This window comes from Streptomyces sp. NPDC029044 (assembly GCF_040637495.1).
Classification (GTDB): Bacteria; Actinomycetota; Actinomycetes; order Streptomycetales; family Streptomycetaceae; genus Streptomyces.
On record NZ_JBEZWN010000044.1, the window covers coordinates 1 to 53,831 of the forward strand.

Annotated in this window: 43 protein-coding genes; 24 read left to right on the plus strand and 19 right to left on the minus strand. The window is 72.5% G+C overall.

Annotated elements, in window-relative coordinates; all coding sequences use genetic code 11:
- Positions 1-124: 124 nt before the first annotated feature.
- Both AB0E85_RS28115 and AB0E85_RS28120 read right to left on the minus strand, forming a co-directional pair.
- Positions 125-1,984, minus strand: a complete 1,860-nt coding sequence (locus AB0E85_RS28115; RefSeq protein WP_361932658.1) for an AAA family ATPase — start codon at positions 1,982-1,984, stop codon at positions 125-127.
- Positions 1,985-2,415: 431 nt separating this feature from the next.
- Positions 2,416-3,072: a hypothetical protein gene (locus AB0E85_RS28120; protein WP_361932661.1), complete on the minus strand. Its 657-nt coding sequence runs from the start codon at positions 3,070-3,072 to the stop codon at positions 2,416-2,418.
- A gap of 194 nt (positions 3,073-3,266) precedes the next feature.
- Between AB0E85_RS28120 and AB0E85_RS28125 the strand changes: the two genes are divergently transcribed.
- The 3 genes from AB0E85_RS28125 (at position 3,267) to AB0E85_RS28135 (ending at position 5,609) form a co-directional block, all read left to right on the plus strand.
- Positions 3,267-4,646: a peptidase C39 family protein gene (locus AB0E85_RS28125; RefSeq protein WP_361932664.1), complete on the plus strand. Its 1,380-nt coding sequence runs from the start codon at positions 3,267-3,269 to the stop codon at positions 4,644-4,646.
- Between the two features lie 90 nt (positions 4,647-4,736).
- The gene (locus tag AB0E85_RS28130) at positions 4,737-4,877 is read left to right on the plus strand and encodes an SCO1431 family membrane protein (RefSeq protein ID WP_361932667.1); all 141 of its coding nucleotides are present in this window, start codon (positions 4,737-4,739) and stop codon (positions 4,875-4,877) included.
- 75 nt (positions 4,878-4,952) lie between these two features.
- A complete protein-coding gene (locus AB0E85_RS28135) occupies positions 4,953-5,609 on the plus strand; it encodes a TetR/AcrR family transcriptional regulator (RefSeq protein ID WP_361932670.1) in 657 nt (218 codons plus the stop codon).
- A gap of 48 nt (positions 5,610-5,657) precedes the next feature.
- On the opposite strand, the gene AB0E85_RS28140 is transcribed toward AB0E85_RS28135, so the two are convergent.
- Entirely contained in the window at positions 5,658-6,923 is a 1,266-nt protein-coding gene (locus AB0E85_RS28140; protein WP_361932673.1) for a glycoside hydrolase family 18 protein, read from the minus strand.
- Between the two features lie 332 nt (positions 6,924-7,255).
- Between AB0E85_RS28140 and AB0E85_RS28145 the strand changes: the two genes are divergently transcribed.
- A complete protein-coding gene (locus AB0E85_RS28145) occupies positions 7,256-8,428 on the plus strand; it encodes an acyl-CoA dehydrogenase family protein (RefSeq protein WP_361932676.1) in 1,173 nt (390 codons plus the stop codon).
- 376 nt (positions 8,429-8,804) lie between these two features.
- Here AB0E85_RS28145 and AB0E85_RS28150 read toward each other — a convergent pair whose 3' ends face one another.
- Positions 8,805-9,236: a hypothetical protein gene (locus AB0E85_RS28150; RefSeq protein ID WP_361932679.1), complete on the minus strand. Its 432-nt coding sequence runs from the start codon at positions 9,234-9,236 to the stop codon at positions 8,805-8,807.
- A 269-nt stretch (positions 9,237-9,505) separates the two neighbouring features.
- Between AB0E85_RS28150 and AB0E85_RS28155 the strand changes: the two genes are divergently transcribed.
- The 4 genes from AB0E85_RS28155 (at position 9,506) to fxsA (ending at position 13,646) form a co-directional block, all read left to right on the plus strand.
- Positions 9,506-9,946 (plus strand): Lrp/AsnC family transcriptional regulator, encoded by a 441-nt coding sequence (locus AB0E85_RS28155; protein WP_004002750.1) that lies wholly within the window; start codon positions 9,506-9,508, stop codon positions 9,944-9,946.
- A 96-nt stretch (positions 9,947-10,042) separates the two neighbouring features.
- Entirely contained in the window at positions 10,043-11,644 is a 1,602-nt protein-coding gene (locus AB0E85_RS28160) for an amidohydrolase (RefSeq protein WP_361932682.1), read from the plus strand.
- Between the two features lie 534 nt (positions 11,645-12,178).
- Positions 12,179-12,982, plus strand: a complete 804-nt coding sequence (locus AB0E85_RS28165) for a polyprenol monophosphomannose synthase (RefSeq protein ID WP_361932685.1) — start codon at positions 12,179-12,181, stop codon at positions 12,980-12,982.
- 88 nt (positions 12,983-13,070) lie between these two features.
- Positions 13,071-13,646 (plus strand): FxsA family membrane protein, encoded by a 576-nt coding sequence (gene fxsA / locus AB0E85_RS28170; protein WP_361932688.1) that lies wholly within the window; start codon positions 13,071-13,073, stop codon positions 13,644-13,646.
- A 251-nt stretch (positions 13,647-13,897) separates the two neighbouring features.
- Here fxsA and AB0E85_RS28175 read toward each other — a convergent pair whose 3' ends face one another.
- The 4 genes from AB0E85_RS28175 to AB0E85_RS28190 form a co-directional block, all read right to left on the minus strand.
- Entirely contained in the window at positions 13,898-14,272 is a 375-nt protein-coding gene (locus tag AB0E85_RS28175; protein WP_361932691.1) for an RNA polymerase-binding protein RbpA, read from the minus strand.
- 266 nt (positions 14,273-14,538) lie between these two features.
- Positions 14,539-15,885 carry an MFS transporter gene (locus AB0E85_RS28180; RefSeq protein WP_361932694.1) on the minus strand — a complete coding sequence of 449 codons (1,347 nt, stop codon included), beginning with the start codon at positions 15,883-15,885 and terminating at the stop codon, positions 14,539-14,541.
- Between the two features lie 48 nt (positions 15,886-15,933).
- Positions 15,934-16,701, minus strand: coding sequence for a glycerophosphodiester phosphodiesterase (locus AB0E85_RS28185; RefSeq protein ID WP_361932697.1), 768 nt, complete (start codon positions 16,699-16,701; stop codon positions 15,934-15,936).
- Positions 16,698-17,351 carry a hypothetical protein gene (locus tag AB0E85_RS28190; RefSeq protein ID WP_361932700.1) on the minus strand — a complete coding sequence of 218 codons (654 nt, stop codon included), beginning with the start codon at positions 17,349-17,351 and terminating at the stop codon, positions 16,698-16,700. The genes AB0E85_RS28185 and AB0E85_RS28190 overlap by 4 nt, the downstream gene beginning before the upstream one ends.
- Before the next feature lie 101 nt (positions 17,352-17,452).
- On the opposite strand from AB0E85_RS28190, the gene AB0E85_RS28195 reads away from it, so the two are divergent.
- Positions 17,453-18,952 (plus strand): PLP-dependent aminotransferase family protein, encoded by a 1,500-nt coding sequence (locus AB0E85_RS28195; protein WP_361932703.1) that lies wholly within the window; start codon positions 17,453-17,455, stop codon positions 18,950-18,952.
- A gap of 37 nt (positions 18,953-18,989) precedes the next feature.
- Here the strand turns inward: AB0E85_RS28195 and AB0E85_RS28200 are convergent, their stop codons facing one another.
- Both AB0E85_RS28200 and AB0E85_RS28205 read right to left on the minus strand, forming a co-directional pair.
- Positions 18,990-20,663, minus strand: a complete 1,674-nt coding sequence (locus AB0E85_RS28200; protein ID WP_361932706.1) for a hypothetical protein — start codon at positions 20,661-20,663, stop codon at positions 18,990-18,992.
- Between the two features lie 52 nt (positions 20,664-20,715).
- The gene (locus tag AB0E85_RS28205; protein WP_030843336.1) at positions 20,716-20,910 is read right to left on the minus strand and encodes a hypothetical protein; all 195 of its coding nucleotides are present in this window, start codon (positions 20,908-20,910) and stop codon (positions 20,716-20,718) included.
- Positions 20,911-21,208: 298 nt separating this feature from the next.
- Between AB0E85_RS28205 and AB0E85_RS28210 the strand changes: the two genes are divergently transcribed.
- From AB0E85_RS28210 to AB0E85_RS28230, 5 genes are all read left to right on the plus strand, one after another.
- Entirely contained in the window at positions 21,209-21,601 is a 393-nt protein-coding gene (locus AB0E85_RS28210) for an ankyrin repeat domain-containing protein (protein WP_361932709.1), read from the plus strand.
- 300 nt (positions 21,602-21,901) lie between these two features.
- Positions 21,902-23,320: a HEAT repeat domain-containing protein gene (locus tag AB0E85_RS28215; protein WP_361932712.1), complete on the plus strand. Its 1,419-nt coding sequence runs from the start codon at positions 21,902-21,904 to the stop codon at positions 23,318-23,320.
- Between the two features lie 186 nt (positions 23,321-23,506).
- The gene (locus AB0E85_RS28220) at positions 23,507-24,634 is read left to right on the plus strand and encodes a glycosyltransferase family 1 protein (protein ID WP_361932715.1); all 1,128 of its coding nucleotides are present in this window, start codon (positions 23,507-23,509) and stop codon (positions 24,632-24,634) included.
- Positions 24,631-25,824, plus strand: coding sequence for a glycosyltransferase (locus AB0E85_RS28225; RefSeq protein WP_361932717.1), 1,194 nt, complete (start codon positions 24,631-24,633; stop codon positions 25,822-25,824). The genes AB0E85_RS28220 and AB0E85_RS28225 overlap by 4 nt, the downstream gene beginning before the upstream one ends.
- 83 nt (positions 25,825-25,907) lie before the next feature.
- The gene (locus AB0E85_RS28230; RefSeq protein WP_361932787.1) at positions 25,908-26,750 is read left to right on the plus strand and encodes an SGNH/GDSL hydrolase family protein; all 843 of its coding nucleotides are present in this window, start codon (positions 25,908-25,910) and stop codon (positions 26,748-26,750) included.
- Between the two features lie 225 nt (positions 26,751-26,975).
- Here the strand turns inward: AB0E85_RS28230 and AB0E85_RS28235 are convergent, their stop codons facing one another.
- The 5 genes from AB0E85_RS28235 to AB0E85_RS28255 are packed head-to-tail and all read right to left on the minus strand — an operon-like array spanning position 26,976 to position 31,355.
- Entirely contained in the window at positions 26,976-27,845 is an 870-nt protein-coding gene (locus AB0E85_RS28235; protein ID WP_361932720.1) for a biotin-dependent carboxyltransferase family protein, read from the minus strand.
- The gene (locus AB0E85_RS28240; RefSeq protein WP_361932722.1) at positions 27,842-28,459 is read right to left on the minus strand and encodes an allophanate hydrolase subunit 1; all 618 of its coding nucleotides are present in this window, start codon (positions 28,457-28,459) and stop codon (positions 27,842-27,844) included. Before AB0E85_RS28240 ends, AB0E85_RS28235 begins: the two co-directional genes overlap by 4 nt.
- The gene (locus AB0E85_RS28245; protein WP_361932725.1) at positions 28,456-29,214 is read right to left on the minus strand and encodes a 5-oxoprolinase subunit PxpA; all 759 of its coding nucleotides are present in this window, start codon (positions 29,212-29,214) and stop codon (positions 28,456-28,458) included. The genes AB0E85_RS28240 and AB0E85_RS28245 overlap by 4 nt, the downstream gene beginning before the upstream one ends.
- Before the next feature lie 15 nt (positions 29,215-29,229).
- Positions 29,230-30,057, minus strand: a complete 828-nt coding sequence (locus tag AB0E85_RS28250; protein ID WP_361932727.1) for a putative hydro-lyase — start codon at positions 30,055-30,057, stop codon at positions 29,230-29,232.
- The gene (locus tag AB0E85_RS28255) at positions 30,054-31,355 is read right to left on the minus strand and encodes an MFS transporter (RefSeq protein ID WP_361932730.1); all 1,302 of its coding nucleotides are present in this window, start codon (positions 31,353-31,355) and stop codon (positions 30,054-30,056) included. Before AB0E85_RS28255 ends, AB0E85_RS28250 begins: the two co-directional genes overlap by 4 nt.
- A 170-nt stretch (positions 31,356-31,525) precedes the next feature.
- Here AB0E85_RS28255 and AB0E85_RS28260 point away from each other — a divergent pair, with 170 nt between their 5' ends.
- The 4 genes from AB0E85_RS28260 to AB0E85_RS28275 all read left to right on the plus strand — a co-directional run bounded on the left by AB0E85_RS28260 (position 31,526) and on the right by AB0E85_RS28275 (position 39,487).
- The gene (locus AB0E85_RS28260) at positions 31,526-32,221 is read left to right on the plus strand and encodes a GntR family transcriptional regulator (protein ID WP_361932733.1); all 696 of its coding nucleotides are present in this window, start codon (positions 31,526-31,528) and stop codon (positions 32,219-32,221) included.
- Positions 32,222-32,358: 137 nt separating this feature from the next.
- Positions 32,359-33,885: a hypothetical protein gene (locus tag AB0E85_RS28265; protein ID WP_361932736.1), complete on the plus strand. Its 1,527-nt coding sequence runs from the start codon at positions 32,359-32,361 to the stop codon at positions 33,883-33,885.
- Positions 33,886-33,916: 31 nt separating this feature from the next.
- Positions 33,917-34,798 (plus strand): hypothetical protein, encoded by an 882-nt coding sequence (locus tag AB0E85_RS28270; protein WP_361932739.1) that lies wholly within the window; start codon positions 33,917-33,919, stop codon positions 34,796-34,798.
- Between the two features lie 48 nt (positions 34,799-34,846).
- Positions 34,847-39,487 carry a hypothetical protein gene (locus AB0E85_RS28275; protein ID WP_361932742.1) on the plus strand — a complete coding sequence of 1,547 codons (4,641 nt, stop codon included), beginning with the start codon at positions 34,847-34,849 and terminating at the stop codon, positions 39,485-39,487.
- A 66-nt stretch (positions 39,488-39,553) separates the two neighbouring features.
- Here AB0E85_RS28275 and AB0E85_RS28280 read toward each other — a convergent pair whose 3' ends face one another.
- Positions 39,554-41,116, minus strand: a complete 1,563-nt coding sequence (locus AB0E85_RS28280) for an amino acid permease (RefSeq protein ID WP_361932745.1) — start codon at positions 41,114-41,116, stop codon at positions 39,554-39,556.
- Between the two features lie 266 nt (positions 41,117-41,382).
- Positions 41,383-41,946 carry a hypothetical protein gene (locus tag AB0E85_RS28285; protein WP_361932747.1) on the minus strand — a complete coding sequence of 188 codons (564 nt, stop codon included), beginning with the start codon at positions 41,944-41,946 and terminating at the stop codon, positions 41,383-41,385.
- A gap of 419 nt (positions 41,947-42,365) precedes the next feature.
- Between AB0E85_RS28285 and AB0E85_RS28290 the strand changes: the two genes are divergently transcribed.
- From AB0E85_RS28290 to AB0E85_RS28310, 5 genes are read left to right on the plus strand one after another with little or no spacing between them, the layout of a single operon-like run.
- Positions 42,366-45,464, plus strand: a complete 3,099-nt coding sequence (locus AB0E85_RS28290; protein ID WP_361932750.1) for a nitrate- and nitrite sensing domain-containing protein — start codon at positions 42,366-42,368, stop codon at positions 45,462-45,464.
- Positions 45,461-45,895: a roadblock/LC7 domain-containing protein gene (locus AB0E85_RS28295; RefSeq protein WP_033309736.1), complete on the plus strand. Its 435-nt coding sequence runs from the start codon at positions 45,461-45,463 to the stop codon at positions 45,893-45,895. The genes AB0E85_RS28290 and AB0E85_RS28295 overlap by 4 nt, the downstream gene beginning before the upstream one ends.
- 9 nt (positions 45,896-45,904) lie before the next feature.
- Positions 45,905-46,300 (plus strand): DUF742 domain-containing protein, encoded by a 396-nt coding sequence (locus AB0E85_RS28300; protein WP_361932753.1) that lies wholly within the window; start codon positions 45,905-45,907, stop codon positions 46,298-46,300.
- Between the two features lie 24 nt (positions 46,301-46,324).
- On the plus strand, positions 46,325-49,999 hold the full coding sequence (locus AB0E85_RS28305) for a hydantoinase B/oxoprolinase family protein (RefSeq protein ID WP_361932755.1): 3,675 nt from the start codon (positions 46,325-46,327) through the stop codon (positions 49,997-49,999).
- On the plus strand, positions 49,980-50,585 hold the full coding sequence (locus AB0E85_RS28310) for an ATP/GTP-binding protein (RefSeq protein ID WP_361932758.1): 606 nt from the start codon (positions 49,980-49,982) through the stop codon (positions 50,583-50,585). The genes AB0E85_RS28305 and AB0E85_RS28310 overlap by 20 nt, the downstream gene beginning before the upstream one ends.
- A gap of 84 nt (positions 50,586-50,669) precedes the next feature.
- Here the strand turns inward: AB0E85_RS28310 and glpK are convergent, their stop codons facing one another.
- Both glpK and AB0E85_RS28320 read right to left on the minus strand, forming a co-directional pair.
- Positions 50,670-52,187: a glycerol kinase GlpK gene (glpK, locus tag AB0E85_RS28315; protein ID WP_361932761.1), complete on the minus strand. Its 1,518-nt coding sequence runs from the start codon at positions 52,185-52,187 to the stop codon at positions 50,670-50,672.
- A gap of 18 nt (positions 52,188-52,205) precedes the next feature.
- The gene (locus AB0E85_RS28320) at positions 52,206-53,003 is read right to left on the minus strand and encodes an MIP/aquaporin family protein (protein WP_361932764.1); all 798 of its coding nucleotides are present in this window, start codon (positions 53,001-53,003) and stop codon (positions 52,206-52,208) included.
- Between the two features lie 579 nt (positions 53,004-53,582).
- Here AB0E85_RS28320 and AB0E85_RS28325 point away from each other — a divergent pair.
- The coding region (locus AB0E85_RS28325; RefSeq protein WP_361932766.1) for a hypothetical protein at positions 53,583-53,831 on the plus strand (249 nt) is incomplete at its 3' end.

Consider the following 53,831-nt stretch of genomic DNA (forward strand, 5'->3'; position numbering starts at 1 on the left):
TCCCTCCCTCGCGCCCCCGCGGCGGGCTTGCGTGCGGCGGGGGGCGGCAGGGGTGGGCGCAGCGGCACCCCGCTCCGCCGGGTTGCCGCTGCGCCCACCCGACCTCAGCGGTAACGCCACTTCCTCACAGCGCCGATGGATTCCCTGGCCCCCGCCCCGACAAGACCTCCCCGTACGCCTGCATCAGATCCGGCAACCGCAACGTCGCCAGGTCGTCCCTGCCCAGCACGCCCGGGTAGACGGACAGCCGAAGATCCCGGTACGCGCAGCTCTTCTCGTACAGCGTCCGCAGGAACCGCCCGTTCCCCAGCTCGTCGATCCACCCCTGGTCCACCACGTGCCCCGCGATGGACCGCAGCTCGTCGAGGGACTCGTCGTCCCACAGGTCGCCGTTCTCCGCGGCGAGCACCTTGCCGATCTCGGTGAGTTCGAGCGGCCGGTACGAGGGGAAGTCGACGCGGGTGGTGAAACGGGACGACAGCCCGGGGTTCGCAGCGAGCAGGCGGTCCATGCCCTCCGGGTAGCCGGCCAGGATCACCACGAGGTGGTCGCGGTTGTCCTCCGCGCGCTTCAACAGCACCTGGAGGGCCTCGTCGCCGTACGCGTCCCCCTTGCCGTAGCCCGAGTTGGACAGGGAGTAGGCCTCGTCGACGAAGAGGACACCGCCGAGGGCCGAGTCGATCAGGTCGTTCGCCTTCACCGCCGTCTGCCCGAGGTACTCGCCGACCAGGTCGGCCCGCTGTGCCTCCACGAGATGGTCGCCGCCGAGCAGCCCGAGGGCGTAGAAGACGCGGCCGAGGATGCGGGCGACGGTGGTCTTGCCGGTGCCGGAGGGGCCCGAGAAGACGAAGTGGCGTTTCGGCGGCTGGACCGGAAGGCCCTGCCCGGCCCGCAGCCGCGCCATGTTCAGCTGCGCCGACAGCGCCTTGACCTGGCGCTTCACCGGCTCCAGACCCACCATGCGCTCCAGCTCGGCGAGCGCTTCCTCCAGTAACGCCGGGTCGGTCGGCCCGGCGGGCAGGGAGGGAACGGGGCCGGTGCGTTCGCGGACCGGGGGACCGGTCACCGGCGGCAGGGGAGCGATTGGCAGCTCGGGGTCGGGAAGCCTCAGGTCGCGCCCCTCGATGCCGAAGAGCGGATCGAACCCGTCCGGCCCGTCCACGGTGTCCTGGCCCGCGCCGGTGAGTGTGATCGACGCGAGGTCGGCGACGTCGTCGTACCCGTCGCCCTCCGCGATGGCGGCGAGCCGGGCGGAGGTGTCCATGAAGGCCGGGTCGACGCGGTGCACGGCCCGGTACAGGGGGAGCGCTGCGGCGCTGCGGCCCGTGCCCTCGTGCGCCCGGGCCAGCCAGTAGCGCAGCTCCTTGCGCTGCGGCTGCTCGCTGCGGCAGCGCATCAGCGCGGTGGACAGCAGCGGTTCGGCCTGGCCGTACATCTCCAGGCGGACCCGGGCCATGCCGCCGAACAGGCCGGCCTCGATGCCGAGCATCGGATCGCCGAGCAGCGGGTCGGTGTGGCGGACCAGCTGCTCCCAGTCCTTGACCAGGTAGGCGCGGCAGGCGTGCAGGAAGCGGACCTGGTGGTCGGTGTCGACGGGCGGCAACCCGGCGAGGGCCTGGTCCAGTTCGGGGACGTGGCGGCCGTCCAGCCAGTGGGAGGCGTGCGCGAGCAGCAGATCGCGGGGGCTCTCCAGCACCGGCTGCACCCACCAGCCCAGCCAGTACCAGGAGTTGAGCGTGCGGCGGTAGCGGGAGCGCTGCTCGCCGAAACGGTCCCGGTGCCGGAACATCCGCAGCAGCGCGGTCGTCGTGTCGACGCGCAGGGCGTGCAGCCCCAGCCAGCCGTCGGCCATCCCGGAGTCCATGCGCACGGCGGCGCGGAACTCCTCCTCCGCCTGCGGATACGCGCCCATGGTGTAGGCGTCCAGGCCTCGCAGCCAGGCGAGGTCGGCCGGGGCCTGAGGGCCCTGCGTGCCGAAGTCCATCACGTCCCCCACAAACCGTGCCCCCGTCGGTATGCCAACGAGCCGTCCCCCAGCCGGCCATGCCCTGCTCGAACCGCTGTGCCACGGACCGGAGTTGCACCGTGCGCGAAGCAACCGCCCGCAGGTCGCGACGAGGGCATCGTACCTGCGGGCGCGGCGCCCCCGTAGGGTGCAGCACGGGCCGTTCGGCGAGGTGGGGCGGACGCGGCGAACCCGCGCGCGGTGACCCAGGGTGAGCGTCCGGCGCCCCGCGGCGGCCGCACAACCGGAAGAAGGCAGAACGAAGCCCCCGATCACGGGGGAACAACCGGGGGCTTCGCGTCTGTGGGCGGCTCCGATGCCGCACATTGAGAACGTAAGACCTGTACGGCCCAGCGGTCAAGCCGAGTTGAAGCACTCCGGCAACTTGCCCCGCAAGCACCTTCACAAGTTCAGCACACAGCGGGCGGCCCGTCACCGTGCGTGAGGGGCAGGTCCGGTCCGGCGGTCCCGGCAGGTCCCGTGAGCACCTCGTATCCCTCATCTCGCTGCCGTACCAGGAGGTCGGCGAACGGGCGGGAGGGATCGTCGGCGAAATGCCGGCGCTCCGCGGGCACCCACCCGTCCCAGAACTCCCGCTGTTCCTCCCCGTCACGTGACCTTCCTCGTGCCCAGGCCTCCTCGCGTGGCAGCTCCATCCACAGCAGCAGGGCCAGGCGGGAGCGCAGCGCCCGGCGTCCGGCACCGACGCCCTCCACGAGCAGCACCGGGGCCGGCGGGAGAGGACGCGGCGTTCCGAAGCGGCGGGCCCGCCAGTCGTAGGGGGCGAAGTACGCGGTCCGGCCGTGGGAGAGCGGCTCGATCACCTGCTCCAGCAGCCGGCCGGTCCAGTCGAACAGCGCGTCGTGGCTGGCGATGTCGTCGAGACGCAGCACCGGCGCACCGCCCAGTGCCGCGGCCAACTGCTCGGCGAACGTGCTCTTTCCGGACCCGGCGTGCCCGTCGACGCCGACGAGCCGGACCGGCCCGCAGGAAGGGGAGAGGTGCCGGACGCGGACGGCCAGGTCGCGGACGGCGGGGCCGGGTGCGGGGCGGAAGGAGGGATTCATCTCGCTCAGCACTCTAACGACGGGAGCCGGAACGGACGCCACTGGTCGACGCCAATATTGGTGGGCGCGGCGCGCGTCGAAGTGCTGGCAGGACACGGCGGGCTGTGCTCATATGTGGCGCACGCACGGATACGACCGGCCGTGCACGGACCTGCCCCGCCCCTGCCCGACTCCGACATCCGGGGGTCCCCGCCATGCGCAGAGCCGAACCGCCCTCCCGCCGAACCCTCCTGGCCGCCGCGGTAGCCGCCGCCGTCACCGCGGGCGCGGGGCCGGCGGCCGCCGACCCCGAGGCCCCCGTGACGACCGACGCCACAGATCCCGCCCGGGCGCTCCCGGCCCGCACCGTCGACAACCGGGCCTGGGTCTCCTACGGCGACTGGCGCGGCGGCACCGCCAAGGGCACCGGGGCCGTCACCGGCACCCGACCGGGCCTGGTGATCGCGAAGCCCGCCGGAACCACCGCCTACCGGGATCCGCACACCGGCACGACCGCCGAGTGGCAGTACGGCACCTGGACGTCCCCCGTCCACCGGCTCGCCGTCCCCGCGACCGAGGCGATCGTCTCGTGGAACGCGCGCACCCCGGCCGGCACCTGGATCCAGATCGAGATCAAGGGCACCTACTCCGACGGCACCAGCACCCCCTGGTACGTGATGGCCCGCTGGGCGGCAGGCGACCAGGACATCCGGCGCACCTCGGTCGACGACCAGAGCGACGGCAGGAGCACCGTCTGGACCGACACCCTGGCGATCGACGACGCGTCCACCGGCCTGCGCCTCGCGTCGTACCGGCTGCGCCTGACCCTCTACCGCAAGCCCGGCACCAAGGCGACCCCCACCGTGTGGCGGCTCGGTGTCATGGGCTCCGACGTGCCCGACCGGTTCACCGTCCCGGCGTCCGTGCCCGGCCTCGCGAAGGAACTGGCCGTTCCGCGCTACTCGCAGGAGATCCACAAGGGCCGGTACCCCGAGTACGACAACGGCGGCGAGGCCTGGTGCAGCCCGACGTCCTCCCAGATGATCATCGAGTACTGGGGCGGCCGGCTCACCGACGGACAGTTGGCCTGGGTCGATCCTTCGTACGCCGACCCGCAGGTCTGCCACGCGGCCCGCTTCACCTACGACTACCAGTACGGGGGCTGCGGCAACTGGCCGTTCAACGCCGCCTACGCGGCCACGTTCAAGGACCTTCAGGGCGTGGTCACCCGGCTCGGCTCGCTCACCGGCCTGGAGACGCTGATCGCCGCGGGCATCCCGGCCATAACGTCCCAGTCGTTCCTCAAGGAGGAGCTCACGGGCGCCGGTTACGGCACCGCCGGGCACCTGATGACCGTCATCGGCTTCACCGCCGACGGCGACGTGATCGCCAACGACCCCTTCTCGGCGAGCAACGAGGCCGTGCGGCGCGTCTACCGGCGGCGCGAGTTCGAGAACATCTGGCTCCGGACCAAGCGGTACAACGCCTCCGGCAAGGTCGTCTCGGGCACCGGCGGCGTCTGCTACCTGTACTTCCCGGCCCGCCCGAGCGCGGCCCAGAGCAAGGCGCTGGCGGCCGTGGGCGTTCGCGTGTGAGCAAGCTCTCGGCCGCAAAAGCCACGTCCGGTGGCAAGGTGGACGGAACTCCGGGGGAGCCCGTCCGTACCACCGAATGAGCGAGAAGCCATGACCGCGCACTCAGCAACCGCCCCACGCGTCCGCACCGGCGGCCCTCGGGAAGACGGTCCGAAGGTCGTCGAGCACCTCATGGGCTGGGCCCTCGTCGTGGTCGTGGCGATGCTCGTGACCCAGCTGGGGCTGCTGTGACCTGACCCACGGACCGGGAGTGGGGCCTGCCATACTGCGGAGGTCCCACCCCGCCCGTTGAGACCAGGGTCGAAATTGAATATCAGCCCCCAGCCCGCCGCGCGTCCCAGGGCCCGCGGCACCGAGCGCTCGATGGCGCGCCGTGCCGAACTCATCGCCATCGGGCGGAGGTTGTTCGCCGACACGTCCTACGACGCCCTGTCGATGGACGACATCGCCCGGCAGGCACACGTCGCCAAGGGGTTGATCTACTACTACTTCCAGTCCAAGCGCGGCTACTACCTGGCCATCATTCAGGACTCGGTCACCGAGCTGCTCACCCTGGCCGCGAGCGGCATCGAACTGCCCCCGGTCGACCGGGTCCAGCGCACCATCGACAGCTATCTGCGCTACGCCGAGCACAACCAGGCCGCGTACCGCACGATCGTGAGCGGCGGGGTCGGGTTCGACACCGAGGTGCACGCCATCCGTGACGGAGTGCGCGAAGCCGTCGTGACCACCATCGCCGAGGGTGCGTACGGCCGTGCCGACGTCCCCGCGCTGGCACGGATGGGCCTGCTGTCCTGGGTGTGCAGTGTCGAGGGCGCCACGCTCGAATGGATCGACCGCCCCGAGCTGCCCCGCGACACCATGGGCGAGCTGCTGGTGAAGACCCTCGGTGGTGTCCTGCGCGCGATCGAGGAACTCGACCCCGCCCACCCGGCCCCGCAGCCCGCCCGCAGGGGCGCATGAGAAGGGGGCGGAGGGTCCGCCGCGGACCTCCGCCCCTCGCTCGGCGTGCTACCGGATGGCCTTGATCAGCTCACCGCTGGACGTGTCGCCGCTCAGCTCCCAGAAGAACGTGCCGCCCAGGCCCTGCTGGTTCTTGTAGTTCATCTTGGTGCCGATGGTCGCCGGGGTGTCGTAACTCCACCAGTTGCCGCCGCACTTGGCGTACGCCGTGCCGGCCACCGTCCCCGTCGCCGGGCACGTGCTCTTGAGCACCTTGTAGTCCTCGATGCCCTGCTCGTACGTGCCCGCCGCCGGGCCGGTCGCGGTGCCGCCGGGGGCCGCCTGGGTGACGCCCGTCCAGCCGCGGCCGTAGAAGCCGATGCCGAGCAGCAGCTTCGACGCGGGGATGCCGAGGCCCTTGAGCTTGGCGATGGTCGCCGAGCTGTGGTTGTCCGCCTTGGGGATGCCGGAGTACGAGGTCAGCGGCGAGTGCGGGGCCGTCGGACCGGTCGCGTCCCAGGCGCCGAAGAAGTCGTACGTCATCGGGTTGTACCAGTCGACGTACCGGGCGGCGCCCGCGTAGTCGGCCGCGTCGATCTTGCCACCCGGGGTGGCGTCGGCGGTGATCGCCGCGGTCACGAGGTTCCGCTGGCCGAACTTGGCCCGCAGTGCCTGCATCAGGTTCCTGAAGGCGGCCTTGCCGCTGGTGTCGCAGGTGGCGCCGCAGGCGTTCGGGTACTCCCAGTCGATGTCGATGCCGTCGAACACATCGGCCCACTTGGAGTTCTCGACGAGGTCGTAGCAGGACTGGGCGAAGGTGGCCGGGTTCTTCGCGGCCTCACCGAAGCCGCCCGACCAGGTCCAGCCGCCGAAGGACCACAGGACCTTGAGATCCGGGTGCTTCTGCTTCAGCTTGCGCAGCTGGTTGAAGTTGCCGCGCAGCGGCTGGTCCCAGGTGTCGGCCTTGCCGTCGACGGACTCGGCGGCGGTGTAGGCCCGGTCGGTGGCGGCGTAGCCGTCGCCCATGGCGCACTTGCCGCCGGTGACGTTGCCGAAGGCGTAGTTGATGTGGGTGAGCCTGCTGCCGGATCCGGACGTCTCGATGTTCTTGACGTAGTACTTGCGGTCGTAGGTGCCCCATTCGGTGAAGTACCCGATGACCTTGGAACCGGCAGCCCGGGCGCCGGGAGCGGCCTTCGAACCGGCGGCGGCCTCCTGAGCCGAGGTCGCCGCGGTGGCGGAAGTGCCCGCGCCGGCCAGCAGACCGGCGCCGAGGACGGCGCAGCAGGCCGCGGACACGATGGCCCGGAAGCGGGAACGGTGGGGGGTGTGCATCCGGTGTCTCCTCGTGGGGAGAGGGGAACGCGCGCCGATTGGCATGAACGCGGTGAATCGGTGGAGCGAAACAGTAGGAGGACTAGACCAGTCGGGTCAATGGTTCGGACCAATTTCGCCGTCTCGGACACCCTCGGCCTATTCTTGAAGTGAGCGGTCGTTAACTGGTGACGGGATGCCTCCGATCGGGCATACTCACAGCGCACAGCCGCTGGTCAGCAGCTCCCGAGACCCGGGAGTGCAAGCATCGGCCAGGCACCAGAACGACCCGGCGGCGCCGCCCCCACCCATGGGCCCGTCCGCCAGTGCCCGACAGGGAGGAGAGCGTCGCCATGCCCGACCGCGCCCCGCAGCCGGTGGACCGACAACTGCCCACGGAGGAGGCCCGGGACCTGATCTCACTCGTCCGCGACATCGCGCAGCAGGAGATCACCCCGAAGGCTGCCGAGGAGGAGGACGCCGGCCGGTTCCCGCGCGAGCTGTTCAGCCTGCTCTCCCGCTCCGGACTGCTCGGACTGCCGTACGACTCCGAGTACGGCGGCGGTGACCAGCCCTACGAGGTCTACCTCCAGGTCCTGGAGGAGCTCGCCGCGGCCCGCCTCACCGTCGGCCTCGGCGTCAGCGTCCACTCCCTGGCCTCCTACGCGCTCGCCGCCTACGGCACGAAGGAGCAGCAGGTCGAGCACCTGCCCGCGATGCTCGGGGGCGGCCTGCTCGGCGCCTACTGCCTCTCCGAGCCGCACTCGGGCTCGGACGCGGCGGCCCTGCGCACCAAGGCCGTCCGGGACGGCGACGACTGGGTGATCACCGGCACCAAGGCCTGGATCACGCACGGCGGCATCGCGGACTTCTACACGGTGATGGCGCGCACCGGCGAGGAAGGCCCGCGCGGGATCACCGCGTTCCTGGTGCCAGGCGACGCCGAGGGGCTGAGCGCCGCGGTGCCGGAGAAGAAGATGGGCATGAAGGGCTCGCCCACCGCGCAGGTCCACTTCGACGGCGTCCGCGTCCCGGACGACCGCCGCATCGGCGAGGAGGGGCAGGGCTTCGCGATCGCCCTGTCGTCGCTCGACTCGGGGCGGCTCGGTATCTCGGCGTGCGCGATCGGTGTGGCGCAGGCCGCGCTCGACGAGGCGCTCGCCTACGCGGCCGAAAGGCGCCAGTTCGGCAAGCCGATCGCCGACTTCCAGGGACTGCGGTTCATGCTCGCCGACATGGCGACGCAGATCGAGGCGGGCCGCGCGCTCTACCTCGCGGCGGCGCGGCTGAAGGACGCGGGCCGGCCGTTCGCACGGCAGGCCGCCATGGCCAAGCTGCACTGCACCGACACGGCGATGCGGGTCACCACCGACGCCGTGCAGATCCTCGGCGGCTACGGCTACACCGCCGACTTCCCGGCCGAGCGCTACATGCGCGAGGCCAAGGTGCTGCAGATCGTGGAGGGCACCAACCAGATCCAGCGGATGGTCATCGCCCGCCATCTCGTGGGTCCAGAGGGACGCTGAACTGGTCGAGGCCCCGCCAGGGGGCCGCGAGCCGCATCCACTCCGGGTCGTGCCGGCCCGGAAGGGTGCGGCCGCCCTCGGCCCAGGTCCGCATCAAGTCGCGGTAGATCGGCGGGTCCTGATAGCGGGGCGGAGCCGGCCGAACCGATTCTGCGGGCGGCGGGACGTACAGGAGGCGCTGACGCCCGGTCGCTGAGGAGATGGGGGTCATACCAGGGCAACGCGGCAGAGCCCGGACAGGTCACCGGATGACGGAATCGGGCGTTCGTTCAATGCCGCACACGGCTCCGGACACACCGAACCGCACCACGGCGATCCGCGAGCCGCGGTGCGGTTCAGCTACGGGAGTGGAGCGAACGGGCGGGAGGGCCCGCGCTCAGGCCGCGCGGCGCATGACCGGAACCCTGATGGGCCGTGAGCCCGGGCCGCCGACGTGCGAGAAGGGCTGGGTCCGCCAGTCGAGCCCCTGAGGGAGCGTCAACAGCAGTGCGGTGTCCTGCTCCTGAGGTTCCGTGGACTCGTCCGCGGCGCGGGCGTCCGTGGCCCGGCGGCCGGTCCCGGCGCAGACGGTGAGCCCGAAGGGGTTCCACGGCGAGGCGCACAGCGCGTGCTCCGGCAGAACCTCCTCGTCCGCCAGCAGGGCGATGGGCTGCGCGCAGTCCGGGCAGACGACCCGGAACATCTCGAACGTGTCGTAGGCGTCGAGTTCGTCGTCGAAGGCGTCGGGTTCGACGCCCTCCGGCTCGGGCTCGACGACGAGCTGCTGCCGCTTGGGTGCGGTGCGACCAGGGCGCTTAAGACTCTGCATTGGGTTCTCCCCCTCGGACTGGGCCGTAACAGGCGCTGCGGCCTCGGCCACAGCAAGCACTTCCCGTCGCCCCTGGGCGGTAATCACGAGAACATTACGGAGACTGTTCGAGGCCTGTGGCGTTCGTCACATGCCCCGTGCAGGTGTCCACTGCGGCGCATTTGTCCCCCGGACGGCTGACAGTCGGCTTCCGGCCACATCACGAAGCGGGCATGACCTGGGCTGCTCAGGTATCCGAGGAGATCAACCGCCCTGTAGGTTCTTGCGCCATGGAGGAGCTGGACCGACAGATCGTGCAGCTGCTCGTCAAGGACGGGCGGATGAGCTACACCGACCTGGGCAAGGCCACGGGGCTGTCCACGTCGGCCGTGCATCAGCGGGTGCGGCGGCTGGAGCAGCGGGGTGTCATCCGGGGCTATGCCGCGGTCGTCGACCCGGAGGCCGTGGGGCTGCCGATGACGGCGTTCATCTCGGTGAAACCGTTCGATCCCAGCGCGCCGGACGACATCGCGGACCGGCTGGCCGGCGTGCCCGAGATCGAGGCGTGCCACAGTGTCGCGGGCGACGAGAACTACATCCTCAAGGTGCGGGTGGCGACGCCGCACGAGCTGGAGGAGCTGCTGGCCCGGCTGCGGTCCTTGGCCGGGGTGTCCACCCGGACGACGGTGGTGCTGTCCACGCCGTACGAGGCGCGACCGCCGCGGATCTGAACGCCGGTTGCCGGGTGCGGGGCGCGCGGTGGCGTTCGCGCGGTTCCCCGCGCCCCTGATTCAGGCGTCACCCCGGCCCCTGTGAGACTGTGCTCCATGAGTGAGTCCACCGCCCCGCCCAAGACCGTTCTTCTCCGCCGTGGAGAGGTCCACAGCCCCGCCGACCCCTTCGCCACCGCGATGGTCGTGGAGCGGGGACAGATCGCCTGGGTGGGGTCCGAAGGGGCCGCCGACGCCTTCGCGGACGGGGTCGACGAGGTCGTCGATCTCGACGGAGCGCTGGTCACTCCGGCGTTCACGGACGCGCACGTGCACACCACCGCCACCGGGCTCGCCCTCACCGGACTCGATCTGTCCGGCGCCCCCTCCCTCGAAGCCGCCCTCGCCCTCGTCCGGGACTTCGCCGCCGCGCGTCCGGGCGACCGCGTCCTGCTCGGGCACGGGTGGGACGCCGCCCGCTGGCCCGGAGGGCGGCCGCCGACGCGGGCCGAACTCGACGAGGCCACCGGGCACCGGCCCCTCTACCTCAGCCGGATCGACGTCCACTCGGCGGTCGTGAGCTCCGCCCTGCTCGACCTGGTCCCCGAGGTCACCCGTGCGGACGGTCCGCTCACCGCGGACGCCCACCACGCCGTGCGGGGCGCGGCGTTCGCCGCCGTGACGCCGCACCAGCGCACGCAGGCGCAGCGTGCCGCCCTCGCGCACGCCGTCTCGCTCGGGATCGGCACGCTCCACGAGTGCGCCGGGCCCGAGATCTCCTCCGAGGACGACTTCACCGGCCTGCTGCGCCTCGCGGGCGAGGAGCCCGGGCCGCGGGTCGTCGGCTACTGGGCCGAGCAGGACGCCGCCAAGGCGCGGGAGCTGGGCGCGGCCGGCGCCGCGGGGGACCTGTTCGTCGACGGCGCCCTCGGCTCGCACACGGCGTGTCTGCACCAGCCGTACGCCGACGCCGCGCACACCGGCATCGGCTACCTGGACGCCGACGCGGTCGCGGCGCACGTCGTGGCGTGCACGGAGGCGGGTCTGCAGGCCGGTTTCCACGCCATCGGCGACGCCGCCGTGGACACCGTGGTGGAGGGCGTGCGCGCCGCCGCCGAGAAGCTCGGGCTCGGCCGGATCCGGGCCGCCCGGCACCGTGTCGAGCACGCCGAGATGCTCACCCCGGAGAGTGTCGCCGCCTTCGCCGAACTCGGCCTCACCGCTTCCGTGCAGCCCGCCTTCGACGCCCTGTGGGGCGGCGAGGACGGCATGTACGCGCAGCGGCTCGGCAAGGAGCGGGCCCGGGCCCTGAACCCCTTCGCGGCCCTGCTGCGCGCCGGTGTCCCGCTCGCGTTCGGCTCCGACAGCCCGGTCACCCCGCTCGACCCGTGGGGCACGGTCCGGGCCGCCGCCTTCCACCGCACGCCGGAGCACCGCGTCTCGGTGCGCGCCGCGTTCACGGCGCACACGCGCGGCGGCTGGCGGGCCGTCGGACGGGACGACGCGGGCGTGCTGGTCCCCGGCGCCCCCGCCGACTACGCCGTCTGGCGCACCGGCGAACTCGTCGTCCAGGCCCCGGACGACCGCGTCGCCCGCTGGTCGACGGACCCCCGCTCCGGCACCCCGGGGCTGCCCGACCTCACTCCGGGCCGCGACCTGCCCGTCTGTCTGCGCACCGTCGTGGGCGGACGCACGGTCTTCGTAGGGCCGGGCGAGTGATCTACGGGGGTGGCGCGCATGAAGTCGTGCGCTGCGCCCCCGGCGCGCGACCTGCGCATCCTCGGCCCTGACCAGGGCATTGCCACAAGATGCGCAGGTCGGACGGCTGTTGACAGGCGGCCGCAGGAGGCCGGTAGGTTCGTCCGAGTCCACCACCGGACGCCCGACCGGGGAATGTCCGAGCACTCGCCGCGGCGCCGCCGGGTCAGGGACGGTGTGCCGCACCGGGGCACCGCCACTGGGAGCCAGGCTCAGGCCGGCGCAGCGCCGAGGGAACGTTCCGGCCGGTCGGGGAGGTGTGACCCGGGTGGGGCCCGGGCGCTCAGTAGACAACGGCTCTCGGTCGATCCGCAGCCGGCGGATCCCAGGCCGGCCCGAAGGGCACCGGGCCCCCATCCGCCGTACGCGCACACCCGGAGGCGCGCTCTTACCCGCGTCTTGCGGATTCGACACCACGATTCGAACGCCCTGTCACGTCATCGCAGGCCGGGCCCACTATGGTGGACCCCTGCGTATGAAGATGAAGGGGCAGCAGTGAACGACGGCGACGGAACCCTCCCGGCAGAAGCCCAGGTGAGGAAGTTCGGCCCGCTCGGTACGGCCTTGGTGATCATCCCGACCTACAACGAGGCGGAGAACATCAAGAGCATCGTCGGCCGGGTACGCAAGGCCGTCCCCGAGGCACATGTGCTCGTGGCCGACGACAACAGCCCCGACGGCACGGGCAAGCTCGCCGACGAAGTGGCCGTCGAGGACGACCACGTCCACGTGCTGCACCGCAAGGGCAAGGAGGGCCTGGGCGCCGCCTACCTCGCGGGCTTCCACTGGGGCCTGGAGCGCGGCTACGGCGTGCTGATCGAGATGGACGCCGACGGCTCCCACCAGCCCGAGGAACTGCCCCGCCTGCTCACCGCCCTCAAGAGCGCCGACCTGGTGCTGGGCTCGCGCTGGGTGCCGGGCGGCCGGGTGGTGAACTGGCCGAAGTCCCGCGAGGTGATCTCCCGGGGCGGCAGCCTCTACTCCAGGCTCGCGCTCGACCTGCCGCTGCGGGACATCACCGGCGGCTACCGCGCCTTCCGACGCGAGACCCTGGAGGGCCTCGGCCTCGACGAGGTCGCCTCACAGGGGTACTGCTTCCAGGTCGACCTCGCCCGCCGCGCGGTCCGGGCCGGCTACCACGTGGTCGAGGTGCCCATCACCTTCGTCGAACGCGAACTCGGCGACTCCAAGATGAGCCGCGACATCCTCGTCGAGGCGCTGTGGCGCGTCACGGCCTGGGGCGTGGGGGAACGGGTCGGCAAGGTCACGGGGCGCGGCGGCAAGCCCTCCAAGCCGTAGCCGCGCGCTCCGTCGGGGGCAGCCGCTCACAGGAACAGCTGATGGCGGCCTTATCCCGTGCTGAGCCGGGGCCAGGCACACTGGAGACATGACGACAGGCGCTCAGACCCCGCTGCCCCCTGCCCGGCCCCAGCGCTCCCGGTTGCGTACGTTCCTGCCGCTGGGGATCGCCGCGTGGTTCGTGCTGGAGATATGGCTGCTCACCCTGGTCGCGGGGGCGACGAGCGGGCTGGTGGTCTTCCTCGTCCTGCTGGCGGGGCTCGTCCTCGGCTCGGTCGTCATCAAGCGGGCCGGCCGGCGGGCCTTCCGCAAGCTCTCCGAGGCGCTGCAACAGCAGCAGCGCGGTGTGATGCCCGACGCGGCCCGCCCGGGCAGCGAGGGCAACGGCCTGATGATGCTCGGCGGCCTGCTCCTGATCATCCCCGGCCTGGCGTCCGACGCCGTGGGCCTGCTCCTGCTGCTGCCGCCCGTCCAGAAGATCGTGAGCCGCTCGGCGGAGCGCACGTTCGAGCGCAAGCTGCGGGAGGCCCGCCCGGGCACCCTGGGCGGTGCCTTCCAGCAGGCCCGGATGCACCAGCCCGACGGCAAGGTCGTTCAGGGCGAGGTCATCAGGGACGAGCCCGGGAACGCTCCGCAGCCGCCCCGCCCGCCGCTCACGCACTGAGCCGCCGGGCCCGGGCGCACGCCCGCCCGGGCACCGGGCACGCGGAAGACCCGTGCACCGGACACGCGCGAGACCGTGCACCGGACACGCGCGAGACCGTGCACCGGACACGCGCGAGACCGTGCACCGGACACGCGCCCGTCGGACACGCGCCCGTGCGGCGAACACACAGAAGACCGCGGGCGCCGTACTTCTCGTACGGCGCCCGCGGTCTTCTGATGCGCTGTTACTTCGGCCAGGCCCTTGCGGGGCTATGCCGACTTGCGGCTGTCACGGGGATGAACAGCGATGTTCATCGCACCGGATCGCAGAACCGCCAGGCGCTCCTCGAGGACCTCTTCGAGTTCCTCGCGGGTGCGCCGCTCCATCAGCATGTCCCAGTGCGTACGCGCGGGCTTGCCCTTCTTCTCTTCAGGGATATCGCCGTCCACGAGGAGTGCCTGGGCCCCACAGACCTTGCACTCCCACTCCGGCGGGATCTCCGCCTCGACCGAGAAGGGCATCTCGAAGCGGTGCCCCTTCTCGCATGCGTACTCCACGGCCTGGCGCGGGGCCAGGTCGATGCCGCGGTCCGTCTCGTAGCTGGTCACCACGAGGCGCGTGCCGCGAAGAGCTCGCTCACTCATGAATCGTGCCTCCCGGGCTTGTCGCCCACAGGACAGGTGTCGCTGTCGTCGTCATCCGGTCAACGTCCGGTCGGCGGTAAAGATTCCCGTTCCGAGTCCCGTTCCGGGTCATGCGTCGCCGTCGTAGCCGCCCTTGTTGTACCCACCAGCGCCCGGTTTGTCACATCTGATAGCAGATATAACCCAGCGTTTCGGCATCTTTGACGCGCAGTAACGGTCCGCCTGGCAGGCCAAACGCGTACACTACAGCCCTTTCGCTCCGAGTGCTAAATCCTCTCCGGAACCGGATTCCCCGCTTCGCCGATCGCACGCCGCACCGGAACCCGCGCGAGCAGGGCGAAGCCGAGAACGAAGAAGGCCACCAGCGAGATGATCGCGTCCCGGTAGCTCCCGGTCAGCTGGTAGGTGACGCCGAACAGCAGCGGCCCGAGCCAGCTCATGCCGCGGTCGCTCATCTCGTACGCCGAGAAGTATTCGGCCTCCTTGCCCGGCGGGATCAGATGGGAGAACAGCGAGCGGGACAGCGCCTGGCTGCCGCCCAGGACCAGGCCGATCCCGGCGGCCAGGACGAAGAACCACACCGGCGCCCCGGCAGGCAGGAAGTACCCGGCCGCCAGCGTCACCGTCCACGCGACCAGGGAGCCGAGGATCGTGCGCTTGGCCCCGTAGACCCGGGCCAGCCGGCCCATGGTCAGCGCGCCCGCCACCGCCAGCACCTGCACCAGCAGCACGGCACCGATGAGGGTGGACTGCCCGAGGCCGAGTTCCTCGGAGCCGTAGACAGAGGCCTGGGAGATCACCGTCTGGATGCCGTCGTTGTAGACGAGGTAGGCGAGCAGGAAGGCCAGCGTCAGCGGGTGGCGGCGCATGTCGCGGACGGTCGCCGCGAGCTGCTTGAAGCCCGGCAGGGCCGCCTCCCGCCCGGCCGTCCTGCGGTCGCGCAGCCGCCGCAGCGGGATGAGTGCGAACGCACCCCACCACAGACCGGCCGAGGCCAGGCAGATACGGACCGCCATGCTCTCGGAGAGGCCGAAAGCGTCGTGCCCCGTGTAGAGGACCAGGTTCGCGACGAGGACCAGCGAACCCGCCGCGTAACCGAAGGCCCAGCCGCGGGAGGAGACGGCGTCCCGCTGCTCGGGCGGGGCGATCTGCGGCAGGTAGGAGTTGTAGAGCATCATCGCCACGGACTGCGCGGCGTTCGCGATGATCAGGAGGGCCCCGCCCAGCAGGTAGCGATCGCCGTCCAGGAAGAACATGGCCGCCGTGGCCGTGGCGCCCGTGTAGGCGGCGGCCGCGAGCAGGGGCTTCTTGCGGCCGGTGCGGTCGGCGGCGGCGCCCACCAGCGGCATCACCAGCACGGCCACGATCACCGACAGGGACACCGAGTAGGCGAAGAAGGAGCCGGCCCGCACCGGGATGCCGAGGGGGTGGACGTACCCTTCGGCGTCCGCGGCCGACTTGGCGACCGAGGTCAGATAGGGGCCGAGGAACACGGTCAGCACGCTCGTCGAGTAGACGGAGCAGGCCCAGTCGTAGAAGTACCAGCCGCGCTGCTCGCGCCTCAGCTCCGCCGACCCGTCGGCCGGCGGTGTCCGCACGGTGTCGTTGCCCACCCCTGCCCTCGCTTCCCCGTGAACGCGCAGAGGGGACGGGCCCGGGTCTCAGACCCAGACGCCGCGGTCCTCCATGACCTTGCGCAACGTGTCGATGTGATCGGTCATGATGCCATCCACGCCCAGGTCGAGAAGCCGGTGCATGCTCGCGGCGTCGTTCACGGTCCACACGTGCACCTGGAGCCCGCGTGCGTGGGCGGCGTACAGGAAGCGCCGGTCCACGACCTGGATCCCGGACTGGATCTCGGGGACCTGAGCGGCCACCGCCGAGCGGCGGACCGCGGCCGGCAGCCCCCACGAGCGCAGCCGCAGGCCCAGCACGCCGCGTGTGCCGTACGACGTGGCGAGGCGGGGGCCGGCCAGCCGCTGGGCGCGCACCACCCGCGCCTCGGAGAACGAGCCGAGGCAGATCCGGTCCCAGGAGTTCGTCCGGCCGACCAGGTCGAGGAAGGGCAGCAGGGCGGCCTCCGCCTTGACGTCCACGTTCCAGCGCACGCCGGGGAAGGTCTCCAGAAGTTCCTCGAACAGGGGCAGCGGTTCCTCGCCCGCCACGCGTGCCTGCCGCACCTCCTGCCACGGCAGGTCGGCGATCCGGCCCGCGCCGTCCGTCACCCGGTCCAGGGTCGCGTCGTGGAAGGCGACGAGTCGGCCGTCCCGGGTGGTGTGCACATCGGTCTCGATGTACCGGTACCCGGCCTCGGCCGCACACCGGAACTGGCGCACGGTGTTCTCCAGGCCGTCCGCCGCCCCGCCCCGGTGGGCGAAGGCGATCGGGCCGGGATGGTCGAGGTAGGGATGGCGTATCCGCGGGGTCACGGACGCAGTATCGCCCCTCGGGGTTGACCGGTGGCAACGGCCGTGCTGACGCCGGATGCCGCGGGGACGGCGAACACGCGCAGGAACGCCTGGGCGAGGGGACCGATCGCCAGGGCGTACAGAAGGGTGCCGATCCCGACGGTGCCGCCCAGCGCGAAGCCGGTCGCCACCACCGTGAGCTCGATGCCCGTGCGCACCAGGCGGATCGAGACGCCCGTGAGCTGGTGCAGCCCGGTCATGAGGCCGTCGCGCGGGCCCGGTCCGAAGCGGGCCGCGATGTACAGGCCGGTCGCCGCGCCGTTCAGGACGATCCCCGCCAGCATCAGCGTGACGCGTGGCGCCATGCCGTGCGCGTCGGGCATCAGGGTCAGCGTCGCGTCCATCGCCATGCCGATGACCAGCACGTTGGAGATCGTGCCCAGGCCCGGCCGCTGGCGCAGCGGGATCCACGCGAGCAGTACCGCGGCGCCCAGGAGGGTCAGGACGACGCCGATCGACAGGCCGGTCCGCTCGGCGAGGCCCTGGTGCAGTACGTTCCACGGCTCCAGGCCGAGCCCCGACCGGACGAGCAGTGCCGAACTCGCGCCGTACAAAGCGAGACCGGAGTAGAGCTGGACGAGTCGCCGAGTGAGCCGATCCCGCGTGAACATCATGCGCCCCCTGTGTGGCGGTAGTGGACTGCTGCATGACACCCTGTGGCTTGGGTGGAGAGGCCATCCATGGCCAATCCGGGGAAGGTGGACTGATTTCTATGGCGGAGTGGACTTCAGCCGTGGGTGCGGCGCAGCTCGCCCGGCTCCTCAGCTCCCAGCAGGACCGCCCGGCGGGCCCGGGCACGCGACGACCGCCGGCCTACCGTGCCCTCGCCGACGGCATCCGGCTGCTGGTGCTCGAAGGGCGGGTCCCGGTGGCAGCCCGGCTGCCCGCCGAACGGGAACTCGCCCTCTCCCTGTCCGTCAGCCGCACGACGGTCGCCGCCGCGTACGAGGCGCTGCGCGGCGAGGGATTCCTGGAGTCCCGGCGCGGCGCCGGCAGCTGGACCGCCGTCCCGGCCGGGAACCCCCTGCCCGCGCGGGGTCTCGAGCCCCTGCCGCCGGAGGCCCTCGGCTCCCTGATCGACCTGGGCTGCGCCGCGCTCCCCGCTCCCGAGCCCTGGCTCACCCGGGCCGTCCAGGGCGCGCTGGAGGAGCTGCCGCCCTACGCGCACACGCACGGCGACTACCCCGCCGGGCTGCCCGCGCTGCGGGCGATGATCGCCGAGCGGTACACCGCGCGCGGGATTCCGACCATGCCCGAGCAGATCATGGTGACGACCGGGGCGATGGGCGCGATCGACGCCATCTGCCATCTGTTCGCGGGACGGGGTGAGCGCATCGCCGTCGAGTCGCCCTCGTACGCCAACATCCTCCAGCTGATGCGGGAGGCGGGGGCCCGGCTGGTGCCCGTCGCCATGGCCGAGGGGCTCACCGGTTGGGACATGGACCGCTGGCGGCAGGTCCTGCGGGACGCAGCGCCCCGCATCGCCTACGTCGTGGCCGACTTCCACAACCCGACCGGGGCGCTCGCCGACGAGGACCAGCGGCGGCGGCTGGTGGACGCGGCACGGTCCGCGGGGACGGTGCTGATCGCCGACGAGACGATGAGCGAGCTGTGGCTCGACGCGGAGGTGCGGATGCCGCGGCCGGTGTGCGCCTTCGATCCCGCCGGGTCGACGGTGATCACGGTCGGGTCGGCCAGCAAGGCGTTCTGGGCCGGGATGCGGATCGGGTGGGTGCGGGCCGCGCCGGACGTGATCCGCAGCCTGGTCGCCGCCCGGGCGTACGCCGATCTCGGTACGCCGGTGCTGGAGCAGCTGGCCGTGAACTGGCTCTTCGGGACCGGCGGCTGGGAGCAGGCCGTTCAGGTGCGGCGGGAGCAGGCGCGGTCGAACCGGGACGAGCTGGTGGCCGCGGTGCGGCGGGAGCTGCCCGGGTGGGAGTTCGAAGTGCCCCGGGGCGGCTTGACGCTGTGGGTGCGCACGGGCGGCCTGTCCGGGTCACGGCTCGCCGAGGCGGGGGAGCGCGTGGGCGTGCGGGTTCCCTCCGGGCCGCGGTTCGGGGTGGACGGAGCGTTCGAGGGGTACGTGCGGTTGCCGTTCACCGTGGGCGGCGCGGTGGCCGAGGAGGCCGCCGCGCGGCTGGCCGCCGCGGCGGCGCTGGTGGAGAGCGGTGCGGTGGGGAGCGGGGAGGCGCCGCGTACGTTCGTGGCCTAACGCCGGGCGGGTGTGACCGGCGGGGCCGGAGCCGCGGCTAGGTCTCCTTGGTCAGGACGGGAACCGCGGCCGGTGCAGCTTCCGGCGTCTCCGGGGCTCCCGGCTCGGATGCCGGCTTCGGCTCCGGTTCCTCTTCCGCCGGAGCCGGTTCCACTACCTCTTCCGACTGGTCCTGCTCCGGGATCGTCTCGCCGTCCGCAGGGGTCGTGCGCGGCGGGAGGAGGCCGAGGACCGCCTCGCAGAGGGCATCGGGCGTCGCGTCGTCGTAGGGGTTCGGGGTGGCCGGCACCTGGAGGCGGTGAACCGGCCCCGTGCCGAGGCGGGCGTAGCCGCGGCCGGGCGGGAGCTCGTCGATCGGGGTGGTGTGCGGGGGCGCGCCCAGGACCGACTCCAGCTGTTCCGCCGTCGCGGGGCCCAGGACCACACGGGCGCGGGTGTGCTGGCGTACCGGGTCGATCAGGGCGTCCATGCTGTCCAGCTGGTCGGCCACGACCACGGTCACGTTCGCCGGGCGGCCGTGCCGCAGGGGGACCTGGAGGAGGGACTGCGGATCCTTGCGGCCGTCCGTCGCGGCCAGGTGGGTGAAGGCCGTCGGGCGGTCGAGGAGGATCCACAGCGGGCGCTTGGTGTCGTCCGGCGGCGGGTCGCCGGCCTGGTGGGCCCGGTTGGCGGCGATGAGGCGGCGCTCCGTCTCGGTCGCGGCCCATTCCAGGCTGGCCGTGACCCCGGCGAGCCCCGCCTCGACCGCCAGGACGCCGTCCCGGCCGGTCAGGCAGGCGTACTCGCCGGTGCCGCCGCCGTCCACGATCACCACGTCGCCGTGGAGCAGGGCCTGGAGGGCGATGGAGCGCAGCAGGGTGGAGGTGCCGCTGCCCGGCTGGCCGAGAGCCAGCAGGTGCGGCTCGGTGGAGCGCAGGCCCGTGCGCCAGATGACCGGCGGTACGTCCCGCTGCCGCTCCCCTTGGGTGAGGGGGAGGGTGCGCTGGACCCGGGTCGGGTCGGTGAAGCCCAGGACCGTCTCGCCGGGGGTGGTGACGAAACGCTGAGCGGCGATGTCGACGGGCAGCGGCAGGAGTACGCCCACCGTCAACTGGTTGCCCTCCTCGTCCCACGTGAAGTGGTATTCGCGGCCACGGCCCGACTTGGCCGCGAGGAGGTGCTCGATCCGGGCGCGGGCCTCGGCCTCGCCGTCGGTGAAGTACGCCGGGTAGCGGACCACCAGCTGCGAGATCCGGCCGCCGCCGTCGAAGGCGTAGGTGGGGAAGGCCTTGTCCCAGGCGCCGCCGTGGGAGTACAGCGGCTCGGGGTCCTCGGCGGCGGAGAAGTACGGCACCAGTGCCTCGTACAGCGACTTCAGCCGCTGGGTCTGCGACTCGTCGGGCCCGTCGGAGGCGGCGGGGGAGCGTTCCCGGCCCTGCCAGGCCGCCGCCGCCATCAGGGTGATGACGGCGAGCAGCGGCCCGTACGGCACCAGCGCCACGACCAGGACGACGGAGGCCACCAGGAACAGCAGCGCCCCCCGTCTCTCCTTGGGGGTCTCGGTCCATCTGCGCCGCCCGGCCGCTGCCAGCCGGCGCAGACCCCGCGTGATCGTGATCAGCGGGTGGAGGACGTCCGTGGCGCTGTCGGCGGCCGTCCGGGCCAGCTCCCGGCTCCGGGCGAGCTGCGCGCTGCCGTTGCTCAGAATGCGGGGGAGGGGGCGCCGGGCCACTACTGCCTCCAGAGAGTGCGTACGGGCGGGATGCGTACGGGGAACGGGGGCGTCAGAACTTGATGCCGCCCAGGAGGCTCGCCAGGCTCTCGCCGCCCGCCTTGATGCTCGGGGCGATGGCCGTACTCGCCAGATAGAAGCCGAACAGCATGGCGACCACGGCATGCGACGCCTTCAGCCCGTCCTTGCGGAAGAAGATGAAGACGACGATGCCGAGCAGGACCACGCCTGAGATGGAGAGGATCATTTGAGTTCTCCTGGTTCGCGGGGACAGTCACCATGAGTACTTCCAGGCTCACAGGATGTATCCATACGATAAAAGGTGCAACTGGGTGAAATTCGGACGATTTCCCCCGAGTGGCGGAGTGGTCCCGGGCCCGGTGGAGCCGGGCTGTTGCGCTTGTCCGGGTCTGTGCTGATCTTTACCTCGGGCACATCGGGTCATGTGCCGCACGAGCCAGTACCCTGGCGATTCACTCGTACGGCTGCCTCACCAGCAGGCGTACGCACCCGAGACGATGTGCAGTGGAGAGGCGGTCCGGCCGATGACCGAAGTCCCCGACCCCGAGGTCGTGGAGCTGGCGACCAAGATCTTCGATCTGGCCCGGCGGGGACAGACCGAGGCGCTCGTGGCGTACGTCGACGCGGGTGTTCCGGCCAACCTCACCAACGACCGCGGCGACTCGCTCGTGATGCTCGCCGCCTATCACGGCCACTCCGACGCGGTGCGCGCGCTGCTGGAGCGCGGCGCCGAGGCTGACCGGGTGAACGACCGAGGCCAGACCCCGCTCGCCGGAGCGGTCTTCAAGGGCGAGACGGACGTCATCAAGGCGCTCCTGGAGGGCGGCGCCGACCCGTCCGCAGGCACCCCGTCAGCCGTCGACACCGCGCGGATGTTCGGCCGGACGCAGTTGCTCGAACTGTTCGGCGAGCACTGAACCGACCGGTCTGACCAGCAAAGACAAGGAAAACGGGGGAGGCGGTACAGGGCCGCCGAAATTTCGGTCGCGGCAGACGAGAGTGCCGAGTCATCATGACGACGTGGTTCACGGACGTGATGGTTGGGCAGGTGTTGCCGCACCGCGCGGGCCGTGACGCGGTCCGCAAGGGCCACCGACGAGAGGCAGAGGAAGATGGTCTACAGCAAGCAGGAAACGGCGGGCACTCCGACGTGTTGTCGCGCGGCCAGGTAGTACACGTCCCCGGTTGCGTCGACGCTTGATGTGAGGCTGTTTCCCATGTTCGATCCGGTCATAGCGCCCAGCGGTACGCTGCTCGGCCTGCTCCAGCGGGGCCGCGGCGACGGCACGCTGCACGCGCTCACCGCCCCCCGCCCCGAGGCGCTGGCGGCGTTGAACCACTGTGTGCTGCGCGATCCCCGCCACGACTGGCAGGTGGAGAACCGCTCCCTCTACTACGCCCGCCTCTACCTCGACCTGAACGGCGAGCTGGACGAGGTCGAAGCCCATCTCTTCTGCGCCGAGGACGTCCTCGACCATGACGAGTCCCGTACCGGGCTCGCCCTCGCCGTCCTCGGGCACCTCGCCTCCTACGGCAGGCGGGACGCGCTGGAACTGCTGCGCAGGTACGCCGCCCACGGCTCCAACTGGGCCTGGGCCCTCGACGAACTCGCCCTCAGGGACGACGACGCGGGCCTGCGCGCCCTCGCCGCACCCGTCCTCGCCCGGTTCCCCGCCGATCCCGAGGGCGACGCCGAACTGGCCGCCACCGTCCGGGACGCCTTCGAACCCCGGCCCTGGCGCCTGTGGGCCGAGGATCCCCGCGCATCCGTCGCCGCACGCGTGCGTGCCGCTCACGAGACGGGGTCCTTCGACCGCTGGCAGCGGCAGATGCGGCCCTCCGGCCCCCGCCCCGGGTGGAGCGTGCAGGCCGTCTTCGAGTGGGCCCAGCAGGGCATCGACCGCGGCGCCGCCCTCCATGTGCCGGCCGCCCGCTGTCTCACGGCCGTGGCGGGCCCCGAGGACCGGGCCGAGATCGTCCGGGCGGCGAAGGACGGCACCGACGGAGCCCGGTGCACGGCCCTGAGGTACCTCGCCGACGGCAACGATCCCGAGGCCCTCGATCTCATCGAGGGCGCGGTCGGCACCGGCTCGGCGCTCGTCGTGGACGCGGCCGTCGACGCCTTCGAACGCATGCGTTCACTGGCCGCCGTGGACCGCGCGCGCGGCTGGGCCCCGCGACCCGACGCGCTGGGCGCCGCCGCCGGACGCGTCCTGGCCTGCCGGGGCGGGGTCCAGGACCGCGACCTGGTCCTCGCCGCGCTACGTGAGGCCGTGAGGGGCGAAGGCCCCGACGCCCAGACCCTGTGGACCCTCGTGGACGGCACCGGACGGCTCGGTATCGCCTGCGCCGCCCCGGTACTGCGCCACGTCTACCGCGAGACCGCCTCCTCCCATCTGCGCGGCCGCGCCGCCCGGGCCCTGGCCGCCACCGATCCCTCCTTCGCCACCGGCTTCGCCGTCGAATGCCTGTGGGACTGCGAGGAGACCACCCGGGAGATCGCCGCCCGGCACGCCGAGACCGGAGACACCCGCGTCGTCGAGCGACTGCGACGGCTCGCCGCCGACCCGGCCGAGGAGGACGAGGTGCAGACAGCCGTACGCAGCCGGATCGGTCCCGAGGAGACCGCTGTGTGACCCCCTCTCCGGCAGGATGCCGGGGCGGAACCGCGCCTCCGGGGTGAACACGGGACGACTCGCGGGTCAGGAGGGCATGGACGCCGCCTGACCTGTGCGGGTGCACCTCGGAACGCTCATGGGACGTTCCTCGGCCGGAAAGATCCACGTTGACGCGGCCACGTCCGGCACGGCGACAACAGCGGTATGCGTGTCGTCATCGTGACCGAATCCTTTCCCCCCGATGTGAACGGCGTGGCCCACTGCGCGCTCCAGACCGCCCGACACCTCGTCGATCGCGGTCACGCCCCCGTCGTCGTCGCCCCGGCCCCCGCGCCCGGCAACAAGCCCGACGCCTGCGCGCCGTGCCCCGTCGTCCACGTCCCCTCCCTGCCGCTCCCCGGCTACCCCCAGGTGCGCGTCGCCCTCCCCAGCCGCCGCCTGGCCGCCACTCTCATCGAGCACCGTGCCGATGTCGTCCACCTCGCCAGCCCCTTCGTCCTCGGTGTGCGCGGCATGGCCGCCGCCGCGCGCCTCGGCATACCCGCCGTCGCCGTCTACCAGACCGACCTGGCCGGCTACGCCCGGACCTACATGGGTGCCGGGGAGACCGCCGCCTGGCGGCGCATCCGCTCCGTGCACGGCGCCTGCGACCTCACCCTCGCCCCGTCCAGCGCCGCCCTGCACGACCTGCGCACCCACGGTGTGCCGCGCGTCGAGCTGTGGCCGCGCGGCGTGGACACCGAGCGCTTCCGGCCCGACCGGCGCGACGAGGCCCTGCGGCGGGAACTCGCCCCGAACGGCGAGCTGATCGTCGGCTACGTCGGCAGGCTCGCCCCCGAGAAGCAGGTCGACCTCCTCGCCGGAGCCTGTGAACTGGAGGGCGTGCGGGTCGTGATCGTCGGCGACGGACCCAGCCGGCCCGGTCTGGAGCAGGCGCTGCCGGGCGCCGTCTTCCTCGGCCGGCGCACCGGTGACGACCTCGCCCGGGTCTTCGCCTCGCTCGACGTCTTCGCCCACACGGGCCCCTTCGAGACGTTCTGCCAGACGGTCCAGGAGGCCATGGCCAGCGGCCTGCCGGTGGTGGCGCCCGCCGCGGGCGGGCCGCTGGACCTGGTCGCCCACGGGCGCACCGGGCTGCTGGTGCCGCCGCGCGACGCGGACGCCGTCCGCGACGCGGTGCGGTCCCTGGCCGCCGACGCCGGGCTGCGGGCCGCCTTCGGCGCCGCCGGGCGCGCCACGGTCGAGGGCCGCACCTGGGCGGCGGTCGGGGACCAGCTGATCGGACACTACGCGCAGGTGCTCGCCGGGCGCCGGACGGCGGTGGCGGCATGAGCGCCCCGCGCTCCGGCGGCAGCACCCAGGCGCTGCGGATCGTCCGGCTCGCCAACTTCGTCGCCCCGTCGTCCGGCGGCCTGCGCACCGCGCTGCGCGAACTCGGCAAGGGCTACGAGGCCGCCGGCCACGAACCCGTCCTCGTGATCCCCGGCGAGCGCACGAGCGACCGCGAGACCGAGCAGGGACGGGTGATCACCCTCCCCGGGCCGCTGCTGCCCGGCACCGGCGGATACCGCGTCCTCGCCGACAAGGGGCGCCTGGCCCGCCTCCTGGAGGAGCTCGCGCCCGACCGGCTGGAGGTGTCCGACCGGACGACCCTGCGGTGGACCGGCAAGTGGGCGCGCCGCGCCCGGATCCCGGCCGTGATGGTCTCCCACGAGACGGCCGACGGGGTACTGCGCACCTGGGGTGTGCCCGAGCGGGCCGCCCGGCGTGCCGCCGACGCCCTCAACATCCGTACGGCCCACACCTACGCGCGCGTGGTGTGCACCACCGAGTTCGCCGAGCGGGAGTTCGTGCGGATCGGAGCCCGCAATGTCGTCCGGGCCCCGCTCGGCGTCGATCTGGTGCAGCGTCACCCGGCACTGCGCGACCCGGAGCTGCGGGCGCGGTACGCGCGCGGGGACGAGACGCTGCTCGTGATGTGCTCGCGGCTGTCCGTGGAGAAGCGGCCCGGCACGGCGCTCGACGCCCTCCAGGCGCTGCGGCGGCGCGGCCGACGGGCCGTGCTGGTGGTGGCCGGGGACGGTCCGCTGCGGGCCGGGCTCGAACGGCGGGCACGCGAGAGCGGCCTGCCGGTCACCTTCCTCGGGCACGTCTGCGACCGCGGACTGCTGGGCGCCCTCCAGGCGTCCGCCGACGTGGCGCTCGCCCCGGGGCCCGCCGAGACCTTCGGGCTCGCCGCGCTGGAGGCCATGGCCTGCGGCACACCCGTGGTCGCCAGCGCCTCGTCGGCGCTGTCGGAGGTGATCGGCGCCGCTGGTGCCGTCGCCGCGGATCGCGGGGAGGCGTTCGCGGGCGCCATGGACCTGCTGCTGGAACGCCGGGAGACGGACCGGCGCGAGGCGGCACGCGCGCGTGCGGAGTGCTTCGGGTGGAACGCGGCGGTCGACGCGTTTCTCGCCGCGCACGACGCGGACGTCCCCGTGCGTCCGGTCCGGCCGTTCGTGCCCGGGGGCGTGGCATGAGACCCCCGCGGCCCGAGAGGCCCGGGCGGCTCGGCGGGTCCCCGCGGTGCGAGGAGCCCGGGGCGTTCGGCGGGCCCCGGTTCGTGGCGCTCGGGGACTCGCTCACCGAGGGTGTGGGGGATCCCGCCGGGAACGGGGCGTGGCGCGGCTGGGCCGCGCTGCTCGCCGGCGGGCTCTGCGAGGAGCCGGCCGCGTTCACCAACCTCGCGGTGAGCGGGTCGCAGACCCGGGACGTGCTGGAGCGGCAGCTGCCCGCCGCGCTGGACCTGCGGCCCGACCTCGTGTCCGTGGTCATCGGCGTCAACGACACCCTGCGCCGCACCTTCGACATCCGGGCCGTGGCCGCCCGGCTCGACCAGGTGTACGCGGCCTGCACGGAGCGCGGCGCCGTCCTGCTCACCGCGTGCCTGCCCGACCCGGGCCGGATGCTCGGCCTGCCGGCCGCCCTCGCCGATCCACTGGCCAGGCGGCAGCGGGCCGTGAACACGGTGGTGCACGCCCTGTCCGAGCGGTACGGCGCGCTGCACCTGCACGCGTGCGACGGCGACTGGACCACCGACCGTGCCCTGTGGAGCGCGGACCGGCTGCACCCCGGGGAACGCGGGCACCGGCAACTCGCCCTGCGCTTCCACGCGCTGCTCGCGGAGCACGGCCTCGCGACGGGGCCCGCTCCTTCGGCGGAACCCGGGTTCCCCGCCCCGGCGAAGGCGGCGATCCTGTGGTGGCTGGCCACGGCCGGCACCGGCTGGGTGGCACGCCGGTGCACCGACCTGCTGCCCCAGCTCCTGACCCTGGCCGCCGACGAAATCCGGCACCGCGCCCGCGGCACGAGCGCCCGGCTCGACCTGCGGGCCTCGGCCGCGGTGTCCGCCGCGCTCGCCGCCCTGTCGGTGGCGGAACGGGCGGACGCGGCCCGGGGCCTGTAGCCCGGGTCACCTGAAGCCGCGGTGCCTAGGGGGTGTCCGCACAGCCCCGCCTGCCCCGCGACGCCCGGCACGCTCCCCCAAGCTCCCGGCTTCGCTCGAGCAGGGGGAGCCCCCCACTCGCCGCACCGGGCGAACACCCGAGTACAACCAGTACGCGGGTGCCCGCCCGGCACCCCGAGAGCACGCACCGAAGGCCGGCGGTCCCAACCTGTCCGGACAACACGCCTAGCGGCGGCGTACGGCCACGAAGCGGACCGGTGTGCCCGGGACCGCCTGGGCCGCGGCCGGGAGGTCGGCGGCGCGGACCACGGCGATCACCGGGTAGCCCCCGGTGGTCGGGTGGTCGGCCAGGAACACCACCGGCCTGCCGTCCGGCGGGACCTGCACGGCGCCCAGCACCATGCCCTCGCTGGGGAGTTCACCCGGCCGGGCCCGCTCCAGGGCGGGCCCCTCCGTGCGCAGTCCGATGCGGTTGCTCGCCGAGGACACCCGGTAGGGCCGGGAGACGAAGGCCTGTACGGCCTCGGGCGTGAACCAGCCGTCGCGCGGGCCGAGCGTCACCCGCAGCACCAGTTCGGCCGGTGGCGCCGGCTGCGGAGCGAAGTCCACGCGCGCGTGCACGCCGGCCGGCCGGCCCAGGGGCAGCACCGTTCCGTCCGCGAGCGGCGGCGGGCCGAGCCCCGACAACAGGTCCGTCGACCGGCTGCCGAGCACCGGCTCGACCACGACGCCCCCGGAGACCCCCACGTAGGCGCGTACGCCCGACACTGCGCGACCGACGTCCAGCAGCGCCCCGGCCGGCACGCGCACCGGCGCGCCCCACGCGACGGGCCGTCCGTCCACCGTGACCCGGCAGGGCGCGCCCGTGACCGCCACGGTGACGGGCGAACGGGGGCGTAGAGCACAGCCGTCGAGGGTCGTCTCCAGCACGGCCGTCTCCGGCGGATTGCCGACGAGCCGGTTGGCGAGGCCGGCCGCGGGCCGGTCCAGCGCCCCGGAGCGGGGGACGCCGAGGTGGGCGTGGCCGGGACGGCCCGCGTCCTGCACGGTGGTGAGGGCCCCGGCCCGGACGACGGCGATGGCGTGGTCCGTCACGACCCCGCCTCGGGGACGAATCGCACCGGTGTGCCCGGTGACAGCAGCGCGGCCGGCACGCGCGCGTGGTCCCACAGCACGGCGTCCGTGCTGCCGATGAGCTGCCAGCCGCCCGGCGAGGAGCGCGGGTACACGCCCGTGTACGGGCCCGCCAGGGCGACCGACCCGGCCGGGACGGACGTACGCGGAGTGGCCCGGCGCGGGACGTCGTAGCGCTGGGGCAGTCCGGTGAGGTAACCGAAGCCGGGTGCGAAGCCGCAGAAGGCCACCCGGAACGCGGTGGCGCCGTGGATACGGGCGACCTCCCGCACCGGCACGCCCCAGTGCGCGGCGACCTCGGCCAGGTCCGGGCCGTCGTAGCGGACCGGGATCTCCACCACGTCACGCACGCGTGGGGGAGCGGCCGGCAGGTCGGCGGCGGTCAGTTCGGCGGCCAGCCGGGCGGGGGCGTCGAGGCCGTCCAGGAGGACCGTACGGGCCGCGGGCACGATCTCGCGGACCGAGAGCGTTCCCTCCGCCCGGCGCCGCAGCAGCTCCGTGTGCAGGGCCTGGGCCTCGTCGCCCGAGGGGAGCTCGACGAGCAGGGCGTCCTCGCCGACGGGCAGGACCTTCATGCGAAGGCCTCCACCCGGATCCCCGAGGCTTCCAGCCGCTCCCGCACCCGGCGGGCCAGCTCCACCGCGCCCGGTGTGTCGCCGTGCAGGCACAGGGAACGCGCGCGTACCCCGATGCGCGTGCCCGAGCGGGAGACGACCTCTCCGGAACGGGCCAGGCCCAGGGAGCGCTCCACGACGGCGTCCGGGTCGGTGACCACGGCGCCCTCCAGCGTGCGCGGCACCAGGGTGCCCGCGTCGGTGTACGCCCGGTCCGCGAACGCCTCGGTGACGACCGGCAGGCCGGCCTTCCCGGCCAGCTCCAGCAGACGCGAGCCGGGCAGCCCGAGGACGGGCAGCGCGGCGCCCGCGAGGAGCACGCCGTCGACGACCGCGGCGGCCTGCTCCTCGTCGTGCACGACCCGGTTGTAGAGCGCGCCGTGCGGTTTCACGTAGGCCACCCCGGCCCCCGCAGCGCGCGCGAAGACCTCCAACGCGCCGATCTGGTAGGCGACTTCCGCCGCCAGCTCGGCGGGCGGCACGTCCATCGCGCGCCGCCCGAACCCGGCCAGGTCTCGGTAGGACACCTGGGCGCCGATGCGGACCCCGCGCTCGGCTGCCAGCTCGCACACCCGGCGCATGGTGACCGCGTCCCCGGCGTGGAAGCCGCAGGCCACGTTGGCGCTGGTGACGACGGACAGCAGCCGTTCGTCGTCGGTGAGCCGCCAGCGGCCGAAGCCCTCGCCGAGGTCGGCGTTCAGGTCGATCGAGGTCATGTGCCGTGTCTCCTGTCAGGCCACGCGGTACTGCTCGTCGCGGGCGTCGGTGAGGAACATCTGCCCCGGCGCGTGCGTGAGGGCGAACGGCGGACGCGAGGCCATCACGGCCGCCTGCGGGGTCACCCCGCAGGCCCAGAACACCGGGATGTCGTCCGGCTCGGCGTCCACCCGGTCCCCGAAGTCGGGGCGGCCGAGGTCGCCGATGCCGAGGCCCGAGGGATCGCCGCAGTGCACGGGGCTGCCGTGCACCGCCGGCATGAGACTGCTCTCCCGGATGGCCGCCGCCAGCTGTCGCGGCGGCACCGGCCTCATGGACACCACCAGCGGCCCGTGCAGCCGCCCCGCCGGACGGCACTGCCGGCTCGTCACGTACATCGGCACGTTGCGGCCCTGCTCGACGTGGCGCATCGGCACGCCCGCCTCGCCCAGCGCCCACTCGAAGGTGAAGCTGCACCCGATGAGGAACGACACCAGGTCGTCCCGCCAGTACGCGCGCACGTCCGTCGGTTCGTCCACCAGCTCGCCGTCCCGCCAGACCCGGTAGCGCGGCAGGTCGGTGCGCAGGTCCGCGCCCTCGGCCAGCACGGTCGTCCAGGAACCGGCGTCCGTGACGTCGAGGACCGGGCAGGGCTTGGGATTGCGCTGGCAGAACAGCAGCATGTCGTAGGCCCAGTCGGCGGGCACCGAGATCAGGTTGACCTGGGTGTGGCCCGCCGCGACCCCGGCCGTGGGGCCGGTCAGGCCCTCCCGGAACCGGGACCGGGCCGTTCCGGGGCTCCACGCGCGCGCGTGCTCGTCGACGAGGAGCAGGGGGCGGTCTTCGGTGCTCGTGCGGTTCACGCGAGCTCCTTCCCGCGCGTCTCCGGCAGCCCCAGCAGTGCCAGCGCCGCGATGCCGTAGCCGATCGCACCGAAGACCAGCGCGCCGCCGACGCCCCAGCTGTCGGCCAGGAACCCGACCGTCGTCGGGAACACGGCGCCCACCGCGCGGCCGGTGTTGTACGTGAAGCCCTGCCCCGTCCCGCGCACCGCCGTCGGGTACAGCTCGCTCAGGTAGGACCCGAAGCCGCTGAAGATCGCCGACATGCAGAAGCCGAGCGGGAAACCGAGCACCAGGAGCAGGGTGTTGGCGCCGCTCGGGATGTTCGCGTAGGCCAGGATGCAGAGCGCGGAGAGCAGGGCGAAGAGCCAGATGTTGCGCCGCCGGCCCAGCTTGTCGGTGAGGTAACCGCCGGTCAGGTAGCCGATGAAGGCGCCCGATATGAGGAACGTCAAGTAGCCGCCGGTGCCGACGACCGACAGGTCGCGCTCGGACTTCAGATACGTCGGCACCCAGGTGGCCAGCGTGTAGTAGCCGCCCTGGACACCGGTCGACAGCAGGCCGGCGAAGATCGTGACCCGCAGCAGGCCGGGCTTGAAGATGGCCGTGAACGAGCCCTTCTCCGCGCTCTGTTCACGCGCGGCGGCCGCCTCGGGGGCGTCGTGCACACTGCGCCGCAGCCAGATGACGAGCAGCGCGGGCAGGGCCCCGGTCCAGAACATGATGCGCCAGGCCAGGTCGTCGCCGGCGACCGAGAAGATGACGGTGTAGGCGATCACGGCCATGCCCCAGCCCACCGCCCAGGAGCTCTGGATCGCGCCGAGCGTCCGGCCCCGGTGCTTGGCGCTCGCGTACTCGGCGACCAGGATCGCGCCGACCGCCCACTCGCCGCCGAAGCCGAGCCCCTGGAGGGCGCGGAAGACCAGCAGCGTCTCGTAGTTGGGCGCGAAACCGCAGGCGACGGTGAACACCGCGTAGGTGATCACCGTGACCATCAGCGCCTTCACCCGGCCGACCCGGTCCGCCAGGACGCCCGCGAGGGCGCCGCCGACCGCGGAGACCACCAGGGTGACCGTCGTGAAGAGACCTGTCTGACCGCTGTTCAGGCCGAAGTAGGCGGACAGGGCGACCATGCTCAGCGGCAGCGTGAAGTAGTCGTACGAGTCCAGGGCATAGCCGCCGAATGCGCCGCCGAAGGCGCGGCGGCCGCGCGGGCCCAGCGCGCGCAGCCAGCCGAACGCCCCGTCGTCCGAGGTGCGTTCGGGGCTCACGGGGCGTGTGTCGTCGATCTTGGCCTGCGGTGGAGGGGTCGTGCTCATGGGCACCTCGCAGTGGGAGGACGGAGGGTGCTTCGGGGTGAGCCGTGCCGTGCGGAAGCGGTCGGCATCGCGGTGGGGAACGGCGCCGTGCGTAGCACCGTAGAGGATTGTTCAACGATCCCTCAATACCCATGTTGGTTCGTTCTTGGGATCTGCGATTGAATTCCGGCATGGCAGAGCAGCTGAAGGACCTCGCCGACGACCGGGCCCTCCTGGGCCGCACCAGCACCGCGGAGCGGGTCTCGGACATCCTCAGGAGCCGGATCGCCGAGGGCTACTTCCCTCCCGGCACCCGCCTGTCGGAGGACAGCATCGGCGGCGCCCTCGGCGTCTCCCGCAACACGCTGCGCGAGGCGTTCCGGCTGCTCACGCACGAGCGTCTGCTCGTCCACGAGCTGAACCGGGGCGTCTTCGTCCGGGTCCTGACCGTGGAGGACGTCGAGGACATCTATCGCACCCGGCGGCTCGTCGAGTGCGCCGTCGTGCGCGGTCTGGGTGAACCCCCGTACGGCCTCGACGGGCTCGCCGGCGCCGTGGAGGAGGGGCGCCGGGCGGCCCGTGAAGGTGACTGGAAGGGAGTGGGTACGGCCAACATCCACTTCCACCGGGAACTGGTCGCCCTCGCCGCGAGCGAGCGCACCGCCGAGCTGATGCGGAGCGTCTTCGCCGAACTGCGGCTGGCCTTCCACGTGGTGGACGAGCCGCAGCGCCTGCACGAGCCGTACATCGCGCGAAATGTCGCGATCCTGGAGGCTCTTCAGGCGGGGTACCGGGGCAAGGCCGAGAGCCTGCTCGCCGGGTACCTCGACGACTCGCTGGAGCGCGTGGTCGAGGTGTATCGGCGGCGGGTCGGCGAGGACGGGTGAGGGCGGCCGGAGGGGGCGGGTGGGGCCGCGGTCGCGGGTGGGTGAGGGCGGCCGGCCAGGGCGGGTGAGGGCGGTGGCGCGAGGGGCGTACCGCGTCGTTTGGGTGGTTGTCAGACCCAGGACCTAGTCTGTGCACCGTGACTTCGCCTGCATCGACGGACAGCGTTCCGCCCCAGCTCAGCGCGGGGCCGCGCCCCGCCCCGGGGCCGGCCGCCGACGAGGGCCTGGCGCGGCGGCTGCGCGCGCTCGCCTGCACCGCGCCGCTGCACGACCTGGACGCCCGCAAGGCCAACCTGGCCGGCGAGTACTCGGTGTACGGGATGGCGGAGGTCGCCCTCGCGGCCATCGACCTGGTCACCCTGAACATGGACTTCGACACGGGCGCGGACCACGACCAGATCGTCGCCCGCCTCATCCCGCGCATCGCCGCCCAGGCGCCGCAGCGGCCCGCCGCCGAGCACGAGCGGGTGGCCCGCTGGGTCCTGGAGAACCTGATCAACGTCGGCAGCGTCGACCGCGGCTTCCGCGCCGTGTACGGCACGTTCGGCGCGGACGGCACCTATGTGCGCCGCGACTACGACTTCAAGCTGATCGAGGAGGTCCCCGGCCCCGGCGGCACGGTCTACCTCCGTACGACGGACGAGGCGGTCAACGTCCTCGTCGGTGCCCTCGACACCGACGTCACCAGCGCGCAGATCGCCGCCGAGGTCAAGCTGGAGGTGCTGATCAGCCGCGGCCGGCTCGCCGACGCCCAGCTCGCGGCCGAACAGGCCCGCTACCGCACCGTCCAGTACTCGGAGACCCTGCGCCGCGCCCTGGACGCGACCCGGCGCAACGTGCGCGCGGTGGACTGGCTGAGCACCGTGCCCGACATGATCGCCGAGGCGCTGGAGCACGTCGCCGACCGCTACCGCCACGAGAACGCGATCCTCACCAACATCCGCAAGGCGCGTGACGAGTCCGAGGACCCCGAGCAGAAGCGCCGCGCCGCCGAGCTCGTCGACATCGTCAAGGACTGCATCCGACGGCACACGCAGCTCCAGTCCCGGCTGCTGGAAGCCGGGCCGCTGTTCCGCGCCGAGCAGGACCGGCAGGCCTTCGCCACCCCGATGACGACCTCGGGGACCGACCTGTACGGGCATCTCCTCTCGCCCGTGCTGCCCCTGCCGCTGGAGCAGGCCGTCCGCGTCACCGACGCCTTCTTCGGCCGCGGCACCGGGCTGCGCACGCCGGTGTCCGTACGGGTCGGCGACCTGGTCGACATACTGCTGACGCCGCCGGCGGAGCGCGAGCACCTGGGTGCGGAGATGCCGGAGCCGGACCTGATCGCCACGCCGGACGACAGCCGGTTCAGCGAGGAGCAGCTGGCGGCGGCCCAGGAGCTGCTCGACCTGCCGGCGGACGCGCCGCGCCGGTTGTCGGGGCTCCTCGCCGAGGCCCGGCGGCGCGATCCGGAGCTGCCCTACCTGGTGGCCCTGCTGGCGGTGCACGCCGCCAGCCCCCCGGTCGGTACGGCCTATCGCCAGGGCGAGCAGAAGCTGCTGTTCGCCGTGGACGACGGGACCGACCTCGACGACCCGGAGTTCGGCGGGGCGGACCTGATCGTCGGCACCGCACTGCTGGACGCGGCGGGAATGGCGGCCGACCGGACGGAAGCAGCATGAGTCAGTACGAGTGGCACAAGGAGTCCCGACCGTGAGCGAGCATGTCGAGTGGAGCGAGCCGGACGGACCGGCCCCCGCGGCCGGCGCCGCCGTCACTCCCGCCGACGCCGCCGACGCGGCGCGGCTCGTGTCCTTCGGCCTGCAGCCCAAGTTGCAGCCCGCCCGGGACCAGGAGTACGCCGACCTGCTGCGGCGCTACCGAGAGGACCCGCCGTTCGCGCGGCTCGCGGACGCCGTGGCGACCGGTCTGGGACTGATCGTCCTGGAGGTGTCCCCGCGCGCGGGCATGGCCGTGACGGCCGCGGAGGACTCGGTGTTCGCCGTCCGCATGGGCGACTACGCGCGTCGTACGTCCGCCGACGGCGGCGACCGGTTCCTGCACGGCCTCGCCCATCTCGCCGTCGCCGCCATGGCGTTCCCACGCCCCGAGGACCTCGCCGACGACGGCTACATCGGCCGCGTCACGGTCAACGGCGTCGACGCCTTCGTGCGCCAGGCCTGCCGCCGCCTGGAGGAGCGTGCCGAGGAACAGGGCGAGAACACCGACCCGGCGACCGACGCACCCGGCCTGGAGGCCGCTTGGCGGATCTGGGTGCGGCGCAGCGCCACCGGCGCCACCAAGGACGCGCGCCGGCTCGCCGGTTCCACCACCGGCATCGTCGCCAAGGCCGTCGCGTTCCTCACCGACTCCGGATTCCTCCAGCGCACCGGCGACGACCACGGCGGCACGTACCGCACCACCGCCCGCTACCAGCTCCAGGTCCGCGACCTCGCCGGCAGTGCCGCCCTGGCCGAGCTGCTGGAACTGGGCGTCGTCCCGGTCACCGACGGGACAGCGACACTACTGCCCCCGGAGGAGAGCGACGACCTGGACCTGGTCGCCGACGCCGGACTGCCGTTCCACTCCTCCTGACCCCCCTCCTCGCTCCACCTCACTCACGAAGGCTTACGAGAGTCCGCCATGTACGAGCTGTCCCGGGTCCGCCTCTACTCGATCGGGCCGGCCGGTGCGCGCTATGCCGACACCGTGCTCGACCTGCGGGGAGTGGGCGAGATCGTGCCCGACCCCGCGCCCACGCAGGCGGAGTTCTTCGAGGAGGAGCCGGCCGGCCCGCCGCGCCGCCCCGCCCCCGCGGGCGTGCTCTTCCTGGAGAACGGCGGCGGCAAGTCGGTGCTGCTCAAGCTGATCTTCTCCGTGATGCTGCCGGGCCACCGCAACACCCTCGGCGGCGCCAGCTCCGGCGTGCTGCGCAAGTTCCTGCTCGCCGACGACTGCGGGCACGTCGCGCTGGAGTGGCAGCACGTGCTGACCGGCGAGTGCGTCGTCGTCGGCAAGGTCAGCGAGTGGCGCGGGCGGCAGGTCTCCAACGACCCGCGGAAGTTCGCCGAGGCCTGGTACTCCTTCCGCCCCGGCCCCGGACTGAGCCTCGACAACCTCCCCGTGGCGGAGGCCACCGCCGTACGGGCCCCGGTCGAGGGACAGTCCAGCGCGCGCGGGCGGCGCCGCACCATGAAGGGCTTCCGGGACGCCCTCACGGAGGCGGGCAAGACCTACCCGCACCTGGAGGTGCACTGGGAGGAGATCCACGACCGCTGGATCGAGCACCTCGGCGAGCTCGGCCTCGACCCCGAACTCTTCCGCTACCAGCGTGAGATGAACGCCGACGAAGGTGAGGCAGCCGGTCTCTTCGCGGTCAAGAAGGACGCCGACTTCACCGATCTGCTGCTGCGTGCCGTCACCGACACCCGCGACACCGACGGGCTCGCCGACCTGGTCAGCGGCTTCGGCAACAAGCTGGGCCGGCGCGCCGAACTGATCGCCGAACGCGACTTCACCGCCGGTTCCGCCGACCTCCTCGGACGCATCGTAGAGGCCGCCGAGGCCCGCTCCCGCGCCCGTGACGTGCACGCCGGAGCCGAGCGCCGCACCCGGACCCTGGCCCGCCGGCTCTCCGCGCGCGGTGTCCGCGAGCGCGTCCGGGCCGCCGACCTGGCCCAGCGCGTCACCGCCGCCGCGTACGCCGTCACACACGCCGAGGCGGCCCGCGAGCGCAGCGCGCTCATCTCCGCCGAACTCGCCTTCCGGCACGCCTCGCTCGCGCTCGCCGGGGCCGAGAAGTCCGCCGCCGCGCAGAAACGCGAGCTCGCCGACGCCCGCACGCTGTACGCGGCGTGGCAGGCCGCCGAGGCCGTGCTGCGCCACCGCGCCGCCTCCGACCGCGTCACCCGCGTGTCCGCCGCGATCCAGGAGGCCGAGCGGGACGCCGCCCCGGCACTGGCCGCCCGTTCCAAGGCCGCCGTCGACCTCGTACGGGCCCTGCACGCGGCCGCGGAGAAGGCGGAGAGCCACGCCAACGAGGAGGAGGAGCGCTCCGCCGCCCTCCAGGAGGTCAGCGACGCCGCCTACCGCGACTCCACCGCAGCCGCGACGCAGGCGCAGCGCGCCCGCAGCGAGGTCGGGCACCTCAAACAGCGCCTGGCCGAGGTCGAGCAGGAGACCGCCGAGGCGGTGCGGGCCGGCTGGCTCGACGACTCCGCGCCCGACGCCGACCCGGCCCGGGCGGCCCTGGCCGCAAGCGACGCCGAGAAGTCCGCCGTCGCGGCCTGGGACTCGGCCCGCGAGGCGGCCCGCCGGGCCACGGAGCACGCCCGCGAAGCCGCTTCCGGCGAGAACCGCGCCGAACTGACCGCGGCCCGCGCGGCCGACGCCGCGACGGCTGCGGAGCGGTCCTACGAGGCCGAGCGCCGCACCGCCGAGGCCCTGGCGGGGGAGGAGCGGCTGGCGGAACTGCTCAGCCTGACCCCGGAGCCCCGCCCGGGCATCCCACAACCCCGCCACGGCACGGACGACGAGCCGGTCACGCACGCGGCCCCCGGCGAGCAGGGGCTCACCCCCGAGGAACTCGACCGCTTCGCCGACGACCTGCGCGACCTGCTCGACGAGTCCGTCTCCTCCGCCGAGCGGCAGCTGTTCGAGCTGCGTACGGCCGCCGCCGACGACTCCCGGATCCTCGGCGCGCTCGGCGACGGCGGGCTGCTGCCGCCCGGCCCGGACGTGCTCGCCACGGTCGAGTTCCTCGGCGAGCACGGCATCCCCGCACTGCCCGGCTGGCGCTACCTCGCCCAGGCCGTCGACCCGGCCGACCACGCACGCGTGCTCGCCGCCCGGCCCGAACTCGTCGACGGCGTGATCATCACCGACCCGGACTCCCACGCCCGGGCCCGGGATGCGCTGGGCGACGCCGCGCTGCTGCCCCGCTCCGCCGTGGCGGTGGGCACCGCCGCCGCCCTGCTCGCCCCGACCCCGGCGCCGGACAGCGACAACGGCGACGTTTTCCTCGTGCCGCCGAACCCCGCCATGCACGACGAGCATGCCGCCGACGAGGAGCGGCAGGCCCTGCGCGCCCGGGCGACCGAGCGGGACGAGGAGATCCGCACGCTCGCCGCCCGGCTCGGCAAGGACCGCGAGCTGGCCGCCCGGCTCGCCTCCTGGCGCACCGGCTGCCCCGCCGGGCGCCTCGCCGAACTGGCCCAGGCGGCCCACGCCGCCCGGACGTTCGTCGAGGAGTCGGAGGCCGAACTGGCCGAGGCGCGCACCGTGCGGGCCGAGGCCGACGAGGTCGCGGCCGAGGCCGCGCACGTCCGGGACGAGCGCCAGGAAGCCGCCCAGAAGGCCCGCCGCTCCGCCGACGCCCTCGCCGGGCTCGCCTTCCGGCTGCGCGAGCGGGCCGGCTGGCAGGTCAAGCTGCGCGAACTGGCCGACGAGGCGGCCGAGTCCGAGGCGAGCGCCCAGGCGTGCCTGGAGCGGGCCCGGGCCGCCGACGAGGACCGGCGTGCCGCCCAGCGCGCCGCCGACGACACCCGTCGCACCGCCCGCGCGCTGCGCTCCGAGCGCTCCGAGATCGCCGGCGCCCCCGACGACGTGCCCGAGGACGACGCCCAGACCCCCAAGGCCTCCCTGCCCGCCCTGCGCGAGGCCTACCGGGCCGCGTCACAGGTGTACGAGAAGGTGGGCGTGGGTGCCGACCTGCGCGCCGAGCAGGCCCGCGCCGAGAGCGACGAGAGCGCGGCCCGCGCGGAGCTGGACCGGCTCAGCAACAAGGTCCGTACACGCGCGGAGCAGCTCCTCGAATCCCCCGACGGCTCCGACGGGCCCAGCCGCCAGGCCGCCGCCGCCCGCGCCGAGGAGCTGGTGCAGCTCCTGGAGACCCGGATGTCGACCGCCAGCGAGCAGCTCGGACGGCTGCGCGGCGAGGCCGAACGCCTCGCCCCCGCGGACGACGGCGAGACGCACACCGACCTGCCCGACGACCTCCAGCCGCGCGACGCCGAGCACGCACAGACCCTGCTGCGCACCGCCACGGCCGAACTCGCCTCCCACACCGAGGCGCTCGACCGGGCCCGGGAGGCACACGCCGAACTCCTCGACGCCCACCGCGCCGCCGAGGACGCGGCCAGCGGCTTCGACGAGATCGCCGCCATGCTCCGCGACCTGCTGCGCGAGCACACCACGGACGAGGAGCACGACGAGCCCGAGCCCTACCCCGGCACCACGGAGGAGGCCCGGCAGGCGGCCGCCGAGGCCCGCCGCTCCCTGCGCGGCTGCGCCGCCGACCTGTCCGCCGCCGAGGCCGCCGTCCGCGAGGCGAGCGACATCCTCGTCCGGCACGCCAACTCCACGCGCTACGAACAGGTCCGCACCCCGGCCCGCCAGCAGATCCGCGAACTGCCTGCCTCCGCGCTGCCCGAGCACGCCCAGAAGTGGGCGGACGCCTTCGCGCCCCGGCTCCGCGTCCTGACCGACGAACTGGAGCAGCTGGAGCGCAACCGGGACTCGATCGTGGACCGCCTGCGCGGCCTCGTCGAGTCGGCCCTGGCCACCCTGCGCTCCGCCCAGCGGCTCTCCCGGCTGCCGGAGGGCCTCGGCGAGTGGTCAGGGCAGGAGTTCCTCCGCATCCGCTTCGAGGAGCCCGACCAGGCCACGCTCACCGAGCGGCTCGGCGAGGTCATCGACGAGGCGACCCGCGCCGCCGTCAAGAAGAACTCCGACCTGCGCCGCGACGGCATGTCCCTGCTGCTGCGAGGGGTGGCCGCCGCCCTTCAGCCCAAGGGCGTGGCCGTCGAGATCCTCAAGCCGGACGCGGTGCTGCGCGCCGAGCGCGTCCCCGTCGGGCAGATGGGCGACGTCTTCTCCGGCGGGCAGCTCCTCACCGCCGCCATCGCCCTCTACTGCACGATGGCCGCGCTGCGCTCCAACGACCGGGGCCGCGACAAGCACCGGCACGCCGGCACGCTCTTCCTCGACAACCCCATCGGCCGCGCCAACGCCACGTACCTGCTGGAACTCCAGCGGGCGGTGTCGGACGCCCTGGGCGTCCAGCTCCTGTACACCACGGGCCTGTTCGACACCACCGCGCTGGCCGAGTTCCCCCTGGTCATCCGCATGCGCAACGACGCCGACCTGAGGGCGGGCCTCAAGTACATCAGCGTCGAGGAACACCTCCGCCCGGGCCTGCCGCGCGAGGCTCCCGCCGGCGAAGCCGTACACAGTGAGATCACGGCGACCAGGATGTACAAGCGCCCGGTGCCGACAACCCACTAGGGGGCCGGAAGGAGTTCCGCGCATCTCTCGCCGGCCAACAGTGGGTCGTGATGCGCGGAGCGTCCTTCAGTCGGCGGTCGGGGCGGGGAGGGGAGCGGAGTCCGTGGGCTGCGAGCGGTGCTCGGCGAGCACCCCGGTCCGGTGCCGCTGGACGAACCAGTAGTAGGCGAAGCCGCCGCCCGCGATGACGGCGACGAACAGCACCGCGCCCCAGCGCAGGTACCAGTGGTAGGGAGCCGCGGCGTTGTAGACCGCGGCCCGCGGCCAGATGAGGTTGAGCGTCATGGCGGCGCCCCACAGGACGGCCAGGATGTTGACGGGCAGACCCCAGCGGCCCAGTGAGAACCGGCCCTCGCCCGCGGGCTGCCACCTCCCGCGCAGCCGGGCGACCAGCAGGGGCACCGTGACACCAAGGTAGGCGAGGTAGATCATGATGATGCCGATGCTGGTGACGACCGTGAAGATCTGCGGCTGGCGGATGTTGACCACCAGGATCGCCAGCGCCAGGATCCCGATGATCACGGTCGGCAGGACCGGTGTCTGGAACTTCGGGTGGCACTTGGCCAGCTTCGAGGAGGCGGGCAGGTTGTTGTCGCGGGCCATCGCGAACGCCAGCCGGACGGCCGCCGTGTGCACGGCCAGGGCGCACACCGTCACCGCGATCAGCACACACCACAGCATCGCCTTGCCGGCCGTCGGGCCGAGCACGTCCAGCACGATGTACTGAAGGCCGTCCGTGGACAGCTTCTCGCCCTTGAGGCTGGACACGCTCATCAGCGCGAGCAGCAGGATCAGGCCGCCGAGCACGAAGGACGCCACGATCGCCCGGATGATCGCCCGCGGCGCGTTCCTCGTCGGGTCCAGGGACTCCTCGCCGAGCGAGGCGGCGGTGTCGAAGCCGTACATGACGTACGCCGAGGCCAGCGAGGCCACCAGGAAGGCGCCCAGGTAGCCGTTTCCGTACCCCGCGCCGGTTCCGTGCGTCTCCATGACGACCTGCGGACCGCGCGTGATGTGGACCGCGAAGAGGACGATCAGAACGACGGTGGCGATCAACTCGATGAACACGCCCGCCGTGTTGATCCTTGCCATCAACTTGACGCCGAAGGCGTTCACGAGGGTCGTGAACAGGATCAACACCGCGGCCAGGATGACCGCGTTGGTCGCCACGTCGTACGTACCCGTGCCGTCGCCCACGAACTGGAAGAACGACGAGATCTGCGGCAGCGTCAACTGGTAGGCCAGCGCGACCGCCGATATGGACACGATCGAGGCGATCAGCATCATCCAGCCGGCGAGCCAGCCCAGATGCGGATTGCCTATCTTCTTCGACCAGTTGTAGACCGAGCCCGCCACGGGGTAGCGGGCGGCGAGCTCCGCGAAACAGAGGGCGACCATGAACTGGCCGACGAAGACCATCGGCCACGACCACCAGTAGGCGGGACCTCCGCTGCCGTAGCCGAAGTAGAAGAGCTGGAAGGTGCCGGTCAGGATCGAGATGTAGCTGATGCCGGCGGCGAAGGTGTGGAAGTTGCCGAGGGTGCGTTTGAGCTCGGGGCGGTAGCCGAACTCGGTGAGTTCGGCGTCGTCCCGGCCGTGTGGGTCGGTCGGCTCTGCGGTTGTTCTCATGGCGGAGTTCCTCAATGCGTTGCCTCAGGGTGATGTGGATCAGTCGTGTCAACCCTGGTGGGTGAGGCAGGTGCTGCGCCAGAGGTTCTCCGCCTTGCGCTGCCCGGCTTGCCTCGCGAGCTCACGTCCGGAACGGGAACCGGTCGGCTGCCCGGCACGGGCCGGCTGTCGAACGGCCGATGTTCGCCGTGATCGACCTGCCCGCCGGACGACCACGCGAGGCGGAGCCGATTTACAAAGTGAGAAGGAGGAGGGCGGCACGGGTCCTACGAGTGGGACAACTGCCCGGCTCCACCCCGGCGGCGTATCCGCTCCTGGGCCCGCTCGGCGGCCCGCTCCTGCCGTCGGGTCCTGCGCCGCTCGCGCCGCAGCGCCCGCGCTGTGCTGCTCGGCACGGACACCACCCCGTTGCGCTGGTTCCAGACCTGGCGCGTCACCCACACGTCGAGCGCACCCCAGGTGGCCGCGATCGTGCTGACCACGCTGCTGATCACCATCGGGAACGCCAGCCAGGACCCGGCCATCGTGCACAGGAAGGCCACCATCGCCTGGATCAGCGTCACGGCTATGAGGAGGACCGCTCGCACGGCCGCCGTCCGCACCGGATCCGGCAAGCGGCGCCGGCGCGCGGGCTCCTCGACCCACAGGGGCCGGTAGTACTGCTGTCCTTCGGCGCTGCGACCCACCTCGTGAGCCAAGGCCTCCGTCTTCCGCCCCGGGGCGTCCGCCACGCCCCCGGGAATGTCGCGATCGGTCGCCTCGGGATCCCGATGCCCCGTCAGCTGCGCCCCACCCGCCCTGGGCGCACCGCGCCGTGCCGCCGTGCCCATCACCGTGTCACTCCCCACCGCCAGCAGACCGCTCGCCCGCACCCGAAGACCCGTGCTTCCCAGTGGCTGCCCGGCTTGCGCTGTTTTACGCCGCCCAGGTGCAGGACGCGGCTCCTGTTGCCGATTCCGCCCCCGTTTCCCGTAAGGAAGGACGAACAACTCCTCACGAAGATTCCCGGTAACCGAAAAATTTCAGCCAACCGCCCTGGCGCAGTCCGGGGATTGGTCCGCGCCACGACCACCGGTTTCGGGCAGACAACTCCCGCAATGCCCGGACAACTCGACACGCCGCCTGGCTGGCGCGGAAGTTCAGCTTCCGGACCGGCTTTCGAGTTCCCTGTGGGTCGGTAGTAGGCTCGCGCCGTTTGTTGACGTACATGTGTACCCCCGGTAGCCGGGGGCCCGAGCTGGGGGAGGCCATGCGCTTTCGCGGGAAGTCCATCCGCCGGAAGATCGTGGCGCTGCTTCTCGTGCCGCTGGTGTCCCTCACCGCGATCTGGGCCTTCGCCACCGTGCTCACGGGACGTGAGGCGAGCGACCTGTTCAACGTGTCGTCCGTGGTGGAGAAAATCGGCTACCCCATCGAGGACACCGTTCGCGTGCTCCAGGAGGAACGCCGCCAGACCCTCGTCCACCTCGCCGACCCCCGCGCCTCCGACGGGCTCGCCGCGCTCCGGCGCAGCCGGACCGCCACCGACAAGGCCGTCAGCAGCATCCGCGAGAACGCCCGTAACCCCGATGTGCGCGACGCCATGGGTGCGGACACCGACGAGCGGCTGACCGCCGTTCTGGACGCCTTCGACGGCATCGAGTCGCTGCGCCGAAGCGTCGAGGACGGCACCGTCAACCGCACCCAGGCCCTGGACCTCTACAACCGGCTCGTCGACCCCTGCTACGTCCTCCTCGCCAACCTGCACGTGGTCGACAACGTCGAACTGGACAAGCAGTACCGCGCGCTGGTCAACCTCGCCCGCGCCCGCGAACTGCTCTCCCGCGAGGACGCGCTCCTCGGCTCCGCCCTGATCGTCGGCAGGATCTCCCACTCCGAAGAGCGGGACATCTCCGACCTCGTGGCCCAGCGCACCCTGATGTACGACGTCAACCTGCCGCTGCTGCCCGTGGCGGAGCGGGACCGCTACCAGAGCTTCTGGAAGAACGCTTCCTCCGCCCCCCTGCGCGTGGCCGAGGAAGCCGCCGTCTCCTCCGGGGCCGGAGCCCCCCGCGGCGTCTCCGCCAAGGGCTGGGACAGCGCCGCCGGCAACGTGCTCGACGAGCTCGCCACCCTCAACGACCAGGCCAACGACCGCTACCAGGACCGCGTCCACCCCGTCGCCGTAGGCGTCATCGCGAAGGCGGTCATCGCCGGCGCACTCGGCCTGATCGCGCTCCTGCTCTCCCTCTTCCTGTCCGTACGCGTCGGCCGCACCCTCATCCGTGACCTGCGACAGCTGCGTCTGGAGGCCCACGAGGCGTCCGGAGTGCGCCTGCCCAGCGTCATGCGCCGCCTCTCCGCGGGCGAGCAGGTCGACGTCGAGACCGAGGTCCCCCGCCTCGAATACGACAAGAACGAGATGGGCGAGGTCGGCCAGGCCCTCAACACCCTGCAACGCGCCGCCGTCGAGGCCGCTGTCAAGCAGGCCGAGCTGCGCGCAGGGGTCTCCGAGGTCTTCGTCAACCTCGCGCGCCGCAGTCAGGTCCTGCTCCACAAGCAGCTCACCCTGCTCGACGCGATGGAACGCCGGACCGAGGACACCGAGGAACTCGCCGACCTGTTCCGCCTCGACCACCTCACCACCCGCATGCGCCGGCACGCCGAGGGCCTCGTCATCCTCTCCGGCGCCGCGCCCTCCCGGCAGTGGCGCAAGCCCGTCCAGCTCATGGACGTCGTGCGTGCCGCAGTCGCCGAGGTCGAGGACTACGAGCGCATCGAGGTCCGCCGTCTTCCGCGCATCGCCATCAGCGGCCCGGCCGTCGCGGACATCACCCATCTCGTGGCCGAACTCCTGGAGAACGCCACGGTGTTCTCACCGCCGCACACCGCCGTACAGGTTCTCGGCGAGCGCGTCGCCAACGGCTTCACCCTGGAGATCCACGACCGAGGCCTCGGGATGGCCGCCGAAGCGCTGCTGGACGCCAACCTCCGGCTCGCCGAGACGCCGGAGTTCGAGCTGTCCGACACCGACCGGCTCGGCCTGTTCGTGGTCAGCCGACTCGCCCAGCGCCAGAACGTCCGGGTCTCCCTCCAGCCCTCCCCGTACGGCGGCACCACCGCAGTGGTCTTCATCCCCGACGCCCTGCTGACCGACGACGTCCCGGACACCAACGGCATCGGCTTCCGGCTCGACCGCCCCCAGCTGGCCCCGGAGAGCGAGCCGCAGGACAGCCGCCGTGCAGCGCTGTCCCAGGCACCCGCACAGCGCACCGGTCTGCCCGCCTCCCTGCTGGACGGCCCGGTCGAGCTGGAGGCCCCCGTCGATCTGGAGACCATCGGGGATTTCCCCGGCGCCATCCAGGACGAGGACGGCGAACACGGCGGTCTGTTCCGCCCTCGCCACTCCCTGACCCGTGCTTCGGACGAGACGGCGGGCCGCCGTACCGACCCGCGCCGGCAGGGTGCCGAGGCCCGCGGCCCTGGGGAGCGGACCGACAGGGACGAAGAGCTGAGTGCTCCGGTCTCGCTGCCCCGCCGCAACACACCCAAGCTCGTCAGCTCGCACGGGCGCCCGGTCACCGAGCAGCGCTCCCGGCGGGGGAAGACGGACGAGGAGACGACCGCGGCCACCGGCCGGACGGAGCCGGGCCCCACCTCCGCCCTCCCGCAGCGCCGCCGCGGCGAGGAGCCCACGGGCGGCCGGGCCGCCGGCCGGCCGGGCCCCGAGCGCGCGTCCACTCTTCCGGCCCGCCGACCCGGCGAGAGCTCCTCGGCCGGCAGCCGACGGGGAGATGTCCCGCCGGACGCGCCGCCGCCGCTGCCGGCGCGCCGTCGCGGGACGGAATCCGCCCGCCGTGGCATCGGCTCGGCCGGCCGCGGCGAGGACCACACGGAATCCCCGGCCGCGCCCGGCAACGCCCCCGGCCACGGGTCCGAGCCGCCCGCTCTGCCCTTGCGGACCCGCCGCGCGGAGATCGCCGCGAGCGGCCCGGACGGACCGGACGGCCCGGACGGACCGGACCGCGACTCCGGCTCCACGCCGCAGTTCACCGGCGGGCCTTCGCGCCCCGGAACGGGCTCCGGCGCCGCGGCCCAGGAGACCGCCTCCGCACCACCGCCCGGCTCCGGCTCCACGCCGCTGCCCCGGCGGGTCCGCCAGGCCAACCTGGCCCCGCAGCTGAAGCGGAGCTCGGAGCCGCGTACCGACGACAGGACCGAGCCCGTCGAACGCGACGCCGAGGAAGTACGCAGCCGCATGGCATCGCTCCAGCGTGGCTGGCAGCGTGGCCGTGAGGAGAACGCCGAGGGCGACTCAGCCCACAGCGGCGCAGCACCACAAGGAACGACAGAGGGGGACGGTCGATGACCGCACCGAAGGCGACCGGCCACACCGCGACCATCAAGGGGGAGCTGAACTGGCTCCTCGACGACCTGGTGGACCGTGTCGCGAGCATCCGCAAGGCCCTCGTGCTCTCCGGCGACGGTTTGCCGACGGGCGTGTCCAAGGACCTGACCAGGGAGGACAGCGAGCACCTGGCCGCCGTCGCCTCCGGGTTCCACAGCCTCGCCAAGGGCGTGGGGCGCCACTTCGAGGCCGGCAACGTCCGCCAGACGGTTGTCGAGCTCGACGACGCCTTCCTGTTCGTGACGGCCGCCGGTGACGGCAGCTGCCTCGCCGTCCTCTCGGACGCCGACTCCGACGTCGGCCAGGTCGCGTACGAGATGACGCTCCTCGTGAAGCGAGTGGGCGTGCATCTGGCCAGCGCTCCGCGCACCGATCTGCCCGCAGGCGGGTAGTGGGATGACATGAGCGCTGACGGTCAGGGAAGAAGCCACTGGTTCGACGACGATGCCGGACCGGTCGTCCGCCCGTACGCCATGACCCGCGGTCGCACCAGCAGTCAGGGCCAGCACCGCCTGGACCTGATCGCGGTCGTGGTCACGGAGCCGCACGCGGACGATCCGGAAGCCGACCACATGCTCTCCCCGGAGCATGTGGACATCGTCGAACTGTGCCGCGACGTCCCCCAGTCGGTCGCCGAACTCGCAGCGGAACTCAACCTGCCGATCGGGGTGGTACGGGTCCTCGTCGGAGATCTCGTGGACGCCGAATTCGTCCATGTGAACCGGCCCGTACCCCCTGCCGAGCTGCCGGACGAGAGTATTCTGCGCGACGTGATCAACGGCCTCCGGGCGCTGTGAGCAGCGCGGAAGCGGGGTACTGACGTGACTGGCTGGCAGTTCTGGGTGGACCGAGGCGGCACCTTCACGGACGTCGTCGCCCGGCGCCCGGACGGCCGGCTGCTCACGCACAAGCTGCTCTCGGACAGCCCCGCACGCTACGCCGACGCCGCGGTCGAGGGCGTCCGCACCCTGCTGGCCGGCTCCGGCGAACCCGTCGACAGCGTGCGCATGGGGACCACCGTCGCCACCAACGCCCTCCTGGAGCGCAAGGGCGAGCGCACCCTGCTGCTCATCACCCGCGGCTTCCGCGACGCCCTGCGCATCGCCTACCAGAACCGCCCCCGCATCTTCGCCCGCCGCATCGACCTGCCCGAGCTGTTGTACGAGCGGGTCGTCGAGATCGATGAGCGCATCGCCGCCGACGGCACCGTCCTGCGCGCCCCCGACCCGGACGCCCTCGCCGGGCCACTCCAGGAGGCGTACGACGACGGGATCCGCGCCGTCGCGGTGGTCTGCATGCACAGCCACCTCCACCCGGCCCACGAACAGGCCGTCGGGGAACTCGCAGCCCGCATCGGCTTCCCGCAGATCTCGCTCTCCAGCGAGGCCAGCCCCCTGATGAAACTCGTGCCCCGCGGGGACACCGCCGTCGTCGACGCCTACCTCTCGCCCGTGCTGCGCCGCTACGTCAGGCAGGTCGCCGACGAGCTCGAAGGCGTGCGGCTGATGTTCATGCAGTCCAACGGCGGCCTCACCGAAGCCGGACAGTTCCGCGGGAAGGACGCCATCCTGTCCGGGCCGGCCGGAGGCATCGTCGGCATGGCCCGCATGTCGCAGCTGGCCGGCTTCGACCGGGTCATCGGCTTCGACATGGGCGGGACCTCCACCGACGTCTCCCACTTCGCGGGCGCGTACGAGCGCGTCTTCACCAGCCAGATCGCCGGCGTCCGGCTGCGCGCCCCCATGCTGGACATCCACACCGTCGCCGCCGGTGGCGGGTCGGTCCTGCACTTCGACGGTTCCCGCTACCGCGTAGGGCCGGACTCGGCGGGCGCGGACCCGGGGCCCGCCTGCTACCGCGGCGGCGGACCGCTCGCCGTCACCGACGCCAACGTCATGCTCGGCCGGATCCAGCCCGCTCACTTCCCGAAGGTGTTCGGACCCGACGGCGACCAGCCCCTCGACGAGACACTCGTCCGGGACCGTTTCACCGCCCTCGCCCGCGAGATCGGCGAGCAGACCGGCGACGACCGCACGCCCGAACAGGTCGCCGAGGGCTACCTGAAGATCGCCGTGGCCAACATCGCCTCCGCCGTGAAGCGGATCTCCGTCCAGAAGGGCCACGACGTCACCCGCTACGCCCTCACCACCTTCGGAGGGGCCGGCGGCCAGCACGCCTGCATGGTCGCCGACTCCCTCGGCATCCGCACCGTCCTCGTGCCCCCCATGGCCGGAGTCCTGTCGGCACTCGGCATCGGTCTCGCCGACACCACCGCCATGCGTGAGCAGTCCGTCGAGGCGCCCCTGGTGCCGGCCTCGATGCCCGGCGTCCTCAAGACCGCCGAGGACCTGGAAGCGGCGGCTCGCGCCGAGCTCCTCGCCGAGGACGTGCCCGAGGAACACATCGCGGTCACCCGCCGTGCGGAACTGCGCTATGACGGCACCGACACCACCCTCACCGTGGAGCTGACCGAGCCCGGCGCGATGCGGCACTCCTTCGAAGAACGTCATCGCGCCACGTACTCCTTCACGCTCGACCGCCCGATCATCGTCGAAGCCCTCTCCGTCGAGGCCACCGGCATCACAGAACCCCCCGATCTTTCCGCACTCGCCCCCGGCGAAGCCACCACGCACGGCAGTCCCGCGGCGCCGCGCACCGTCCGCCTCCACACCGGCGGCGCCTGGCGCGACGTACCCCTCCGCCGCCGCGAGGACCTTCCCCCCGGCGACGCCGTCACCGGCCCGGCGATCATCACCGAAGCCGGCTCGACGACCGTCGTCGACGACGGCTGGCGGGCCTCGGCGACCGACGACGGGCATCTGGTCATGGAACGCGCCGCGATTACGCAGAGTTCCGATCTCGACACGAAAGTCGACCCGGTTCTGCTGGAGGTCTTCAACAACCTGTTCATGTCGATCGCCGAGCAGATGGGTGCCCGCCTCGAATCCACCGCCCAGTCCGTCAACATCAAGGAGCGCCTGGACTTCTCCTGCGCCCTCTTCGACCCGGACGGAAACCTGGTGGCCAACGCCCCGCACATCCCCGTCCACCTGGGCTCGATGGGCACGAGCGTCAAAGAGGTCATCCGCCGGCGCGGTCCTCGCATGCGCCCCGGCGACACCTACGCCGTCAACGATCCGTACCACGGCGGCACCCACCTGCCCGACGTCACCGTGATCACGCCGGTCTTCGACACCCCACCGCCCGCCGACACGGAGAGTGACACGGTCGGAAAGGCGGGGAAGGATCCGGAGATCCTCTTCTACGTCGCCTCGCGCGGCCACCACGCCGAGATCGGCGGCATCGCCCCCGGTTCCATGCCGGCGGGCAGCCGCACCATCGAGGAGGAGGGCGTCCTCTTCGACAACTGGCTTCTCGCCGAGAACGGCCGCTTCCGCGAGGACGAGACGCTCCGCCTCCTCACCGAGGCGCCCTACCCCTCCCGCAACCCGAAGACCAACCTCGCCGACCTGCGCGCCCAGATCGCCGCCAACCACAAGGGTGTCGACGAGGTCGGCCGCATGATCGAGGACTACGGCCTCGACGTCGTCCAGGCCTACATGAGGCACGTCCAGGACAACGCCGAAGAAGCCGTACGCCGCGTCATCGGCGCCCTCGACGACGGTGACTACGCCTACGAGACCGACTCGGGCGCCGTCATCCGCGTGGCCGTGCGCGTGGACCGCGGGAACCGTACCGCGACCATCGACTTCACCGGCACGTCCGCGCAACTGCCCAGCAACTTCAACGCCCCCTTCTCCGTCGTCAACGCGGCCGTCCTCTATGTCTTCCGCACCCTCGTCGCCGACGACATCCCCCTCAACGACGGCTGTCTGCGCCCCCTGCGCATCGTCGTCCCGCCGGGATGCCTGCTCGCCCCCGAGCCGCCCGCTGCCGTGGTCGCCGGGAACGTCGAAACCTCCCAGGCCGTCACCGGCGCCCTCTACGCGGCGCTGGGCGCCCAGGCCGAAGGCTCGGGGACCATGAACAACGTCACCTTCGGCAACGAACAGCACCAGTACTACGAAACCGTTGCCTCAGGCTCCGGCGCCGGCGACGGCTTCCCCGGCGCACCCGTCGTCCAGACCCATATGACCAACTCCCGCCTCACCGACCCCGAGGTCCTGGAGTGGCGACTGCCCGTGCGCCTCGAAGAGTTCGCCGTCCGGCGCGGGAGCGGCGGCGCCGGGCGGTGGCACGGCGGGGACGGCGCGGTCCGCCGCATCCGCTTCCTCGAACCCATGACCGTCTCCACCCTGTCCCAGCACCGCCGGGTCCCGCCGTACGGCATGGCGGGCGGCGAGCCGGGCGCCCTCGGCGCCAACCGGGTGGAGCACGCCGACGGCACGGTGACCGCACTCCGGGGCAGCGACTCCGCGGACCTCGTCACCGGCGACGTACTCGTCATCGAAACCCCCGGCGGCGGAGGCTACGGCCCGCCGTCGCCCGACCCCCATCAAGCAGGAGAAGAGATCGATGATCTTCGGGCGTTCTGAGCGCGGCAAGCCTCCGGTCGAGCCCGTCACGCTCAAGATCCTGGTGGCCGGCGGCTTCGGCGTGGGCAAGACCACGCTCGTCGGCGCGGTCAGCGAGATCAGGCCGCTGCGCACCGAGGAGCTGCTCACCGAGGCCGGGCGCCCGGTCGACGACACCAGCGGTGTGGAAGGCAAGCACACCACGACCGTGGCCATGGACTTCGGCCGTATCACCCTCCGCGAGGACCTCGTGCTGTACCTCTTCGGCACGCCCGGCCAGGAGCGGTTCTGGTTCATGTGGGACGAGCTGTCCGAGGGCGCCCTCGGAGCCGTCGTCCTCGCCGACACCCGCCGCCTGGAGGACTGCTTCGCCGCCGTCGACTACTTCGAACGGCGCTCGATCCCCTTCCTCGTCGGCGTCAACTGCTTCGAGGGCGCTCCCCGTTACCCGATCGAGGACGTCCGCCAAGCCCTCGACCTGGACGAGGGCGTACCGCTCCTGATGTGCGACGCCCGCGACCGCGAGTCGGTCAAGGAGGCACTCATCGGCGTCGTCCAGCACGCCATGGCCTACGCGGCCGACCGACGCGAGGCCGTCACCGGCTGACGCGCCCGGTCGGCGTACGCGGCCCGCACCCCCGCCGACCGGGGTACGGGCCGCCGTCGGAAGCAACGCTCCACGCGCGCGTGGTCAGCCGTCGCCCTCCTCCCAGCCGAAGCTCTTCTCCACGGCCTTGCGCCAGTTGTGGTACTCGCGGTCCCGCACCGACGCCTCCATGTCCGGAGTCCACTCGACGTCCTTCTGCCAGTGCGCCTTGAGTTCGTCCAGGTCGTTCCACACACCGGTGGCCAGTCCGGCCGCGTACGCGGCGCCCAGGCAGGTCGTCTCGGAGATCTTCGGCCGTACCACCGGGACGTCGAGCACGTCTGCCTGGTGCTGCATGAGCAGGTTGTTCTTGGTCATGCCGCCGTCGACCTTCAGGGTGGTGATGTGCACCCCGGAGTCCTGGTACATGGCGTCGACGACCTCACGGGTCTGCCAGCTCGTCGCCTCCAGCACCGCGCGCGCGAGGTGCGCCTTGGTGACGTACCGGGTCAGGCCGGTGACCACGCCACGCGCGTCGGAGCGCCAGTACGGCGCGAACAGGCCCGAGAACGCCGGAACGATGTACGCGCCGCCGTTGTCCTCCACACTCGCCGCGAGAGGCTCGATCTCGTCGGCCGTGCGGATGATGCCGAGCTGGTCCCGGAACCACTGCACCAGCGCGCCCGTGATGGCGATCGCGCCCTCCAGACAGTAGACCGGCGCCTCGGTGCCGATCTTGTACCCCATCGTCGTCAGCAGTCCGCTCTTCGACGGCACCGGGCGGTCGCCCGTGTTGAGCAGCAGGAAACTTCCCGTGCCGTACGTGTTCTTGGCGGTGCCCACGTCGTAGCAGGCCTGCCCGAACACGGCCGCCTGCTGGTCACCCAGCGCAGAGGCCACCGGCACACCGGCGAGCTGTCCGACGGCGGTGCCGTACACCTCGGAGGAGGAGCGGATCTCGGGCAGCATGGCCTCGGGGATGTTCATGGCCGAGAGGATCGAGGAGTCCCACTGGAGGGTCTCCAGGTTCATCAGCATGGTGCGTCCGGCGTTGGTCACGTCGGTGACGTGCTGTCCGCCGTCCGTGCCGCCGGTGAGGTTCCAGATCAGCCAGGAGTCCATCGTGCCGAAGGCGATCTCGCCGCGCTCCGCACGCGCCCGGAGGTCGGGCACGTTGTCGAGCAGCCAGGCCGCCTTGGGCCCCGAGAAGTAGGTGGCCAGCGGCAGACCCGTCTGCTCACGGAAGCGGTCCTGGCCGTCCGAGCCGCCCAGCTGGTTGCAGAGCGCCGCCGTGCGGGTGTCCTGCCAGACGATGGCGTTGTGCACCGGCTTGCCCGTGGAGCGGTCCCACAGCAGGGTCGTCTCGCGCTGGTTGGTGATCCCCATCGCGCTCAGCTGGTCGGCCCGCAGACCGGCCTTGGCGATCGCCCCTGCCACCACCGCCTGCGTCTTGGACCAGATCTCCGTGGCGTCGTGCTCCACCCAGCCGGGCTTCGGGAAGATCTGGCGGTGCTCACGCTGGTCGACGGCGACGATCGCGCCGTCCTGGTTGAAGACGATGCAGCGGCTCGACGTGGTGCCCTGGTCGATGGCTGCGACGTACTTCGCGGAGTTGTCCGTCATGGCTACCCCTTCGGCTGGTCAGAAGGCTGCGTTGTAGATGAGCGCCCCGAGAATGCCGCCGACCGCAGGACCCACTACCGGTACCCAGGAGTACCCCCAGTCGGAAGTCCCCTTGTTCGGGATCGGCAGGAACTGGTGCACGATGCGCGGACCGAGGTCACGAGCCGGGTTGATCGCGTATCCGGTGGGCCCACCCAGCGAGAGGCCGATGCCGACGACCAGCAGGGACACCAGCAGGATCGAGATGCCGGATCCGTAGATCCCCGCCGCTTCGCCGGGAATGGGGCCGATGCCGACGCCCTGGACGACCCTGTCGTCACCCACCAGCGCCAGGATGGGCAGCACCAGAGCGATGGTCGCGAGGATCTCCGTGATCAGGTTGGCGACCGGGTTCCGGATCTCCGGAATGGTGGAGAAGATGCCCAGCGTCGGAACCGGTTCGTCCACTGTGCCCTCGGTGGTACCCGTCTTCCGCACGTTGGCCTGGAACTGGGCGAAGTAGATCAAGTAGGCGAGGACCGCGCCCAGCATGGCGCCCACGATCTGTCCGAGCAGGTAGATCCAGACCTTGTCCCACACGCCCGTGTCGACGGCCAGACCCAGCGTGACCGCAGGATTGATGTGTCCCCCGGAGAGGGGAGCGGCGGTGTACGCGCCCGCCAGCACACCGAAGCCCCAGCCGAACGCGATCACCACCCACCCGGCGGCTCGCGCTTTCGAGAATCTGAGGGTGACGGCGGCACACACGCCGGCACCGAAGAGGATCAGGATCGCCGTGCCGATCATCTCGCCGACGAAAATGTCTCCGTTAGTCATGGCGGCTCCTCAGCCCTGGCCCGGGACGATCGGCCCCGGTTCTCACCTGCAGGGTGCGTTTCCCGTGGCTACTTCAGCCGGGGGCAGGGAGTGTCCGCGCCCCGCCCGGCATCCGTGACGAGCGTGCCGTCGCAGCCGAATCGCCCGTGGGGGAATGGGCCTTGGCGCAGGCGCATCCACGCGCCGCAGTGCCGGAATACGCACGTATGTACGGCGATGTCGACTGACACCGGAAGTGTTCACCGGCACCCAAGGGGCGTCAAGGTCGCCGACCGCAACGGTTGACGGCCATCCGACGGCCGCCGGGCTCGCGCCGGGCCGACGGGCCGGTTGCTCGGCCATGGGCGGCGCCCGGTCGGGTCGATGTTCAGATCTGTTCCGGACCCGCGCGGGCCTGGGTGAGCCGCGCGAGGCTTGACCGATGGTGTCCGGCCTCCGCCGGGCTCCGCCTTGGGGCGAAAGCCCGGCCGCACCTGACTCCTCGCTTGCTAGTGTCCAGGATTCACCTGACCTGGCGATTCCTCAACCGCAGGAGATCCGCGGGGCCGTGACCGCCGCGGAAGGCCCCGGACGGGCCGCGTGCCGGTCGCCCCCAGCACGACCTCGACAACGCCGGAACCCGCGCGCCGAGCCTCCCGGCGCAGCTGCCGAAGGACGCGTGAGCCGCGGATCCGGACCGCCGGCCGGGGTCCGCTCGTCAGCACCCCGCCGATCATCGACACCCGCGTCGTCGACACCCGCGTCGTCGACACCCGCGTCGTCGACACCCGCGTCGTCGACACCCGCGTCGTCGACACCCGCGTCGTCGACACCCGCGTCGTCGACACC

What these genes read in the sequence shown, in the direction of transcription:
- AB0E85_RS28310 (WP_361932758.1), top strand. Translation starts at nt 49,980, where the DNA reads ATGATCTTCGGGCGTTCTGAGCGCGGCAAGCCTCCGGTCGAGCCCGTC.
- AB0E85_RS28215 (WP_361932712.1), top strand. Translation starts at nt 21,902, where the DNA reads ATGTTCGATCCGGTCATAGCGCCCAGCGGTACGCTGCTCGGCCTGCTC.
- AB0E85_RS28125 (WP_361932664.1), top strand. Translation starts at nt 3,267, where the DNA reads ATGCGCAGAGCCGAACCGCCCTCCCGCCGAACCCTCCTGGCCGCCGCG.
- AB0E85_RS28120 (WP_361932661.1), bottom strand. Translation starts at nt 3,072, where the DNA reads ATGAATCCCTCCTTCCGCCCCGCACCCGGCCCCGCCGTCCGCGACCTG.
- AB0E85_RS28285 (WP_361932747.1), bottom strand. Translation starts at nt 41,946, where the DNA reads ATGGGCACGGCGGCACGGCGCGGTGCGCCCAGGGCGGGTGGGGCGCAG.
- AB0E85_RS28260 (WP_361932733.1), top strand. Translation starts at nt 31,526, where the DNA reads ATGGCAGAGCAGCTGAAGGACCTCGCCGACGACCGGGCCCTCCTGGGC.
- AB0E85_RS28295 (WP_033309736.1), top strand. Translation starts at nt 45,461, where the DNA reads ATGACCGCACCGAAGGCGACCGGCCACACCGCGACCATCAAGGGGGAG.
- AB0E85_RS28245 (WP_361932725.1), bottom strand. Translation starts at nt 29,214, where the DNA reads ATGACCTCGATCGACCTGAACGCCGACCTCGGCGAGGGCTTCGGCCGC.
- AB0E85_RS28150 (WP_361932679.1), bottom strand. Translation starts at nt 9,236, where the DNA reads ATGCAGAGTCTTAAGCGCCCTGGTCGCACCGCACCCAAGCGGCAGCAG.
- AB0E85_RS28160 (WP_361932682.1), top strand. Translation starts at nt 10,043, where the DNA reads ATGAGTGAGTCCACCGCCCCGCCCAAGACCGTTCTTCTCCGCCGTGGA.
- AB0E85_RS28115 (WP_361932658.1), bottom strand. Translation starts at nt 1,984, where the DNA reads ATGGACTTCGGCACGCAGGGCCCTCAGGCCCCGGCCGACCTCGCCTGG.
- glpK (WP_361932761.1), bottom strand. Translation starts at nt 52,187, where the DNA reads ATGACGGACAACTCCGCGAAGTACGTCGCAGCCATCGACCAGGGCACC.
- AB0E85_RS28240 (WP_361932722.1), bottom strand. Translation starts at nt 28,459, where the DNA reads ATGAAGGTCCTGCCCGTCGGCGAGGACGCCCTGCTCGTCGAGCTCCCC.
- AB0E85_RS28255 (WP_361932730.1), bottom strand. Translation starts at nt 31,355, where the DNA reads ATGAGCACGACCCCTCCACCGCAGGCCAAGATCGACGACACACGCCCC.
- AB0E85_RS28320 (WP_361932764.1), bottom strand. Translation starts at nt 53,003, where the DNA reads ATGACTAACGGAGACATTTTCGTCGGCGAGATGATCGGCACGGCGATC.
- AB0E85_RS28140 (WP_361932673.1), bottom strand. Translation starts at nt 6,923, where the DNA reads ATGCACACCCCCCACCGTTCCCGCTTCCGGGCCATCGTGTCCGCGGCC.
- AB0E85_RS28195 (WP_361932703.1), top strand. Translation starts at nt 17,453, where the DNA reads ATGGCGGAGTGGACTTCAGCCGTGGGTGCGGCGCAGCTCGCCCGGCTC.
- AB0E85_RS28145 (WP_361932676.1), top strand. Translation starts at nt 7,256, where the DNA reads ATGCCCGACCGCGCCCCGCAGCCGGTGGACCGACAACTGCCCACGGAG.
- AB0E85_RS28275 (WP_361932742.1), top strand. Translation starts at nt 34,847, where the DNA reads ATGTACGAGCTGTCCCGGGTCCGCCTCTACTCGATCGGGCCGGCCGGT.
- AB0E85_RS28175 (WP_361932691.1), bottom strand. Translation starts at nt 14,272, where the DNA reads ATGAGTGAGCGAGCTCTTCGCGGCACGCGCCTCGTGGTGACCAGCTAC.
- AB0E85_RS28300 (WP_361932753.1), top strand. Translation starts at nt 45,905, where the DNA reads ATGAGCGCTGACGGTCAGGGAAGAAGCCACTGGTTCGACGACGATGCC.
- AB0E85_RS28220 (WP_361932715.1), top strand. Translation starts at nt 23,507, where the DNA reads ATGCGTGTCGTCATCGTGACCGAATCCTTTCCCCCCGATGTGAACGGC.
- AB0E85_RS28205 (WP_030843336.1), bottom strand. Translation starts at nt 20,910, where the DNA reads ATGATCCTCTCCATCTCAGGCGTGGTCCTGCTCGGCATCGTCGTCTTC.
- AB0E85_RS28290 (WP_361932750.1), top strand. Translation starts at nt 42,366, where the DNA reads ATGCGCTTTCGCGGGAAGTCCATCCGCCGGAAGATCGTGGCGCTGCTT.
- AB0E85_RS28280 (WP_361932745.1), bottom strand. Translation starts at nt 41,116, where the DNA reads ATGAGAACAACCGCAGAGCCGACCGACCCACACGGCCGGGACGACGCC.
- AB0E85_RS28225 (WP_361932717.1), top strand. Translation starts at nt 24,631, where the DNA reads ATGAGCGCCCCGCGCTCCGGCGGCAGCACCCAGGCGCTGCGGATCGTC.
- AB0E85_RS28130 (WP_361932667.1), top strand. Translation starts at nt 4,737, where the DNA reads ATGACCGCGCACTCAGCAACCGCCCCACGCGTCCGCACCGGCGGCCCT.
- AB0E85_RS28210 (WP_361932709.1), top strand. Translation starts at nt 21,209, where the DNA reads ATGACCGAAGTCCCCGACCCCGAGGTCGTGGAGCTGGCGACCAAGATC.
- fxsA (WP_361932688.1), top strand. Translation starts at nt 13,071, where the DNA reads ATGACGACAGGCGCTCAGACCCCGCTGCCCCCTGCCCGGCCCCAGCGC.
- AB0E85_RS28190 (WP_361932700.1), bottom strand. Translation starts at nt 17,351, where the DNA reads ATGTTCACGCGGGATCGGCTCACTCGGCGACTCGTCCAGCTCTACTCC.
- AB0E85_RS28155 (WP_004002750.1), top strand. Translation starts at nt 9,506, where the DNA reads ATGGAGGAGCTGGACCGACAGATCGTGCAGCTGCTCGTCAAGGACGGG.